Origin of the sequence: Streptomyces sp. NPDC007346, from assembly GCF_040703535.1 — a bacterium.
GTDB lineage: Bacteria > Actinomycetota > Actinomycetes > Streptomycetales > Streptomycetaceae > Streptomyces.
This window is the reverse complement of the sequence record NZ_JBEYKR010000006.1, coordinates 55,647-113,317: the sequence shown is the minus strand read 5'-3', so window position 1 is coordinate 113,317 and position 57,671 is coordinate 55,647. Positions and strand designations below refer to the sequence as shown.

Sequence of the window (57,671 nt, the reverse complement as noted above, 5' to 3'; positions counted from 1 at the left end):
GCCGGACCACCTCGTCGTGGCGCCGTACGGTGGGCGATTCGACAAAGAGGAAGTTGAAGTTCTCGTACTTCTTCAGCGCGGGCAGATAATGCTCGACCTCCGCCTCGTACTGGTAGTCACCGGGGGACGAGATCACGTATATGTTGCGGTCGAAGTCCGTCTCCTCGGAGAGGACCTCCGGCATGACGGCGTCCATGATCGCCACGTTCTCGTCGGACTGTCCCTCGCCGAGCACCGCATCGCCGAGCTGGCCGTGGCCCTTGGAGTAACTGCCGAGGAAATACTGCGGGGTCGACGCGATGATGTTCTTGTAGTCGTACTTGACTCCGTAGTAGAGCGCCGCGCTCGCGCCCTTCGAGGCGCCGAGAAGCGTGACCTCGTCCCGGCTGACCCGCAGCCGCTCCACGTAGCTCTGGATGAGGGCCTGGATCGAGTCCGAGACGCTGAAGTCCATGTTCCGGGCGACGTAATAGGACGCCGCGTCGTCGAAATGGTCGCGTATTCGCAGAATGTTGCACTGGACCTGATCCAGCATCGTGCCGAAGCCGTACTTGCTGCCCACCGACGAGAAGACCACGAGCAGATGCCGGTGATCACCACGGGCCGGACGGAACTGAAACTCCACCGGCCATTTCCCGTGCACCTCCACCTGTTCCGTGAAAACGCGTTCCTTCGTCGAGGCGTAGTTCGGCGAGAGCGGAGGCAGTGAATCGTTCACGTGGGTTTGCACACTTTCCGGCTAGGAGTCATCCGTACGTCAACACAGGAGACTACGGCCTTCACCGGAACCGGACCGCGTGCTGCCGGGAAAATCCCCAGCCCTCCTCGGCCGCCGGCCGGGAGGGAGCCGCAGGCCGGCGCCGTACCCCGAGGGGCGGCGCCGGCCTGCGCGAGAAAAGCCTCACTCGGCGTCGTGCGCCGCCTTGTAGGCGATGCCGTCCAGGATGTCGTGCTCGCTGACGACGACCTCGTTCGCGCCCGTCCGCTCCATCACGGCGAGCAGGACGAGGGCGCCCGCGGCGATCACGTCGACGCGGCCCGGGTGCATCACGGGGATCGCGGCGCGCTCCTCGTGGGTCGACCGGAGGAGGTGCTCGGTGATCGCGCGGACCTGGCCGCGGGAGACCCGGGAGTGGTGGATGGCCTCGGAGTCGTACTCCTCCAGCTCCAGCGCGATCCCGGCGATCGTGGTGACGGTGCCCGCCAGCCCGACGAGCGTGCCCGCCTCCGTGAGCGGGACGGTCTCGGCGGCCAGGTCCAGGGCGGCGTCGATGTCCGCGCGGATCGCGGCGGCCCGCTCGTGGGTGGGCGGGTCCACCACGGCCCCGTCCACGACCAGGTGACGCTCGGTCATCCGTACGCAGCCGACGTCCACGGAACGGGCCGCGCTCACCTGGTCCGAGCCGAGCACGAACTCGGTGGAGCCGCCGCCGATGTCGACGACCAGGTACGGCTTCGCCAGGTGGTCGCCGCCGGTCAGCTCCTTGGTGGCCCCGGCGAAGGAGAGCTGCGCCTCCTGGTCGCCGGTGATCACCTCGGGCTCGACGCCGAGGATGTCCCGGACCCCCGACACGAACTCCTCGCTGTTCTCGGCGTCGCGGGAGGCCGAGGTGGCCACGAAGCTGATGCGCTCGGCGCCCAGCTCCTCGATCACCGCGGCGTACTCGCGGCAGGCCGCGAACGTGCGCTCCAGCGCATCGGGGGCGAGCCGGCCGGTCCTGTCGACGCCCTGGCCGAGGCGGACGATCGTCATCCGCCGGTCCAGCTCGGTGAAGGCGCCGGTGGCGGGGTCCGCGTCGGCGACGAGGAGCCGGATGGAGTTCGTACCGCAGTCGACGGCGGCGACCCTGGTCATGTGTCCTGCCCTTCGGCGTTCTCGGTGCACGGCGTGACGCACGGGCCCTTGGCCCACCACTCGGGCAGCGTCGCGATGGCCTCGTCGCCCAGCGGGTTCACCCCGGGTCCGGCGGCCAGCGAGTGGCCGACCAGGACGTGCAGGCACTTCACCCGGTCCGGCATGCCGCCCGCGCTCGGGAAGCCCTCCAGGACCTCGATGGCGTCGCGGCGGGCGATGTAGTCCTCGTGCGCGGCCCGGTAGGCGGCGGCCAGCTCCGGGTCGGTCTCCAGACGGGCCGTCATCTCCTTCATGACCCCGTTCGCCTCCAGCGTGCCGATCGCCGAGGCCGCCCGGGGGCAGGTCAGGTAGTACGTCGTCGGGAACGGCGTGCCGTCCTCCAGACGGGGCTGGGTCTCCACCACGTCCGGGTTGCCGCACGGGCAGCGGTGCGCGATGGCGCGCAGGCCGCGCGGCGGGCGGCCGAGCTGCTGCTCGAACGCGGCGATGTCCGCGTCGGTGGGCTTGGTGGACTCGGTCTGCGGAGGGGGCGTTTCCATGCCTGCCTTGGTTCTGCTCGGAAGCTCGTCGGGAGTTCGTCGGAGGGGGTCGGGGAGGATCTGAGGGGTTCCGGGGACTGAGGGGTTCCCGGGGGCTGAGGGGGTCGGAGGGGCGGGAGTGCGGACGTCAGTCGCGGTCGGCGTTGTCCACACCGTCCCAGAGGTTCGCGTGCCAGGGGCGGTGGCTCGCCCCCGGCTCCCCGCGGCGGTCGCGCGCCGCGTCGGGGTCGGCCACGGTGTAGCCGGTCTCGCCGGGGAGGACGTAATGGAGGTGCTGGCGGGCCAGACGCATGATGTACGCGTCGTCCTGGAGCCGCGCCTTCTCGTCCCGCAGCTCCTCGGTGCGGCGCTCCGCCCGCTGCGAGAGCCGCTCCTGCTCGGCGATCTCGTCGCGCTGGGAGACGTACTGACGCATCGGGTAGGCGAGCGCGACCACCAGGGAGCAGACCACCAGCGCCAGGAAGGCGGCCCGGCCGGTGAGCCGGGAGCGGCGGGCCTGGCGGCGGTTCTGGGAGCGGTACACGCGGGCGGCGGTCTGCTCGCCGAGCAGTCGCAGCCTGGTCGCGGTGGAGAACCGGTCGCGGTCCTTCCCGGCCATGTCTCCCGCCTCCCCGTTACGCACGTCCGTCCCCGCACACGGTACGGGACCGAGTGCGGGGACGGACGGAGGCTATGCCTTCGGCCCTGGGCGGAACCGCCGGGACCGACCCACGAGCACGGGACCGACCCACGAGCACGGGACCGACCCGCGAGCACGGGGTCGGCCCACGAGCACGGGGTCGGCCCGTGACGGGAGGTCAGCCCTGGGCGATCGGCCCCGAGGTGATCAGCCCTTGAAGCGCGGGAAGGCGGAGCGGCCCGCGTACACCGCGGCGTCGTCGAGGATCTCCTCGATGCGCAGCAGCTGGTTGTACTTGGCGACGCGGTCCGAGCGGGCCGGGGCGCCGGTCTTGATCTGGCCGCAGTTCACGGCGACGGCGAGGTCGGCGATGGTGACGTCCTCGGTCTCGCCCGAGCGGTGCGACATCATGCACTTGAAGCCGTTGCGCTGGGCCAGCTCGACGGCGTCCAGGGTCTCGGTCAGCGAACCGATCTGGTTGACCTTGACGAGCAGGGCGTTGGCGGAGCCCTCCTCGATGCCGCGGGCCAGGCGCTCCGGGTTGGTGACGAAGAGGTCGTCGCCGACGATCTGGACCTTGGCGCCGATGCGGTCGGTGATGACCTTCCAGCCGGCCCAGTCGTCCTCGTACAGCGGGTCCTCGATGGAGACCAGCGGGTACGCGGAGACGAGCTCCTCGTAGTACTCGGTCATCTCGGCGGCCGAGCGGGACTTGCCCTCGAACTCGTAGACGCCGTCCTTGTAGAACTCGGACGCGGCGACGTCGAGCGCGAGCGCGATGTCGCGGCCCGGGACGTAGCCGGCCTCCGTGATGGCCTCGACGATGAGGTCCAGGGCGGCGCGGTTGGACTCCAGGTTCGGGGCGAAGCCGCCCTCGTCGCCGAGTCCGGTGGACAGGCCCTTGGTCTTGAGGACCTTCTTCAGCGTGTGGTAGACCTCCGCGCCCCAGCGCAGGGCCTCGGAGAAGGACTCCGCGCCCACGGGTGCGATCATGAACTCCTGGATGTCCACGTTGGAGTCGGCGTGCGAGCCGCCGTTCAGGATGTTCATCATCGGAACGGGCAGCAGGTGCGCGTTCGGGCCGCCGAGGTAGCGGAAGAGCGGCAGGTCGGACGCCTCGGAGGCGGCGTGGGCGACGGCCAGCGAGACGCCGAGGATGGCGTTCGCGCCGAGCGAGGCCTTGTTCTCGGTGGCGTCCAGGTCGAACATCGCCTGGTCGATGAGGCGCTGCTCGGTGGCGTCGTACCCGACGAGCTCCGGGCCGATCTGCTCGATGACGGCGAGGACGGCCTTCTCGACGCCCTTGCCCTGGTAGCGGTTGGGGTCACCGTCGCGAAGCTCAACGGCCTCGAACGCGCCGGTGGAGGCGCCGGACGGTACGGCAGCACGGCCCGTGCTGCCGTCGTCGAGGCCAACCTCGACCTCGACCGTGGGGTTACCCCGGGAGTCGAGGATTTCCCTGGCTACGACGACGTCGATGGACGGCACGAGGCATCTCCTTCTGGGATATGACGCTGATGGTGCAGGGTCACTGTGGCCTTGCGACACGAGCCTAACCGGCCCGGCCGCGTCAGTCGGCCGACCGCCCGTCTCCTGGGACGAAAAAGGACCCAAGAGCCCGCATCACGGGACGAATCTCTAGAAATCTACTGGCCGGTAACAAGTGATGGCGCCACGTTGCCGACAAGAGGTGAACGAAAGACCCCGGCCCGGCGCGCACGGGGGGAGAGCGCGCCGGGCCGGGGAGCCGTGCGAGGGAGGGTGCCGCCGGACCCCCTCCCTCCGGGGAGGAGAGGCCCTCCGGGAAGGAGGGACGGCTGTTACTTCAGGTGGAGCTGCTGACCCGGGAAGATCAGGTCCGCGTCCTTGACGATGTCGTCGTTGAGCTTGAAGAGCTTGCTCCAGCCGCCCTTGACGCCTTCCTTCTGAGCGATCTTGCTCAGGGTGTCGCCGGGCTTGACCTTGTACTCGCCGTCGCCCTTCTGGACCTTCTCACCGGTCGGGGTGGTGACGGTCTTCTTGGAGCTCTCGGCCTTGGGGGCGGCCGGGGCGGTGCGCTGCTCGCTGCGCGTGGTGGGCTGCTCGGCCTTGCGCTCGGGCTGCGCCTGCTGGGGCTTGCTCTGCGACTGGCCGGAGCCGGTGTTCACGCCCGGGTCCACACCGTCGTTGGTGAGGCCGCCCGCGCCGGCGCAGGCCCAGGCACCCGGGCCCTGCATGGCGAGGAGCTTCTCGGCGGTGGCGATCTGCTGGTCCTTGGAGGCCAGGTCGGCACGGGAGGCGTACTGCGTACCGCCGGCGGCGGCCCAGCTCGACTGCGAGAACTGCAGCCCGCCGTAGTAGCCGTTGCCGGTGTTGATGGACCAGTTGCCGCCGGACTCGCACTGGGCGACGGCGTCCCAGGTGGCGACGGAGGCGGCGGAAGCGTTGGTCGCGCCCATCAGCGGGACGGCGACGGCGGCACCGGTGATACCCGCCAGGGTGGCGAAACGGACGGTCTTCGAGGGGCGGCGGTGCTTGCCCTTGCTGTTCAGCAGCATGGAACGGATCTCCTCACCGACGCCTACGAGGTGAGCTGTCGGGTTCGGGCTGATGAGTTGCCCGGTCGCGCGGCCTTGCGCACGACTTCACCCCAAGCCGGTCCCGTACGTCCCCGTCCTTCGAAGGGGCCGTGCGGACCCGGCGGCCTACCTGGGTCCCCCGCTCCTGCCTACGGCGCTTTACGCGTCTGTTCCCTTCGACCGACGGCAGGATTCGGCGTGACGGTCGACGGGGCCCGCGGTGCGAGCGGTTCCGACCGTAAACACAGGCAACCTCGACATTCAAAGACGGACATACTGGGCCAATTGGCGCTTACTTGCTCACCCTGACGGATCGTTTTTGCAGGTCGGAGGGGATCTGCGCCGACCAGGCGGACGCGACACGCCAGTTGCAGCAAAGAGACCCATGTCTCACTTACACATAAGTGGACATAGGCCTCTGAACTACCCGCGATTTCGGGGTGTTTTCCCGAATTGGATCAGTTGGCGGCAGGCTCCTCGGCGCCCTGCCCGGCACCCTCCTGGTCGGCCTGCTCCAGCCCCAGATCCAGGCTCTGTCCGGGCAGGATCAGGTCCGGGTCGGGCCCCAGGAGGTCCTTGTTGGCCTCGTACAGGCCGGTCCAGCCCTGGGGAAGTTCCTGTGCGTCAGCAATCGCCCAGAGGCTGTCCCCGGGCTGCACGGTGTAGCCGCCGTCGACGACCGCGCCGCCGTCCCGCGCGTCGCCCTCGCCCCGCGAGGCGTGCCGGCCGGACTCACGGGGGCCGTTCTCCTGGCCCACCGCTCCGGCCTCCTCCGGCGCCGGAGCGCCCCGGTGCTTGCCTCCGGTGCGGTCGGCGCCCTGCGAGGCGCCGGGGGCGGTCGTGGAGGGCTGCGAGGCGTCAGGGGCGCCGGGAGTGCCGGTCTTTCCGGCGGTGGGCGGTGCGGACGGCCGGGGCGAGGAGTCGGGCGTGTCGCCGCCGCCCTTGCCACCCGTGCCGGCCTCGCCGGACCTACCGGCCTCGCCGCCCTTGTCCGCGTTGCTTCCCTTACCCGCCTTGTCGGTCGAGCCCGCCTTGCCGGAACCTTCCGCTTCACCCGTTTCATCCGCTTCGTCCGCCGGGGCGGTCGTCGGGTCCTGGGTGGGGTCGGCGGAGGGGGTCGTGCCGGGGTCGACGCCGGGCAGGCCGCCGTCCACCGCGAGGCCCGAGATGACGGCGCAGCTCGGCCACGCCTGCGGGCCCTTGTCGCCCAGGACCTTCTCGGCGACGGCTATCTGCTGCGAACGGCTGGCGAGGTCGGCCCGCTCCGCGTAGGCGGTGCCGCCATACGCCGACCAGGTCTCCTGCGAGAACTGGAGCCCGCCGTAGTAGCCGTTGCCGAGGTCGGCGCTCCACATGCCGCCGCTCTCGCACTCCGCGACCCGGTCCCAGGTGGTGGCGTCGGCCGCGTGTGCGCCTGCCGCGCCGAGGAGCGGAATGGCGATGGCCGATCCGGTCACGCCTGCGGCGACGACGATGGCGGGTGCCTGACGAGGGCGGCGGTGTCTGCCGTTCGCGGAGCCCATGGGGTTTGCCTTCCGTGCGACTGACAAGCAGGAACTGAGGAGCCTGAAGCTCACGAGCATGCTGTTGAGCAAGTGACGGCCGGGCCAACGGTGAACGGTGGCCGACGCGTCGAACCGTGAACCTAGCGGGACTCGAACGCATGTCACAAGTCGGTGCAGCGCAGATCACGTGAAAGTCACAGAGGTGACAGCGTGTCACCTTCGTCGAGCCGTCGTCCCGGCTCGAACTCCACCGGCAGCGTGCGCAGTCCGCGCATGATGAGCCCGCCGCGCCAGCGCAAATCGGCCGGTTCCGCCGCAAGCCGCAGGCCAGGGAGGCGCCTGAGCAGTGTCGCGACCGCGGCCTGGCCCTCCAGCCGGGCCAGGGGCGCTCCCAGGCAGTAGTGGATGCCGTGGCCGTAGCCGAGGTGCTGATTGTCACTCCGTGAGAGGTCGAGCGCGTCCGGATCGGCGAACCTGTCCGGATCCCGGTCCGCCGCCGCCAGCACCACCAGGACCGGGTCCCCGGCCGCGATCTCCTGCCCGCCGAGGGTCAGCGCCTCGGTGGCGTACCGCCAGGTCGCGAGCTCCACCGGGCCGTCGAACCGGAGCAGTTCCTCGATGCCGGTGGCCAGCAGCGCGCTCTCCCCCGCCGCGAGGGACTCCTCCAGCCGGGCGCGCTGTTCCGGGTGGCGCAGCAGGGCGTACGTACCGTTCCCGATGAGGTTGACCGTCGTCTCGAACCCGGCGAACAGCAGGATGAAGGCCATCGCCGCGGCCTCGTTCTCCGTGAGGTGCTCGCCGTGGTCACTGGCCCGGATCAGCCCGGAGATCAGGTCGTCGCCCGGATTCTCCCTCTTGCGGTGGATGAGTTCGGCGAGATAGCCGCGCATCTTCTTCACCGACCGGGCCACCCCGCCGCGCGGCCCGCCGCCGTGGCGGATCATCATGCCCGCCCAGTCCCGGAAGTCGTCCTGGTCCTCGCGCGGGACGCCGAGCAGGTCGCAGATGGCGTAGATGGGGAGCGGGAAGGCGAAGTCGTGGATCAGGTCCGCCTCCCCGTCCTCGATGAAGCGGTCGATGAGCCGGTCCGTCAGCTCCTGCACGCGGGGCGCGAACTCCGCGACCCGGCGCGGGGTGAACGCCTTGGAGACGAGCCGGCGCAGCCGGGTGTGGTCCGGCGGGTCGATGTTGAGCAGATGCGTCATCAGCTCGGCCTTGCGCTCCCCCGGGATCCCCGTCTTCCCCTTGGCCGCCGCGGACCCCGCGTGGTTGGCCGGGTTCTTGGAGAGCCGCGCGTCGGCGAGCGCCTGCTTGGCGTCCCCGTACCGGGTCACGAGCCAGGCCTCGACCCCGCTGGGCAGCGCGGTGCGGTGCACGGGGCTGTGCTCGCGGAGCCAGGCGTAGGCGGGGTAGGGGTCGGTGGCGAACTCCCAGGTGAAGAGTTCGGGGGCGTCTTCGGGGGCTGCGGAGTGGGGGCAGGCGGGGCTGTCGTTCACGCCTTGACGTTATCGGGCGGGGGGTCGGTGACCTCACGCAGTGCGGGGAGCGCCTGTGCCGCGGCGGAGTGCCCCTTCTGCGCGGCTCGGGAGAACCAGTTCCGCGCCTGGGCGGCCAGCAGCATCCCCAGCTGGTACTGCCCCCGTGCGCTGTCGGCTTCGGCGGCCCGCTCCAGGTACGGGAGGGCCTCGGCCTCCGCGTCGCGCGAGACCAGCAGCTCCGCCAGGGTGACCGCCGCTTCGGTGTCGCCCGCCTCCGCCGCCTTGCGGTACGAGAGCTCCGCGGCGGCGGAGTTCCCGGCCTCGGCATGGATGCGGCCGAGCAGCGTCAGAATCTCCGGGTTGCCCTCGGCCTGAGGCCCCAGGGCCTGGGAGGCCCTCCAGGCGATCGCCCTTCTCTGCATGGACTCATGTGAGTCCGGTGACAGATGGAGCGCGAACAGCCACATGCCGAGCGGGACGGACGGGCTGTTCCCTCGGCTCTCCATATCCGCCACGAGCGAACCGTGCACGGCCAAGGTGCCCTTGTGCCGCCCAGGAGCCAGAAGCCCCGTCGCTCCGTGCCGGATACCGACGGCCCAGGCGAATCCGTCCTCGGCCGACTCGGCCTCAGCTGCCGCCAGCTGTTGCGGATACAGCGCCTGGGCCCGCAGAAGGGCATCGCTGAGGATGTCCGCCATGGGCACTCCGCACCGGACGAGGTCGATCGCCGCCCGCACCAGCAGGTGACCGCGCGGGTGGGCGTCCGGCCGACGCGCACGCCGCCACTCCTCGATGAGTTCGGGACCGACCGCGAGATATTCGGGCACGCTACGCCGCCCGTGCCCGAGCAGGGCCTCCCGCAGGCGCGGTTCCTCGGTCTGCCCTCCCAGGCGCCAGATCTCGCCCGCGCTCCACACCCGCCGCAACTCGACCGGCCGCGCCCCGCTCAGCACCCCCACGCGTGCCGACCCCCCGAAGCGGCGGGCGTCGTACGCCTGGTCCTCCATCGTGGCGACCACGGGGACACCCAGCTGGGCGAGGCCCGCCAGGACCGTCGGGGTCATCCCCTGCTCCCCCAGGTGGCCCTCCAGGTCGTCCAGCCACAGGACGCGGTCCTCCTCGCGCCCTGTGCGTAACAGCGCCGGAAGCCCCCGCAGATCCGTCCCGGGCGCCGGGGCGAAGACCCGTGTCGTGCCCGGCAGGTTGGCGGACAGGGCGACCCACGCCGTCCGGGTCTTGCCGGAGAGCGGCGCGCCCGTCACCACCACGAGCCCGCCCTCCAGCCTCGCCTCACGGACCCGGGCGCCCAGCTCCCGGTCGCAGTCCCGCTCCACGTACGGCGGCAGCGGTGTCTCTCCGGGCAGCCGCCGGGTGCGGCGCACCCCCAGCGCGATCGGGTCGGCCGTGTCCAGCCGCGGCCACTCGGAGACCGGCGGAAGGGAGGCGTACGGCGGCTGCGCGTAGTAGGTGTGCACGCCCCCGCTCACGGACCCCGCCTGGACCACGGGCGCGTGGAAGACGCCGTCCGAGGCGGAGTTGCCCACGTCGGCCGCCATACCGTTCGGCGCTTCCCGTTCGGCGTCCATGCCCGTCCCCCACCCCTTCGTACGACCCCTCAGGTCACCGTGTCACCGTACTGACCCGCCCCGCCCTCCGCCGCCACGATCGCGTCCCTGTACACCCGGGCCGCCGCGCGCAGGGCGGCCTCCGGGTCGGTGCCGTTCGCCTCGGCGGCCACGGCGAGGGCGAGGAGCTGGTAGCCGATGGTGTCGCCGGTGGGGAGGGGGACGCCGAGTTGGGCCGTACGGGCTCGGCTGCCGAGCTTCGCGGCGAGGGCCAGGGCGGGCTGGCCCAGGGGGACGCCCTCGGTGACCGACGTGCGCTGCTTCTCGATGGCCTTCGTGCGCAGCCAGTGCGCGTGGACGTCCTCCGGGGTCTCGGCGCTCTCGTCGCCGAAGACGTGCGGGTGGCGGTGGATCAGCTTCTCGACGAGGCCGCCCGCCACGTCGTCGATGGCGAACGGCTCCTCGGGATCGTCCTCCGCGATGCGGGCGTGGAGGGCGACCTGGAGCAGGACGTCGCCCAGCTCCTCGCGCAGCTCGTCCCGGTCGCCGTCCTCGATCGCCTCGACCAGTTCGTACGCCTCCTCGATGGCGTACTTGGCGAGGCTCCTGTGCGTCCGCCGCGAGGTCCAGGGGCACTCGCGGCGGATCCGGTCCATGACCTGCACCAGGTCCAGGAGGCGGGCGCCGGGCAGGTCGTACGAGCCGGGGAGCAGCTCCAGGTCCGGCATGGCGACCCGGCCCGAGCCGCCGAGCCGGGCCAGGCCGTCGGTCAGGCGGCTGTCGCCCTCGCCGCCGACCAGGACGACGACGCTCCGGCCGCCGGCGCAGGCGGCGACCAGTTCGTCGGCGGTGGGCGCCGCGTGCTCGACGCGGACGCCCGCCTCGCGCAGGTAGGGCAGTTGCGGGTGGTCCGGGTCGGCGGACAGGACCCGGTCGGCGGCGTGCAGCGTCTGCCAGGCCGGCCAGGACAGCAGTCCGGGCGCGACCCGGTGGCTGGCGGTGAGCAGGACGATACGGCCGGGGTCGCCGGGGGCGGCAGTGGGAGTGCCGGGGGCTTCAGCGTTCACCCCGCGAACCTACCCGGCCCCCGGGCCCCGATGCCCGGCCCCTGCCCGGCTCGGGCGACCGGCTCCGGCGGCCTGCTCAGGCACCCGGCTCGGGCGACCGGCTCAGGCGCAAGGTCGGGCGCCCACCTCGGGCGACCGGCTCAGGCACGAGGTCAGGCGCCCGCCTGCGGGTCCTGCGGGGCGAACTCGGTGACCTGGGTGATCCACGGCGCCTGGTAGTTGCCGAGTTGCATCTTCTGGTCGTCCCAGGCGCCGAAGCGCGGGTTGACGTCGATCTTCAGCTGCTTCGACGCCTCGGTCAGCGCCTCGCCGACGACCTGCTGCCCCTCGGGCGTCCCGAGGTCCGCGCCGAGCGCCTTGGCGAGCTTCGGCAGCTGGACCTCCTGGCGCATGTCGTCGTCGATCTGGTCCGGGGCGACCCAGCGCTGCTGGAGCATCATCGCCCGCAGCTGCTCCTCGCCGCCGAACTGCGCGCGGCCGGCGGTCCGGGCCTCCTGGATCTCCTTGCGGGTGACGGTGACCCCGGCGTCCTCGGCGGCCTTGTCCACGATCCGGCCGAAGATCAGCCCGTACAGCTTGGCGCGGTTGAGCTGGCCGGACTTGTTGACCAGCTGGGCCGCCTGCGGCGAGCTCTCCTGGGCGGCGCGGACGTCGGCCGCCTGGGCCTGGACCGCCGAGACCTCGATCCGCTCACCGCCCACGACGGCCGCGGCACCCGGGTGGGCCTCGTTGCCGCAGGCGGCGAGAAGTGGGGCCGCGAGCAGGGTTGCGGCGGTGACGGCGAGCGCGGTGCGACGACGGCGGTGCAAAGGAGCCTCCCGTGGAGAGTTTGTGCATCGGTGCACAAGCCTTGCGGTGATCGATGTTAGGCAGTGGATGTGATCGGTGCCACTGATTCGGCCGACGAACTGTTCCGACCAACGATTCAGGAGGAGTCGGGGGTGTGGGGCCGTGGCCCGGAGCGCGTCAGCCGCCCCGGACGTCCCGCTGGTGGCTGAGGCGTCGGCGCAGGTCGACGGGGAGCGGGTGGTGGGGCCCGTACGTGCGCTCCGCGTCGTACAGCAGGGCCTGGAGCTGGGCGCGGCCCGCCGTGTGGTCCCCGACCGCGAGCAGGAGCTGCCCGATGCGGTGGCGGATGTCGAGGGCCCGGCCGGGGTCGGTGGTGACGGGCCCGTAGGCGTTCTCGTAGTACGGGAGGACCGCGCGGTACTCGCCGAGCGCGGCCGTGGCCTCGCCGAGCTGTTCGAGGCACTGGGCGGCGTCGTAACGGAACTGGAGTGCCTGGGAGTCGGCCGGTCCGGTCTCGGCGGTGCGGTCCTCCGCCAGCCGCCGCAGCTCCGGGAGGGCGCGGCGGTACTGCCCGTCGTCCATCAGCGTCGCCGCGTACTGCTTGCGCAGGATGCGGACGACCGGGGACCGCTCGCCGTGCTCGGCGGCGGCCGCCGGGAGGATGGCGCCGAGGATGTCCACGGCCTGGGTGATCCGGCCCTCGCCGAGCAGCTTCTTGACCTCGTCCACGGCCTGGGCGACATCGGGCCGGGCGGGCGGCGGCGAGGCAGGAGAGGTGGGAGAGGAGGGGGAGCCGGGCGAGGTGAAGGAGAGCGGCGGCGTGAGCGGCGGAGCCGGGGAGAGGAGGGAGGCGACGGCGGACCAGGGGGTCGCGCCCGGCTGGGCCTGCGGCGGTACGGAGGTGGATACGGCCGTCGGTCCGGAGGCGGCTACAGGCGCCGGTCCGGCCGCCGGGAGCGGCGCCGGTCCGGGTGTGGTGGCCGGGGTGACGGCCCGGTCCGGCCAGGGGGCGTGCGGGCGCAGGAAGGGCCGGGTCGGGTCGAGCGGCCCGGTGGGGGTGCCGTGCTTGGGCAGCAGCGGGGCCAGCCCCTCGTACACCTCCTGCGCGGAGGCGGGCCTGTCCTGCGGGTCCTTGGCGAGCAGCCGCAGGACCAGCGCCTCCAGCGCGACGGGGACCTCGGGCCTGCCCTGCCGGACCGGCACCGGGGGCTCGTACAGGTGGCGGTGCAGGACGCCGAGCGCGGTGGACCCGGCGAACGGCACGTCCCCGCTGAGCAGTTCGTGCAGGACCACCCCGAGGGCGTACAGGTCGGTGTACGGGCCGACCGCGCCGCCCATCGCCTGCTCGGGGGCCATGTAGGCCGGGGAGCCGATCGGCGAACCGGTGTGCGTGAGGCGGGTGGTGTCCGTGTCGAGCACCGAGGCGACGCCCAGGTCGAGCACGGTGACGGTGCCGTCGGGGCGGACCATCACGTTGCGGGGCTTCAGGTCGCGGTGGACGATCGGCACCGCGTGCACCGCGCACAGGACGGCACAGAGCTGGGCGGCGACGGCGACGGCCCAGGGCCAGGGGTACGGGTCCTGCTCGGCGAGGTGGTCGGCGAGGTCGGCGCCCTCCACGTGCTGCATGACGAGATAGAGGTCGTCGCCGTCGCTGCCCGCGTCGTGGACGGTGACCAGGCCGGGGTGGTCGACCTGCGCGGTGACCCGGCACTCCCGGACGAACCGGCGGCGCAGCTCGTCGGCGGCGTCGCTGCCGGTGGGCCCGGCGACCCGGTCCGGGCGCAGCAGCTTCACGGCGACGCGGCGGTCCAGGCGCTGGTCGTACGCCGTCCACACCTGGCCCATGCCGCCCTGGCCGAGGATGGCGGCCAGCTCGTACCGCCCGGCGATGACCCGGCCGCTCACCGGCCCTCGCCCTCCTTGCGGAGGTAGTCGCTGAGCTCGTCCAGCTCGGCCCGGACCTGATCGAGCCGCTGGGGCGCGGGGGTGGGCGGCGTGGCCTGGACGGTGTACGGGTTCGGGGCGGGGCGCGGTGCGGGGGTCGGGGCCGACTGCTGGTGGTGGACGGCCGGTTGATACGTCACCGTCGTGGCGCCGGGCGACGGCGGCCGGGGGGTGAACGGTCCCGGCGCCGCGTAGTGGCGCACCTCCATGACCAGGTAGTACGTGATGACGCCGGCGAGGAGCGCGATGAGCCACCCGACCCCCAGGAGCGCCTGGGCGTCCGTCATCTCGTCCTCCTCGGGCAGGGCCGCGAAGAACGCGAACAGGCCGACGGTGAGGACGACGGTGACCGCGAACAGCCACCAGTCACGGGGCCTGCGGGTGACGGTCGCGAGCCTCAGCATCGCCACCCACCCGAGGAATCCGCAGCTCAGCACGGTCAGCACAACGAAAAAGACGCGCAGCGCGGTGAGCGGCGCCGGGGACTGCCGGGGCGCCGGCGGCTGCTGCGGCGGGTAGCCGTGGCCGTGCATGTGCTGCTCCTGGGAGGCGTACGGAGTCGGACGGTGTGCAGTGAGCGTATACACCGCCGCCGACGGGCCGTCCCCGGTTGTGCCCAACCGTTGCCGATGAGGCCACCGGGGCGTGACCGTACGGCCCGTCAGGCCGTCGTACGCCCGGCGGCCCGGCCGGTCGCGGCGTCCGTCGCGTGCGCTGCGTGCGCCGTGTGCGTCGCGTCCGTCGTGTGCGCCGTCTCCGCCGCGTCCGCCGCGTGCACCGTGCCCGCCGTCTCCGCCGTGTCCGTCGTGAAGTCCACCTCGGCGGCGGGCAGGACGCGGATGCTCCGGCCGGGGAAGCGCAGGTTCCGGTAGATCTCGTTGTGGTGGGCGATCGACGCCTGGGGAGCTGCGTACGGGCCGGTGCCGGGCCGGACCGAGGTGGTGTGCGCGTCGGCGACGAGCACGACGTCGTAACCGAGGCTCAGCGCCCGCCGGGCGGTGGACTCCACGCAGATCTCGGTGGCGAAGCCGGTGACGACGACCTCGGTGACGCCCATCCCCCGCAGCGCCGCGTCGAGGCCGGTGTCCAGGAAACCGTCCGGGCTCGACTTGGCAACGACGCTCTCGCCGGGCGCGGGCGCGAGTTCGGGCGCGATGCGCCACCCCCAGGTCCCGGGCTCCAGCTCGTCGTCCTGGTGCTGGACCGTCACCACCGGTACGCCGGCCGTCCGGGCCCGCTCCCGGAGCCCGGCGATGGCCGCGACGGTCTCGGCGCCCCGGTGGGCGATGGCCACCAGGGCGTTCTGCATGTCGATGACGAGGAGGGCGGGGGTGTGGGGCACGGTCGGACGGTAACGCCTGACGGGGCGGTGGCGCACCGGAGTTACGTCCCCGACCGGTCCCGCCCCGGCCGCGTGATCCGGGGCAGCCGCCTCACACCCGGTGCCGTACCCACACGTTCGGCTCGGCGTAGACCGCGTACCCGTGCGCGGGCGAACAGTGCACCGGCACCAGCGCGCCCGGCACCTCCACCGGGCCCTCGGTGTCGAACGGCAGCCCGGTCCACTCCCGCCACTGCGCCAGCGTCCCGCTCACCGTCATCGACACCGGGGCCACCGCGTCCACGACCCCGCCCGCCCGCACGTGGACCCGCAGCCACGGGTCCTCGGGCAGCCCGTCCTCGGCGCGGGTGAGCCGGGCGTACTCCTCCATCGGCAGCGCGGGCCGCAGGTGCTTGCCGCTCGGCCGCACCGGGGCGACGACCTCACCGAAGCCGTGCCGCCCCGCGTTCTCGCGCATCGCGGCCAGCATCAGGCCCGAGATCCCCTTGCCCTGGTGACCGGTGGCCACCGTGATCTCGATCGCGCCGACGGTGTCGGGGGTCCGCCCGCGCCGCAGGTCCGCGAACGCCCACAGCAGCATCCGGTCCCAGCCGCCCACGGGCAGCTCGCCGCGCCCGGGGGCGTTCAGCTCGAAGGGGACGCTGAAGGCACGGGCGACCAGGCTGCCGTCCGGGTCGGTGGCGACCAGCACGTACTGCGGGAACTCGACGGCGATCCGCCCGAAGTTCGCCCAGCCGACGATGTCCTCCAGGACGAACGCCGGCCAGGTGTCCGGCATCCGGTCCAGGGCGGCGGCGAGTTCGGGGCGTTCGGCGAGCGTGGTGATGTGCGGCTTCATGGGGCCGACCCTAAGGGGACGGTACCGACCGTGACCAGGGGTTTTCTACGGGTTCGGGCCCCCGGGGACGACTGGCGGGGACATCCCCTAGGCTGCCCCCATGGGCGTTTCCTGAGCAACGAACGAGGTCCCGCACCGGGACCGTGAGCCGCCCGGCGCCGACCGCCGGGCCCCGTCCGTCTGCCCTCGCACCTCAGGAGACCCGCACCATGCCGCACCGGCCCGCCCCCAGCCGTACGCCCCTGCCCGCCGACGCCCTGGACCGCCGCGTCGAGCTGCTCCGCTCGACGGCCGAGGCGGACCCCCGCGTCGACGGCGTCCTCCTCTACGGCTCCTGGACGCTCGGCGAGGCCGACGCCCACTCGGACCTGGACGCCTGTCTGTACGTACGGGAGGAGGAGGTCGCCGCCTTCGACGGGCGGGAGTTCGTGGAGCGGCTGGCCCCGCTGAAGCTGGCGTACACCAACATGTACGGCATCCTCGCCGTGGTCTTCGAGGACCTGATGCGCGGGGAGTTCCACGTCGAGCCCACCGGCCCCGGCATCGCGGAGATCGCCACCTGGCGCGACCAGGTCCACCTGCCCCGCCCCGAGGCCGCCGTCCTCCTCGACCGCACCGGCCGCCTGACCCCCGCCGCCCGCGCACTGGCCACCTTCCGACCGCCGGAGCCCGTCGCCACCGCCCAGCAGCTCACCGACGAACTGGCCAACTGGACCCTGATGCTCGCCCACGTCCGGACCCGGGGCGAGACGGCCCGCGCCCACCACCTGCTGCACACCGTCATCGCCCCGCTCCAGCTGAAGCTCTGCCGCCTGCTGCGCGGCTCGACCGCCCACTGGCTCACCCCGAGCCGCGCCCTGGAGGCGGACCTGCCGGCGACGGACGTCGAGCGGTACGCCACGACCACCGCGCCCCTGTCCCCCGAGGCGGTCCGGACGGCGGCCGCGAACAGCTGGCGGTGGACCCGCGAACTGGCGACCGAGGCGGCTGACCGCTGGGGCACGAACCTGCCGCTCGGGCTGCATGAGGAGATCGGGCAGGCGCTGTCTCGGGACCGGTGACCTCAGTCGGCTTCGGGGGCGAACTCGTACTGCACCTCGTAGAGATGGCCCGCCTTGACCATCACCGTGGCCTCGATGGGCCGGTCGCGGCCGCTGAACACCACCCGCAGGGTGCGCAGGACCGGCAGATCGCCGGGGAGGCGGAGCAGACGGTACTGGTCCTGGGTGGCGACGCGCGCCGAGACGCGGTCCACGCTGAGCCGGGGCGGGTGGCCGAGTGACGCGAGGAGTGTGGGCGTGCCTCCCGCGATCCGGCGGCGCTCGGTGATGGCGGTGCCTTCGGCGATCTCCAGCGGGTAGTACGACGCGACGAGTTCGGCCGGCTCGTCGTCGATCGACAGCAGCTGGTGCCGGAGGATCGCCGTTCCGCCCGGTCGGAGCCCGAGTGCGTCGGCCACATCCGCTGGAGGGTCGGCTTCGGTGACGTCCAGCAGCGTGCTGTGGGCACGCGCACCGGAGTTCGCCGCTTCGGTCAGCCAGCGGTAGGGCTCGCCCGACGGTGACGGCGCCATGTACGCGGCAGGCCGTATCGTGCGCTGGCGGTGTTCGCGTACGGTCACCGACGCACCGGCCCGACCGACCACCAGGCGCTCGCTCTTGAGGCGCTGCACGGCCTTCTGGACCGTGGCGTTCGCGGCGCCGAACCGCTCCTTCAGCTGCGCGGTGGAGGGAAGGCTGTCCCCCGGAGCCAGCTCCCCGGACATGATGTCGTCCCGCAGATCGGCCGCGATCCGCTCGTGCAGGGGGCGGCCGTCCGCCTCTTCCGTCTCCGGTCCGCGCACCGTCATCCGATCCTGATCTCGTACCGCAGTCTCTGGCCCCGGGGAGGCATGACCATCACGTCGGCCTGGATCGGCCGGTCGGCCGCGTCCAGGGTGAGCCGGGTCAGTTCGAGGACCGGCTCGCCGTCCTTCAGCGACAGGGTCGCCCGCTCGCTTTCGGACGGCATGCGGGCCACCACGTCCTCCAACGCCCGGACACCGACGTGGCCGAGTTCGGCGAGCAGCCGGACGGCCCCGCCCCGGACCTTCGCCGTACCCGCCAGCCCTGTGCCCCGGGCGATCTCCACCGGGTAGTAGGTGTCGGTCAACTCGCACGGTACGCCGTCGAGATACATGATCCGGCGCCGTTCGACGACCCGCCCGCCCCGCTCCACGCCGAGCAGGTCGGCCACCCGGTCCGGGGAGGCCGCTTCACCGGCGCGCACAACCTTCTGCGTACCCCGCCGCCCTGCCGCCGCCGCCTCGGCTCCCCAGGCATCGCCCGGGGCTGACTGCGCCAGGTACCGAGCGGACGCGCTGATCATCTCGCCTTCACCCATGGCTCCTCCTTCGCCGACGCCGGACCTCGCCGCTGCACACGGTAGGCGACTCCGTCGAACACCCCAAAGAGTACCTTGCTAGCTTTCGCGAATAGCAGTACGGTCCTCTCGTCATCACCCACGAGCAAGGCGGTGAACCACCGTGTCTCTGTCGCAGTTACGGCGCTTTCCCCGACGGCGCACCTCCGTCGGCGCCTCCCGCGATTTCGTCGTCGACGTCCTCTTGGAGTGGCAGCTCACGGCTCTGATCGACGACATAAAGCTCTGTACTTCCGAGCTGGCCACCAATGCCCTGCTCCACGGCGTCCCACCGGGACGGGAATTCGCCGTTCGGCTCAGCCTGACGGATGACTTCGTACGGCTGGAGATCCGCGACAGCGGCGGCGGCCGGCCGGCGGTTCAGCACCCGGACGAGGACAGCTGCACAGGGCGCGGCCTGTTCCTCGTCGCTGAACTCGCCGCGGACTTCGGCATCGACCACCATGTCGTGGGCAAGACGGTCTGGGCCGCGTTCAAGCGGCCTGCGGCCCCCTAGCGCCCGAAGGCGAGACGCTTCGTGCCCCGCCGGGTCAGCCCGGCGGGGCACGATGGCTCGGGAAATACCGGGGCTAGGACCCCAGGATCGTCGTCAGGAACTCCCCCGTCCACGACAGGAGTTCGCGTCCCACCACCGGCTTCCCGCCGATCCTGCCCGTCGTCGGGCGCGGGACCAGGATCTGGTGGGCGGCGGGCTTGATGACCGTCTTGGGGTGCAGGCGCTTCAGGCGCAGCTCCTGGGACTCGCGCAACTCCACCGGGGCGAAGCGGATGTTGGAGCCCTGGAGGACGATCTCGCCGACTCCGCAGGCGCGGGCCAGCATGCGCAGGCCGGCCACCAGGAGGAGGTTCTCGACCGGTTCGGGCAGGGGGCCGTAGCGGTCGGTCAGCTCCTCGCGGACCGCGCGGATGTCGTCCTCCGAGGTGGCCTGGGCGATGGCGCGGTAGGCCTGGAGGCGCAGGCGCTCGCCGGGGGCGTAGTCGTGCGGGACGTGCGCGTCGACCGGGAGCTCGATCTTGACCTCCAGCGGGGGCTCCTCCTCCACGGTGCCGTCCATCTGGGCCCGGTAGTCGGCGACCGCCTCGCCGACCATGCGGATGTACAGGTCGAAGCCGACGCCCGCGATGTGGCCGGACTGCTCGCCGCCCAGGAGGTTGCCCGCGCCGCGGATCTCCAGGTCCTTCATCGCCACGTACATGCCCGCGCCCATCTCCGTGTGCTGGGCGATGGTGGCCAGGCGCTCGTGGGCCGTCTCCGTCAGGGGCTTCTCGGGCGGGTAGAGGAAGTAGGCGTAGCCCCGGTCGCGGCCGCGTCCCACCCGGCCGCGCAACTGGTGCAGTTGGGAGAGGCCGAAGTTGTCGCCGCGCTCCACGATCAGGGTGTTGGCGTTGGAGATGTCGATGCCGGACTCGACGATCGTCGTGGAGACCAGGACGTCGAACTTCTTCTCCCAGAAGTCCACCACCACCTGTTCCAGGGCCTGTTCGGACATCTGGCCGTGTGCCGTGGCGATGCGCGCCTCGGGGACGATCTCGCGGAGGCGGGCGGCGGCCCGGTCGATGGACTCGACCCGGTTGTGGATGTAGAACACCTGGCCCTCGCGCAGGAGTTCACGCCGTACGGCCGCGCCGATCTGCTTCTCCTCGTACGGGCCGACGAAGGTCAGCACCGGGTGGCGCTCCTCCGGCGGGGTGGTGATCGTGGACATCTCGCGGATGCCGGTGACCGCCATCTCCAGCGTACGGGGGATGGGCGTCGCGGACATCGTCAGCACGTCCACGTTGGCCCGGAGCTTCTTCAGCTGCTCCTTGTGCTCGACGCCGAACCGCTGCTCCTCGTCCACGATGACCAGGCCCAGGTCCTTGAACGTGGTGTCGGAGGAGAAGAGGCGGTGGGTGCCGATAACCAGGTCGACCGAGCCGTCCTTCAGGCCCGCGAGCGTCGCCTTGGACTCCGTCTCCGACTGGAAGCGGCTCAACGCCCTGACGTTGACCGGGAATTGGGCGTACCGCTCGGTGAACGTGCCGAAGTGCTGCTGGACCAGGAGGGTGGTGGGGACCAGGACCGCCACCTGCTTGCCGTCCTGGACCGCCTTGAACGCCGCCCGGACCGCGATCTCCGTCTTCCCGTAGCCGACGTCTCCGCAGACCAGCCGGTCCATCGGGACCGTCTTCTCCATGTCCTCCTTGACCTCGGCGATCGTGGAGAGCTGGTCGGGCGTCTCCGCGTACGGGAAGGCGTCCTCCAGCTCGCGCTGCCACGGCGTGTCCGGGGCGAAGGAGTGGCCGGGGGCCGCCATCCGGGCCGAGTACAGCTTGATCAGGTCGGCGGCGATCTCCTTGACCGCCTTCTTCGCCCGCTGCTTCGTCTTCGTCCAGTCGGCGCCGCCGAGCCGGTGCAGGGTCGGGGCCTCGCCGCCGACGTACTTGGTGACCTGCTCCAGCTGGTCGGTGGGGATGTAGAGCCGGTCGCCGGGCTGGCCGCGCTTGGCCGGCGCGTACTCGACCAGCAGGTACTCACGGGTCGCGCCCTGGACCGTACGCTGCACCATCTCCACGTACCGGCCCACACCGTGCTGCTCGTGGACGATGTAGTCGCCCGCCTCCAGCGTGAGCGGGTCGATCGTCTTCCTGCGGCGGGCCGGCATCCGGCCCAGGTCCTTGGTGGCGGTGCGCTGGCCGGTCAGGTCGGTCTCGGTGAGCACGGCGAGCTTCAGCGCCGGGTCGACGAAGCCCTGGTCGAGGGCGCCGCACGAGACGTGGACGAGGGACGGGGAGATCTCGGTGAGGTCCGCGTCCAGCCGGGCCGCGATGCCCTCGCCGCCCAGCACCTCGACCGTGCGGGAGGCGAGCCCCTGGCCCTCGGTGACGTACACCGTGCGCCACCCGTCGGCCAGCCACCCCTTGGTGTCGGCGAGCGCGCGGGCGGTGTCGCCCCGGTACGCCTCCGGGGCGTGCATCGACAGCTTGAGGGTGTCCTCGTCCAGGTCCGCGTCGTCGGCGGCGAACGGGGAGGTCGACCACCACATCACCCCCAGCTCACGGGCCCGGTCCCGGACGTCCGCGATGCTGCGCAGCGAGGCCGCGCCCACATCGATCGGGGCCTCGCCGCCGCCCGCGCTCGCCGCCCACGACGCCTGGAGGAACTCCTGACTCGTGGCGACCAGGTCGGACGCCCGCGTACGGACCCGCTCCGGGTCGCAGACCAGCGCCATCGACCCCTGCGGCAGGACGTCGAGCAGCAGCTCCATGTCGTCGACCAGGACCGGGGCCAGCGACTCCATGCCCTCGACCGCGATGCCCTCCGCGATCTTGCCGAGCAGCTCGCCCAGCTCCGGGTGGGCCTCGGCGAGGGCGGCGGCCCGCTCCCGCACCTCGCCGGTCAGCAGCAGCTCACGGCAGGGCGGCGCCCACAGGCCGTGGTCCGCGACCTCCAGGGACCGCTGGTCGGCGATCTTGAAGTACCGGATCTCCTCCACGTCGTCGCCCCAGAACTCCACCCGAAGGGGGTGCTCCTCGGTCGGCGGGAAGACGTCCAGGATCCCTCCGCGTACGGCGAACTCGCCCCGCTTCTCGACCAGCTCCACCCGCGCGTACGCGGCGGCCGCCAGCGCGTCCACCACCTCCCCCAGGTCCGCGCTCTGCCCGCTCGTCAGCGCCACCGGCTCCAGCTCGCCGAGCCCCTTGACCTGCGGCTGGAGCACGGAACGGACCGGCGCGACGACCACCGAGACCGGGCCCGTCTCCGGGTCGTCCTCGCGCGGGTGGGCCAGCCGCCGCAGCACCGCGAGGCGGCGGCCCACGGTGTCCGAGCGCGGCGAGAGGCGCTCGTGGGGCAGGGTCTCCCAGGACGGGAACTCCGCCACCGTGTCCGGCGGCAGCAGCGTCCGCAGGGCGGCGGCCAGCTCCTCGGCCTCCCGGCCCGTCGCGGTGACGGCCAGCACGGTCCGGCCGGTCTGCCGGGCCAGCGCGGCCACGGCGAACGGCCTGGCGCCGGGCGGACCCACCAGGTCGACGTGCATGCGGTGGCCGTCGGCGGCGGCCTTCACCGCCTCGGCGATCGCCGGGTCCGTTACGACGACATCCAGCAGACCGTGCAGGCTCATAGGGGCATCCGTCCGGGTCATGAGAGTGGTGCTGGCAGCCGGCTGCTGCCAGGGCGGGCAACGCGAAGGGCCCGACACGTGGGACGGGCCGGGGGTTCCAGACTACGACCCGCCGGTGACAGCCGCTTCCGCACCGGTGGGTGGCAGCCACTCGACACCGGTGGGTGGCAGCCGCTCCGCACGGTTGGTGACAGCCGCTCCGCACCGACCGTCGACAGGCGCTTCCGCGCCGGCCGGGACGCTCGCTCCGCGCGGCGGCGGTGTACCGGGCGGGCGGGGTGGGGAGTCTCCTCTACGAGGTGTGCGGCGCGGGCCCCGGCGGGCATCCGCGGTGCCGGGCCGGGCCGTCCACCGCTCCACCACCGCCGCTCGTCGCCGGTCGCCCACCGTTCATCTCCACGGGACACACAGTTCCGTCCGGGGTCCTCCCAGGAGTGATCCCACCGTCTAGTCTGTGGGCCGACCATGGCACGAACGGCTTCCGAGGGATCACCGGCGCACGAACAGTTCCACCGGCCGCGACAGCGGACGGCGACCAGCTCCGCAGGGCGATCCCCCGCGGTGCACGGACTCAAGCGGACACCAGGTATCGGGGATCGGGGGCGTACGTGGGTGAGAACGAGATGGCGGTTTTCGGGGTCTCCGCCGCCGAGGAAGAGATCTACCGCCACTTCCTGCGCAACCCCTCCACCGCCGCCGACGACCTCCACCTCCTGCTCCACACCGAGGCCGGGCAGGCCCGCGCCCGGATCGACCGGCTCCGGGAGCTGGGGCTCCTGCGGGTGGAGGACGACGGCCGCCGGATCGCGCCCGTGGATCCGGAGACCGCCCTCTCCCGCCTGGTCGATCTGCGGCTCCACGCACTCCACCAGGAGCTGCAGCGCGTCACCCAATCGCGCCACGTCATTGATGGTCTACGCGCGGAGCAGGGGGCCCGTACGCCCCCTCCGCAGGGCATCGAGCAGCTGGAGGGGCTCGCCCAGATCCGCAACCGGATCGACGACCTCGCCTTCTTCGCCCGGGACGAGATCCTCTCCGTGGAGCCGTACACCCGCCTCTCCCCGGAGAACATCGCCCGCTCCAGGCCGCTGGACCTGCGCTGCCTCAGGCGGGGTGTCCGGATCCGCAACGTCGTCTCCAGCGTCGCGCTCCAGGACCCGCCGACCGCCGCCTATCTGCGGGAGCTGACCGAGCACGGGGCGTCGATCCGGGTCACGGCGGACACCACGGAACGGCTCCTGGTCTACGACCGCCGGGCCGCCCTCGTACCGCTGGACCCCGGCGACACCTCCCGGGGCGCACTGCTCGCGCACCGCAGCGGTCTGGTCTCCAACATCATCGCGCTGTTCGAGAAGATCTGGGACCAGGCCGAGGAGCTGTCCCTCGCGGACGGCAAGGACGGCGGGGCGGACGGCCAGGCCCGCCAGGGGCTGTCCCCCATGGAGCGGCGGGTGCTGGTAGCGATGTGCACCGTCGGCAAGGACGAGGCCGGGGCCCGGGAGCTGGGGGTGTCGGTACGGACCTACCGGCGCCATGTCGCCGAGCTGATGCAGACCCTCGGCGCCGCCAGCCGCGCCCAGGCCGCGCTCCTGGCCCGTGAGCGGGGCTGGATCTGACAGGGCCGTGAGCGCAGCCCGGCCGGGCACAGGGCCGTGCAGGTGTGCGGACGCGGCGTGCGGACGCGTGCACGCATGGAGGCATGGAGGCATGGACGTACGGGTGCGTGGTCGTACGGATGCAGGGGTGTGCGGATGCAGGGATGCGCGGATGTAGCGATGTAGGGATGCGCGGATGGGCGAGGGCCGCTCCGGGCTTACGGGCGCGGTCAGGCCTCCTCCGTCCAGCCTCGCAGCGCCGTGTCCGCCAGGACGCAGGAGACCGCCCGCCGCACCGCCGGGGCGTCCGTCGACCCGGCCAGCTCGACCCGCAGCACCACCCGGTCCTGGTCCACCTCCGAGTGGCAGCACCAGTGGCCGGGGAGGAGCCCCAGGAGCCGTACGACGGTGGTCCAGCCGGTCGGGGCGGCCCGGTCGCGGCGTACGAGGACGACGGCGGCGACCCCGGGCCGCCCGGACGGACCGGGCGTCATGACCCCGCCTCCCCGCCGGCGCCCGGCCCGGTGTCCCCGTGAGCCCCCGGTCCGGCGCTCCCCCCGGTGCCTGGCCTCCCGCTCCCCCCGGCCCCCGGTCCCGCGTCCAGCACCCGCCGGGCCGCCGCCGCCAGCGCCGTGATGCCGGCCGGCAGGGCGGTACGGACGTCGGGGGCGAAGCCGGGCGCGTGGTTCGGCGGTACGGGCCCTCCCCCGGCCCGCGCCGCACGCCACTCCCGCGGGCCCGTGGTGCCGAGCAGCCAGTACGCCGTCGGCACCCCGCCCGCCGCGAAGTGCGGGAAGTCCTCGGTCGCCGTCGCGGGGGCGGCGTCCAGCACCCGGCCCGCGCCGAGCGACGCCTCATGGGCGCGGCGGACCGCCGCCGTCAGCGCCGGATCGGGGAGCAGGGCGGGCGAGCGGGCCGTCACCGTGAGGTCCGGGTCGCGCGGGGCGCCCGAGGCGGCGGCCTGGGCCCGTACGACACGTTCGGCGGCGGCCAGCAGCCGGTCGAGCGCCGGGTCGGTGAACGCCCGTGCGGTGAGGGAGAGTTCGGCGGTGTCCGGGGTGATGTTGCCGCGCTCGCCGGCCCGCAGCGAGCCGACGGTGAGCACGGCCTGTTCGGCGGGGGCGGTCTGGCTCGCGACCACCGATTGCAGGCCGAGCACGGTGGCGGCGGCCATCAGGACCGGGTCGACGGTGAGGTGCGGGGTGGCCGCGTGGCCGCCCCGGCCGTACAGGGTGACGTCGGCGGCGATGCTCCCCGCCATCAGGGGCGCCCCGCCCGGTGCGTGGGCGACGGTCCCGGCGGGGAGCGGGGCGGCGTGCTGGGCGAGGACCGCGTCCGGGGTGCCGAACCGTTCGTACAGGCGGCCGTCCTCCAGCATCGACCGGGCCCCGCTCAGCGTCTCCTCGGCGGGCTGGCCCACCACGAGGACCGTGCCGCGCCAGCTGTCCGGGTCCTCGGCGAGGAGGGCCACCGCCCCGGTGACCGCCGCGATGTGCAGGTCGTGGCCGCAGGCGTGCATGACCCCGGGGACGGTGCTCGCGTACGGCAGGCCGGTGGCCTCGGTGACGGGCAGCGCGTCGAGTTCGGTGCGCAGGAGCACGGTGGGACCGGGGCCGTTGCGCAGGACGCCGACGAGCCCGTGGCCGCCGCCGACCGCCCGGGTGACCGCGAGGCCGTGTCCGGTCAGCCGGGCGGCGAGGGCGTCGGCGGTGCGGTGCTCGTGGCCGGAGAGCTCGGGGTGGGCGTGCAGGTCGAGGTAGAGCGCGAGGGCGGCCCGGAGCAGCGGTCGCGGCAGGGGCACGCTTCCCGCCGCCTCCCCACCGGCCGCCCGTGCACCGTGCGCGCCCACGCCGCGCTCCGTACCGTCCGTCCCCACGCCGCGCTCCGTACCGCCCGCCCCCACGCCGCGCTCCGTACCGCCCGCCCCCGCACCGCGCTCCGTACCGCCCGTCCCCGCACGCCCCACACCGCTCGTCCCCGATCCGCGCTCCGTACCCTCCGCGCCCGAGCGCCTCGCGTCGTCCGCGCCCGCACACCCCGCACCGCCCGCCCCCGCGCCGCGTCCCACACCGTCCGCCCCCTTCGGCGTTCTCGCCGCTGTGACCACTTCGCACCTCATCTCTGCTCAACGAGCCTGTGCCGTACGGCTGTCAGGGCCCCTGCCGTCGCGCTGTCACCGGGTGCCAGCGAAGTGACAGCGAAAGCGCGGCCGATCTGACAGCGGGGTCCCCTCCAATGGATTCAGCGCCGGGGACACCGGGCCGGATCCGCCGGCCGGTCCCCACGAGACCAGGGAGAACACCATGGCCCCCAAGACCGAGCTCGCCACCCTCGCCGACGAGATCCTGGAGCTGGAGTCGGAGACCTTCGAGATCTCGGACTACTCCGACGCGGTGGAGGTCGTCCTCGCCGGTTCCACGTCCTGCTCCTCGACCTCCACCTGCTCCAGCACCACCAGCACCACCTCCTGCAGCGCCTGACGCCGCTCTCCACCCGCTCGCACGCCAGCCCCCTCCGTCGGTCGGAGGGGGCTGACGTGCGTGGTGCGCGGGGCCGGTCACGGGAACGGGTGCGGGACGGCCTTGATCTCCTCCTCCGGCAGGTCGTCCGCCCGCCGCCCCGCCGCCCGCAGCGCGGTGCTCAGCCGGGGCATGCGCAGCGCCCGCTGCCTGCTCCAGCCGAAGTCCAGCGGCAGCAGGCCCGGGACGGTGGTGGAGACGGTGTGCAGGCCCATCCGGCGCTGCTCGGGGGTCGTCTGGTCGACGGCGATGACGTCGTACCCGGCGGCCGTCAACTGGTCCCGCAGACACCGCAGATCGTCCAGCAGGTCTCCCGTACGGGGGCGCTGCGGCTGCCAGTTCGCGAACGCCTCCTCCAGCGGGAGGACGGCGACCGGGTCCAGGTACTCGGCCGCGTGCCGGGCCATCGACGGCAGACCGTACAGCTGGGCGTGGTCCTTGAGGTGCAGGACCTTGGTGAAGTCCCGTTCCATGGCTTCCAGTTCGGTGCGGCGCTCGGCCACCTGGTAGGGCAGGTGCGGGATGTAGGTGAGGACCTCCGACAGGGCCGCCTCCACCGTGTCCGCCGGGTCGAACCCGGCCGCCGCGCTGAAGGAGAGCGTGCCGTGGCCGCCGTCGCGCCGGACCGCGAGGGCGGTGACGACGGGGACGGCCAGGTCCATGCGGGTGTCGAAGGCGTGCACGTCGTAGCCGTGCAGGGCCGCCCGGTCGAGCATCGAGCGGACGGCAGACGTCCCGCAGGTGGTCAGGTCGATGGCGGTGAGGCGGGCGCGGCCGTACCAGGCGAGCAGGAAGGCGTCCCGCTCGACCAGTTCGAGGAGCCCGAAGAGGATGGCCTCCTCCGGACTCCCGCCGGTGGCGCACCCGTTGGAGCACTCGAAGACGAAGTTGTCGGCGTCGACCCCGGCGCTGTAGTGGGCGAGCCGGGCCGGGACGAGGATCGGGGCGTCCTCGCGCAGCGAGTGGCCCCAGACCCAGGGGATGGCCCGGTCCGGGTCGAAGGGGCTGACCAGGGGGTCACCGGCGTACGTCTCGGGGGCGTAGAAGCCGCAGTCGGCGGGGTTCAGGGCCGGGCCCCGCGCGGAGAGGTTGCGGTAGCTGTCGACGACCGGGGAGGTGCCGCGCCGGCGGTGGGTGCCCGCGTACCGCTCCAGGCCCTCCAGGTAGGCCAGGGTGCGGCTGGTGGCGTACCGGTTGGCCTGGCCGCTCCAGGTGACGTCGTTGAGGCCGGCGTAGCCGCGTACGAAGTGGGTGCCGGCGACGGGGGCGGTGGTGGTGGAGGCGGGGTTGATCCAGGTGTCCGAACCGAGCGCCCCGCACACGGGGTTGGCGAGGGCGGCGGTCGGCAGGGGGTAGGAGTCGAGGGTACGGAGGCGGTAGCCGTCGGGGTCCGGTTTGGGGGCGGGGCCCAGCTCCATCCGGGCGGCTTCCGCCGTGTCGGGCACCTCCTGGACGCAGGCGGGGCAGAGGGGTTCGGGGAGCAAGGGGAAGGTGGCCGTGGCGAGGGTGGCCAGGTCGACCCGGGTGACCTGGGGGAGCGCGCGGTCGGCGGGGGTGGCGTCGGGGACCGCGGACGCGGCCGCCGGGTGGGCGGGGTCCGGGCCGGTGGCCCGCGCCGGGCCCGGGAGGACGGCCCGGTACGTGGCCCAGACGGCGTCCACCACGTAGTCGGTGAGCACCGGCCAGTGCACGGCCCCCTGCGGCTCGTGGCCCAGCTCCAGCGCCTCCCGCTCGGAGCGGCTGCGCAGCCGCTGCCACCGCATCGCGAGGCACTGGCCGCAGGCGGCGCCTCCCGGCCCGCCGCCCCAGGGGCCGATCAGGACGGCCCGGGAGGTGAGCTGGACGTTGGCGGCGGGGCGGGTGTCGGCGTACGGGTCCCGGTGGCCGAAGCCGAGAGTGTCGGCGGCCCCGAGCGGGACCACGTAGGGGGCGGGCAGGCCGTCGGGCATCCCCGAGTGGCGTGCCGACAGCGCGGTCTGGAGCTGAGCGCGCGCCACGTCCAGCGGGGTCGAAGCGGTGGCCGTCGTCATGACTTGTCGCTCCAGCGGAAGGTCCTCAGCGCCACCGCGCCGAGGACGAGGGCGAATCCGGCGAGCACCGCGCAGGCGACGCCGATGTCCTGGAGGGAGCCGCCGCCGGTCAGCGCGCCGGAGACCCCGTCGTTGAGGTAGCGCAGCGGCAGGACGCGGGAGAGGCTCTGCATCCAGCCGGGCATGGCGTCCAGCGGGAAGAACGAACCGGAGAGGAACGCCATGGGGATCATCAGGCAGTTGGCGACGGCCGCGACCGCCTCCGGGGTCCTGGCGTAGCTGCCGACGATGACGCCCAGCGCGAGGAACGCGGTGATGCCGAGCACCAGCACGGGGATCGCGAGCGGCCAGCGGCCGTCCAACTGGAGCCCGAACGAGGGCAGCAGGGCCACGGCGACGAAGAGGACCGCCTGTACGGCTCCGATGCCGAGCGCCAGTACGTAGCGGGAGGCCAGGACGGTGGAGACGGGGGTGGGCGTCATCCGGATCAGCCGGAGGATGTCGTCGCGCCGCCACTGCATGAGGACGAACCCGACGCCGAACACGGCGGCGTTGCCGACGCCCCAGGACAGGACACCGGGGGCGATGTAGTTGATGTAGGGCTTGCCGCTCTCCTCGACCGTCTGGCCGTGGAAGATCAGCCCGAAGACCACCAGGAAGATCAGCGGGAAGGCGAAGGTGAAGAAGAGGGTGGTGCGGTCGCGGGTGTAGGCCCGGTATCCGGCCTGGCTCAGCGCGGCGTAGGCGCTCATGGGGGTGTCTCCGTATCGGTGGTTCACGAGGGGCGTGGCGGTGGCGGGGCGGCGGGGGAGGGGCGGGCTTGGGCCGGGCTACGGCTGGGGGGCTCCGGTGCCTGTACCCGCGCCCGTTCCTGCGCCCGTTCCTGCTCCAGTACCTGCGCTCGTGCCGGTGCCGGTGCCGGTGTCTGTGCCTGTACCTGTGCCGGTCAGCGCCAGGTAGACGTCCTCCAGGCTCACCGTCCTGGTCTGTACGCCCTGGAGCCCCGCGATCTCGTCGACGGCGGCCAGCACCTGGCCCGAGGCGAGGGTCTCCAGCACGATCGAGCCGCCCTCCTCGGTGACCCGGTCCACGCCCGGGATCGCGCGGGCCCGGTCGGCGGTGAGGCGGTCGGCGGGGACCAGCAGCCGGGTGGTGGGGCTGGAGGCGGCGATGAGCCGGCCGGGGCTGTCGAGCGCGGCGACCTTGCCCTCGACCATGATCGCGACCCGGTCGCAGAGCGCCTCGGCCTCGTCCAGGTGGTGCGTGGTGTAGACGATGGTGCGGCCCGCGCCCTTGAGGTCCCGGAGCACCTGCCACAGGGAGCGGCGGGCCTGCGGGTCGAGGGCGGCGGTCGGCTCGTCCAGGAAGATCAGCTCGGGGTCGTGGACGAGGGCGGAGGCGATGGCGAGCCGCTGCCGCTGACCGCCGGAGAGGTCGTCCACGCGGGTGCCGCCCTGCTCGGTGAGGCCGACGGAGGCGAGGGCGCGTTCGGCGGCGGCCGCGTCGCACCGGTAGAGGGCGGCCATGGTGGCCAGGTGCTCGCGGGCGGTCAGCCGGACGAAGAACGCCGAGCTCTGGGTCTGCACGCCGAGCCGGGGCAGCAGGGCGGTGTTGCGCGGCCAGGGGCTCTCCCCCAGGACCGCCACCGTTCCGGAGTCGGCGCGGCGCTGCCCCTCCATGATCTCGACGAGCGTGGTCTTGCCCGCCCCGTTGGGCCCGAGCAGCCCGAAGAACTCCCCGCGTTCGACGGTGAGCGAGACCCCGTCGACGGCCCGGGTGGCGCCGTACGTCTTGTGGACGTCGGCCAGGGCGACGGCGGGCCCGGCGGACGGTCCGGCAGGGGGGTCGTGCGGGGTGCGGGGGGCGGTGGACGTCATGGAACTCTCCTTGGGATGGAACATCAGGCCGTCAGCAGATGATGGGCGCCCGCGACGGCCGCCGCGACCACAGCGGCGAGAACAAGCACCGTGCCCAACACGTAGGCGGAGTAGGCGATACGGGCGCGGCGCGGGTAGGCGGCCGCCTCCGGGGAGCGGCGCAGCGCGAGCCGCAGGTAGCCGCCGGCGGAGGCGGCGAGGCCGGTGGCCCCGGCGAGCTGGCTCGCGATCTTGTATCCGTCGAGCGGCGGCAGCGGCACGAGCATCGCGAACGCCTGGACGCTGCCGAGGAGCAGCAGGGCGGCGAGCGCCTGGTGCGTGGCGTCGTCGAGCGGGGCGAAGAGCCACAGGGCGCAGAAGGGGAGCAGGAAGAGGAGGTTCATCACCGCGCCCGCCACCGCCGTGGCGATGCGGTGCCGACGGCTGCCCAGGTGGAGGTAGTTGTCGACCGTGCAGTACATGATGACGGCGGGCAGCCGCCACCGCAGCCCGATCTCCGCGACCTGCCCTCCGTAGTGCCGGGCCACCACCCCGTGGGCCAGTTCGTGCAGGGCGGTGCTCAGCCAGAGCAGGATCGCCGTGCCGGTGAGCAGGACGGGGTTGGTGAACAATTCCCGTACGGCGATAAGCAGTTCGCCGGACCGGGCGACGACGACCACCTCCATGGCCACCACCAGCGCCAGCAGCGGCACCATCGCCCAGGGTGCGAGCAGGAAGCCGAAGACCCGGTGGAGGCGGGCGGTGGAGGCGTCCGCGTCGGCCACCAGGGGGAGCGTGCCGCGCAGGAGGGTGCGGGGCTCGGGCGGGGTGACAGGCGGTGCCTGCACCGGCGTCCCGGCCAGCAGCCCCTTCGTCCCGAGCATGGTGAGGATCTGCTGCCAGTGGGCGTCCCCCAGCCGCCGCCCGTACTCCCCCGCGTACTCCTCACCGATCTCCGCGAGGCTCCGCTGACCGTCCATCCGGGCGATGAGGAAGTGCTCCTTGGCCCCGACCTTGAAGGAGTTGCCGCTCTCGGTGTCCTTGATCAGATGGACGGTGGCGGCTCCGTCGAGCAGCGGGTCGCTGAGCAGGACGCGGGGCCGCAGTTCGGGCCGGTAGGCGGCGAGCCCGGCGGAAGCCCCGGAAGCGCTCATGCGGACTCCCTGGTGGATTCCGTGGCGGACCCCTTCGCGGTTTCCGGGGCGGACCCCTCGCCGGTCTCCTCGGCGGACTCCTCCCCGGACCCCTCGCCGGACTCCTTGAGGACACGGCCCAGAACATGGCTGAGATACGCCTCGTCCCGGATGGTCACGTGCAGCCGGTTGTTGGTCATGTGCATGTACGGGGAGAGCAGCAGCGGAAGCGCCACGGCGGGGTCGGTGACCTGCTCGTCGCGCTCGCCGTCCCAGGACCGGAAGACGAGGTCCCCGTCGACGGCCAGCTTCCGTGCCCGGTCGCGGAGTTCGGCGCAGTGCTCGGCCCAGCCGGCCAGGGAGCCGGGGAGCGAGCGCGCGTTACCCGGCGGGGCCGTGGCGGACCGGATGCGGGTGAACCGGTCGCGCAGGCCGTCCGCCGTGCGGGCGTAGTTGCGGTCGTACTCGTCGGTGCCGATGAAGCCGGTCCCGGGGAAGGCCCGGTGCCAGAACTCGTAGTAGCTGTCCAGGTACTGGGTCAGCTCCGCCCGATCCGGCAGGAACGTCGACGACATCACCATCATCAGCTGGGCCGAGGTCCCCAGGAGGACCGTGCGCAGGTGGAGGTTCTTGGTGGCGAGCGCGTCGATGACCAGGTCGCTGGAGTGCCGGAAGTGCCACTCGGCCAGCTCGATCCCGGCCGGGCCGCCGTACTTCCCGAACTCCGGCTCGTACGCCTCCCGGTGGCGGGAGTTGTTGGGCCGCAGGTTCATCCGGCCCTGGTCGTCCATGTAGTGGCCGCGCTCGCTGCCGGGGAACTCGATCTCGAAGAGGGTGTTGTAGAAGTCGTTGAGGAACCCGGAGTCGACCTCGTACAGCGCGGGCCGCTCCGCGAGGAACGTGTCCACGGCCTGCTCGGTGCGGCGGGCCACCTCGGGTGCGGCGTCGGGCGTGGACGGCCTGAGGCGCAGGCGTACGTGGGGTCCCTCCAGCCAGTAGTTGATGAAGAAGTACCCGGCGAGCAGCCCGTCCGCCTCCAGCTCCGCGACCAGCGGGCGGACGCAGTGCAGGAGGAAGGGGCGGGGGTTGGCGGCGTAGAAGACGTGGGTGGCCTGCCAGGCGCCGGTGCCGTTCGCCGTTGCGGTCGTGGTGACGGGTGGGGTCATGCGGTCCTCCTGCGGACGGGTACGGCCGTCTCCACGGCCAGTTCGGCGACATGGCGGCCGTGGCCGGAGACGGTGTGCAGGGCGTCCTCGTCCGGCAGCGCCTCCCGGAAGACCACACGGGCCTCCGGGGTCTTGATCAGGGCCTCGAAGGCCGACAGGGAGAGGGGGCTGTCGAAGTCCAGGTACTGCGGCTTGGCCCCGGTCGCGCCCCGGGCCCCGGAGTCCGACACGGTCGCGAAGACCCGGTCGGGCAGCCCGTGCGCGCGCCGGAAGGCGTGCCAGTCCAGGAACCAGCCGTCCTCCGTGGCCCCGGCCCCGTGCAGCGGGAGCGCGGCGGCCGGGGCGCTCCAGCTGCGCCGGCTCAGCACGAGCGAGCCGTGCCGCACCCGGGGCCTCGTGGTGACCCCGCCCGCGTCCGGGGCGCCCTCGGGGACCCCGCCCCACACGTTGAGCGGGGCCATCGAGGTCGGGGAGAGGAGGAGCAGGGTGCGGGGCAGCTCGGGGAGCGCGAGGGGGACGAGGTAGCCGAGGTAGACGGGGATCACCTCGCGGTCCAGGCGGGCCGAGCGCAGGACGAGCCGGTCGGCCTCGGGGTCGTGGAGGAGGTGGAGGTCGTCCAGGGAGATCCTGAACTCCTGCTCCAACGTGCCGCGTTCACCCGGGCAGACGATCTCGTACGGGGTCAGCCGGCCGTGCAGGTTGAGGTTGCTGGTGACGGGTCCGCCGGTGACCTCGGCCAGGACCGCCCCCTCGGGCACGATCGTCTCCGCGCCCGCGAAGAGGTGCTCGTCGAGCCCGTCGAAGAGCTGGGTGAACCGGCTGAAGGGGAACGAGACCCCGCCGTAGGACCGGTTGAGGACGACGAGCGGGTCGCCGGGGCGGTCGGCGATCTGGAGGTGGTGGCTCATCGGTGCGAAGCCGGGTGCCAGGCCGTCGAGTTCACCGGCGACCTCGGCCAGGAACGCGTCGTCGACCCGCACCTCGGCCGCCTCCGGCCCCGCCGCCTCCCACAGCGCGGCCATCCGGGCGGTGAAGGTGCGCCGGGCGGTGTCCAGGGCGCGGAGGCGCTCCAGGCCCAGCCAGTTCACCTCCGGTACGTAGGTGCCGTCGGCGTCGTAGGCGGTGCGGGTGGCGGTGAACGTCATGTACTGGTCGAAGAAGTCCTCGTGGAAGTCGTGGACCAGCTTCAGGAGGTCGTCGCACCGGCCCCCGCGCCCGTACCGCGCGAGGAAGAAGCCCTCGAAGGTGATGCGCTGGGGGAGGGTGAGGTCGAACGCGGGCAGCACCCGCTCGACGGCCGCCAGCGGCCCGGCCGCCAGCTCCTGCCAGGCGTCCGGGTCCAGCGCGACGCCCCGGCCGGTCCCGTCCGGTTCCGGCCCCCGCACGGCGCCGGAGGCCAAACCCGCACCCCCGCTCGCCGCGCCCGTCCCCGTACCCCCGATCGCCTTGCCCGGCTCCGCACCCTCGCTCTCCCAGCCCGGCTCCGCACCCCCGCTCCGCCTGCCCGGCCCCACTCCCCCGCCCGCCGCCGCGTCCTCGTACAGCAGCGTCTGCGGGACCTTCGCCCGCTCCGCCCCCAGCTCCTCCTCCTGGACCGCCCGCAGCCCCGCCCGCAACGCGTCCAGCAGCACGCGCCGCTCGTCCGGCGAGGCGTCCGCGAACCGCTCGACGCACCGGGCGGGCTCCTCCAGCCGGTCCGCGAGCCGGTCGGCCCAGGGGCGCTCCAGGCCGCGCAGCGCCCCCTGGAACGCGCGCAGCGGGTCGGTGTCGTGGACCTCGGTCCGCAGGCACGGCACCTGGACCATGCCGACATCCAGCAGCGCCCCGAGGTACTGCTCGCACTCCTCGCGCGCGGCCCCCTGGTCCCGGGTCAGCCACTCCACCAGGTCCCCGTAGCGCAGCACGGTCCCGCTCCGCTCCTCGAAGAGGCCGAGGAGCCGGTCCAGGGTGCCGCTGCGGCGCAGGAAGAACAGCCGGTCCTTCACCGCGTCGAACGTGACGGCGGTGTCGTCGTCGCCCGCCGTGACCCACCGCCGCACGTACCGCACCCGGTCGTCGTCGCGGCCCCACCCGGAGGCGGGGGCGACCGGCAGGTCGGCGCGGCGGGCCGGGTCGGCGATCACGGCGTCGGCGAGGCGGCCCAGCGCGACGACGTTGAGCCGGGCCTGCGCCCGCCACTCCTCCGCCACGCGCAGCCGCAGCCCCTCGGAGCCGGTGAGCGAGCCCAGCGCCACCCCGGTGAAGGTGGAGAACGGGCTCGTCTTGCACGCCGTCCGGTACACGTACGACAGCAGCGAGCGTTCGATCTTGCGCTGCTTCTTTCCGGGCCGGGCGCCCGTCGGCGGGGTCTGCTTCCGGTACGCGTCGAGCTGGGCGTCCAGGGCCGGTGAGGCGAGCAGGAGGGCCCGGCGCAGCCGTTCGTGACCGGCGAGTCCGCGCAGGGCCTCGCGGCTGCGGCCGGTCTCGGCGGCGAGGAGGCCGGCCCCCGCGCCGCGCCGCTCGTCCAGCGCCCGGCGGCCGGTCAGCCAGTCGGCGACGGTGGAGGCGGCGGCCGGGTCCAGGGCGCGGACGCGTTCGAGGAGGCGGTCGGCCGCGTCGGCGGCGGGCAGCCGGTTGTTGAAGACGTCCCGGCGCAGCTTCAGCAGGGCCCGGCGCATCGGTTCGTCGTCGCTGCCCCCGACCAGGTCGTGGAGCTGGTCGGCGGCCTTCTCCGCGACCAGCGCCAACTGGGCGGACTCATCCAGGACTTCGTCGGCCCATCGGCGGCTCTGCGGGCAGCGCAGGCCCCGCACGCTCTCGGCCGGAAGCCCGGCGACCCGGACCATGAACGCGGGCCGTATCACCGGCGAGTTGACTCGTTCACTCATCGTCGGCTCCCCCGCTCAGGCGATCTCGTAGCGGAAGTCGGCCGACGCGGGCCGTTCATTGCCGATCATCATGATCAGCAGCGGTGCCTCGCCCGTCCCTTCGAGACCCAGCTCCTCGATGTAGGAGATGTTGTCGAAGCCGAGCGCCACTCCGCAGCCCAGGTCCACGGCGGAGGCGGCGGTGTAGACGGACTGGGCGACGGCCCCGATGGTGGCGTTGACCAGGCGGTATCCCCGGTCGCCGACCGCGTCCAGGACGGCGGTGGTCCGGACGGTCGGCACCAGGACGGCCCCGGCCTGCTCCAGGTTGTAGTTGGCCAGGAAGTAGTTCTTCTGAAGGAACTCCCCCGGCCGCCCCTCCTTCACCCGCCACAGGCTCCGCCGCTCGGGGTCGTACGCGTAGGAGCCCGGCTCCAGCCCCTCCACATGGCTGACGAACGCGTACAGCTTGGCGAGTCGCACCTCACCGGTGTCCCCGCCGAGCCGTGATCCGGCGTCCGCCGCGGCCAGGCAGGCCGCCAACTGCTCTCGTGTCACCGGCTGCTGGGCCTCGAAGCGGCCGAAGCTGGAGCGGCGGTCGCGCAGCGCGGTGCGTACGTCGGTCTCCAGCGGCCGGGCGGGCGGCAGCTCGACCTCCGTGCCCGCCGGGTCGACGGGGTGCGCGGCGGCCGGGGCCAGCGCGCCGGGGGCCGGGCGGGCGGTGGCGTCGGCGGAGGTGGCCGCCTGCATGCGCAGCAGCGCGTCGAAGGTGAGGACCGTACGCGAACGCTCGACGTCCTTGCGGCGTACGGCGGCGGGGGCCTGCACGCGGGCGGTCCCCTCCGCCGAACGGCCGTCGTATCCCGCCCACTTCAGCGGGACGACCGCGAAGATCCCCTCCTCCTCCGGGTCCACGCCGAGGAGGGCCGCCAGCCGCTCCTCGTCGAACCAGAGCGCCGGCTCGACCGCCAGGCCCCGGGCCGCGGCCCACATCCGCCAGGTCTGCACGCAGGCGCCGAGGTCCATGGAGACGGCGTGGAAGGAGAAGCTGTTGTACTTGAAGGAGTTCTGCCAGAACTTGATGGAGAGCACCAGGTACTGGTCGGTCGCCGGGCCCGGCGCACCCTCCCCGAGCGCGGCGCGCACCTCGCCGGACACATCGCCGGTGAGCAGCCGCTGCATGGCGTGGTGGCGGGTGGAGTAGTAGTGCACGCCCGGCGGTACGGGGCCGCTCGGCCCGGAGACCCAGTGGACGCCGACGGGGTAGAGCCCGCCTCCGGAGGCCGAGCCGCGCGACCAGTTGGCCAGTGGGTAGTAGGGCAGGGCGCTCAGGTCGGTGTTGGCCTGCACGCCCAGGCGGCGGCCGGTCAGACCGTAGGAGTCCCGGAGCATGCCGGAGAGGGTGGCGAGGTCGAACTCGCCGTCTTCCGGCCCCCCTTCGGTACACAGTCCCCGGTCGAGCGTGGCGTCGGCGGGGTAGGGGGCGTCGGGCAGCGGGAAGCTGTCGGCGCCCGGGTAGAACTTGGCCTTGCGGGGGCCGTCCTGCCAGTTCGGTACGTAGTCTGCGGGGTCCATCGGGACCCGGCCGCGATGCATGATCGCGGCGGCGTATTCATGGGCGTATCCCATGGCGAGCTCCTTGGTCACGGCAGAGGAGGGAGCGGAGGCGGGAGCGGAGAAGGCCGGAGCGGCGGCGGGGAGAGGAAGCCGGAGCCGGCGCGGGGGCGCGGTCATGGGAACGGGTGGGGGGCCGGGTTGAGATCGGCGTCGGTCAGGTCCGCCGTACGCAGCCCCGCCTCGCGCAGCGCGGTGCGCAGCCGGGGCATGTGCAGGGCGCGCTGCCTGCTCCAGCCGAAGTCGATCGGCAGCAGACCGGGCACGAGGACGCTCACCGTGGTCAGCCCCAGGGCCCGCTGCTCGGGCATGGTCTGGTCGACCACGACCACGTCGAACCCGGCGCCCGTGACGGCGTCCACGCACCGCTCGAGGTCCTCGCGCAGGTCGTCGGAGACGGGAAGGACCCCCCGGCCGCCTCCGCCCCGGAGCCCGGCCCGGCTCCCGCCGTCGCCCCCGCCCCCGTCCCCGTCCCCGTCCCCGTACAACTCATCGAAGGAACGGGCCGGTTGACGTACGGCCCCCGGCGCGCCGAGCAGGAACTCCGCGTGGTCGCCCATCTCCGGGATGCCGTACGCCAGCGGGTGGTCGTGGAGCGCCGCCACCTTGTCGAAGTCGTACGCCATGGCCCGCAGCCGCTCCTCGTCGCGCTCGGTGCGGCCCTGGAGGTTGACGGCGTCGGTGGCGATCTCGCAGAGCGCCCCGGCCAGCGCCGCCTCCGGGTCGAGTCCGGCGCCCGCGCCGAAGCACATCCGGCCCGGCCCGCCGTCGGGGCGGACGGCGACCCCGGTGACGACGGGGATCGGGAAGGAGATCCGGGTGTCGAAGAACCGGGCCTCGTAGCCGTACATCTCCAGCCGATCCACCATCTGCCGGGTGGCCGGGCGGCGGCTGGTGCGCGGGTCGATCTCCGGGAGCGCGGCCCGCCCGTACCAGGAGAGCAGGAACGCGTCCCGCTCCACCACCTCCATCAGCCCGAAGTAGACGGCTTCCTCCAACGCCCCGCCGGACGCACAGCCGTTGGAGCTCTCCTGCACGAACCGGTTCTCCAGGCCCGGCGCGTGGTAGTACGTGAGCACCTCGGGCACGAGAACCGTCCGCCGGTCCCGCAGCGACCAGCCGCGCACCCAGGGGATCACCCGGTCCGAAGTGAACGGCAGCACACGAGGGTTGGCGCGGTGGAAGGCGTCCGAGTAGAGCCCGACGACCCGGGGGTCCACCGCTGCCCGGCCCTCCGCCCGCAGCCCGTCCAGGCTCGCGTGCACCTGGGCGCGCTTGGCCCGCGAGCGCATGCCCGCGTACCGCTCGAGCCCTTCCAGCACCCCGATCCGCACGCTCTCGGCGAAGGTGTCGGCGTGCCCGCCCCAGAACGTCTCGCGCAGGTACGGGCCCGAGCGCATCGAGAAGCAGCCGATGGTGGCGGAGGTGGAGGTGGAGGAGACGTCCTGGACGACGGAGGGGCCCAGCGAGCCGCAGACGGGGTTGGCGTACGGCTCGACGGGGAGTTCGTACGTTCCGATGTCCCGGACCCGGAAGCTGCCCGGCCGCAGCTTGGGCGCGGGCCTCAGCGTGATCGTGGCGGCCTCGTCGGTGTCGGGCTCGGGGGTGGAGCAGACCGGGCACTCGGGGTCCGGGACGAGCGGGTAGTGGCGTACCGCCAGGGTCTGGAGGTCGACCAGATGGACGGCGGGGAAGGCCCCGGCCGCCGGTCCGCCGCCGTCCAGCCGGGCGGCGACGACCCCGGCGAGGGCCTCGGCGGCGAAGGGCGTGACGTACGGGGACGGGCCCGCCGCCCGGGTCCCCGAACCGAGCTCCAGCGCCTCGCGCAGGGCGACCGAGCGCACGGCCTGCCAGCGGCGCTCCAGGCAGCGGGTACACGGGAGGTGGCCGGTGGAACCGTCCGCCGCCGGGAAGGGGCCGACGACGGCGTGCCGGCCGTAGTAGCGCACCGGGACGGCGGAGGCCGGTGGCGGCTCCTCGGTCCTGAACGCGTCGTGCACGCCGAGGGGTCGGACGTCCAGGGGTACGGCTTGCGCCCCCGCTCCGCCGTGCCGGGTGAGCCCTGCCGTCACCAGCTCCGCGAGCAGCCGGGTGGACTCCTCCAGGACGGGCAGTTCGCGCTGCGGGGTCTCAACGGGCATCGGGGCCGCCCTCGCCGTCCACCGTCAGCAGCACCCGGGCCGTGGCGATGGAGCCCGACGGCAGATCGGCCGGGGTCGTCCCCACGTACAGGGCGTCCCGTCCGGCGGACCGCAGCCGGTCCAGCACCGCGTCGAACGTGGTCGCCGGGGCGTCCACCGCCACGGACTCCCCGCCCACCGCGACGGCCGCCGGGGCCAGGTCCCCCAGCAGCGGGTCGCCGAGGTCGACCGGCGCGTCCGGGTCCTCGGCGGCGAGCTGCACCTGGCCGAGCAGGTCGCGCAGGGCGCAGGCGGTCGCCGTACGCCGGGAGAGCCCGGCCCCGACCGCCCAACGCCCTTGTGCGGAAGGGCCGTCGGCCTCGCGGGCCAGGACCGCGTGGGCCGAGGTGCGCTCGGCCTCGCCCAGGTCGAGCAACTCCACGGCGATGTCCAGGTTGGCGGCGGACTTCAGCAGGAACACCAGCTCCGGGTCGCTCCCGTCGGCCGCGACCGGGCTCACCCGGGTGGTACCCCGCACCGCCCGCACCAGCGCGTCGTGCGCCAGCGCCGACAGCAGCCCGAGCCCCGCCGCCTCCGCCGCGCTGCCGCCCGCCCCGGAACCGGCCCGGCTCGCGAGGTGCGCCCGGTCGCGGTTGTGGGGGCCGAAGGGGCGCAGGGCCGCAGCCGGGACCCGTACGGTCTCCTTGCTGATCAGCGAGGTCGCGGTGGCCCAGGCGGTGGGTTCGGCTCCGGTGCCGCCGTGGGTGGTCAGGGCGGTGGGCCGGAGCGTGCGTACCGCCTCGGGGCCGTCCTGCCCGCCGTCCGCGAGCGGCACCACGTGTTCGACGTACGCCTCCGCCGCCGCGTACAGGGCCCGCATCCGCGCCCCCGCCAGGTGGTGCACGTCGAACGCGGCGATCCGCCGGCGCACCCCGCCCCCGAGCGCCACCTCCACCCGGCTGAGCTTCAGCGGGGTCTGGGTCAGCTCCTCGTCGTCGTACCGGCGGAAGATCCCGGTGTACGGGCGCACCAGCGCCGTACTGACCCGGTTCAACTCCTCGACCAGCGCCTCGGCGTCCCGGGCGGTCTCCACGGTCGGGGTGACCGGCAGCGCGAGGATGTCCGGCAGCGCGGCGGGCTCCGGCCCCCGGTCGGCCTCCAGGGCGGCGCAGCGGGCGCAGCGGGGGTGGGGCTGGACCGGTTCGGCCATCACGTCGAGCGACTCCAGGTCCTGGACGAGGACCTGGCCGTCCGTCTCGGCGGGCAGGGCGCCGGTGGTGAGGCGGAAGATCTCGTAGCCGACGAGGTTGCCGACCATCGCCGCGACCGGCCCGGCCAGGGCGTCGCCGGAGACCGGTACGGCACCGGCCGCCTCGCTCCACAGCTCGGCCGCGGTGCCCGGGTCGACGTTGCCGCCCAGGCGCAGCAGCGCGCAGGACCAGCAGCCGGTGGAGGCGGCGGTGGCGAGCGGGCCGACGATCAGCCGGCGGCCGAAGAGCCAGGCGGGGATGAGCGTCACCCCCTCGGGGACCCCGGCGGCCAGCAGCCGGTGGGTGCGCGCCCCGGCCCCGGACCCGGTGACCACGACGACGTCGTACCCCTCCAGCTCCGCCCAGTCGGCGTCCGTCCCGGCGCCGACCGTCCGGGCCTGGGACTCGACCGTCCCGGTCCGGGTCCCGACCGTCTCGACCCGGGCGCCGGCCCCGGCGGCCTCGGCGGTGACGTCGTCGTGGGCGGTGGTGGTCCCGATCCGGGCGCAGCCGTTGCGCAGCAGGCTCAGCGCGCACCAGCGGGCGGTCTCGTCGTCGCCGAGGACGGCGACGCGGGTGGTGCGGTAGCGGGCGAAGCGGGCGGGGGCGTTGTCGGTGTAGTGGTCGACGTAGGCGATCTGGGCGGCGAAGCGCTCGGCGATCTCGGGGCTCAGCCCGTCCCCGCCGGCCTCGGTGGGCCCGGTGGCCTCGGTCTGCGGGATGTCGCGGGCGATGCCCCGCGCGTACAGCGTCTTGACCAGCTCGGCGGCCATCGCCCGCTGGGCCGGCCCGAACCCGGCGCACAGCTCGTCCAGCCGGTGCTGTCCCGTCAGGTGGGGGACGACGAGGGAGGCGAAGCGGTAGGCGGTGCGGCCGGTGAGGTGGAAGCCGCCGTCGGCGTTGTGGAAGAGCACCCCGCCTGGGGTCTCGGTGAACAGGACGTCCCGGCGGATGCGCGGCCGGGTCCCGGCGAGCGCGTCGAAGGCCCCGGTGGCGGCGGGCGCGGCGGGGGCGGGGGCGGAGGGTGCGGCGCTCTCGGCCATGGGGATCACACCTTCTCTGTGCGGCGGTTGCGGATCCGGACGGTTCTTCGCAGATGGGCGCGGAGCAGGTCATGGATGCGGTACGGGCCGGGCGGCCCGTCCTCCAGGAGTCCGGCGTCGGCGAGCTGTTCCAGTACGTCTTCGGGGACGGGCGGGTGGGCGGGGTTCTTCGTGGCCCCGCCGCCTTCCGGGGCTCCCGTGGTCCCGGGCCCGCCCAGCAGCTCCGGTGGGCCGGTGCCGATGCGGAGGAGGGCCTCGGAGAGGCGGGGGTCGAGGCGGCCGAGCGCGCGGTCGAAGAGACCGCTCACCGAGTGGTCCGGGGAGTCGGTCAGGGTGAGCCGGGCCAGCGGGTCGTCGCCGAGCCAGTCGACGGCGTCGCCGAGCCGCAGCCCGGGGCGGGTCAGCAGCCGGGTGGTGAGGATGCGCAGGGCGGCCGGGAAGTGGCCGCAGAGCGCGGTGAGTCGGTGGGCGGCACGGGGGTCGGCCTCCACCCGCTCCGTGCCGAGGGCGGCGAGCAGCAGCGCGTACGACTCCGCCTCCGTGAAGGCGGTGAGCCGGTGCACCCAGCCGCCGTGGGTGGCGATGAGGCCGCCGAGCCCCATCCGGCTGGTGACGACGACGGCGAGGTCCGGGCCTTCGGCGGGCCCCTCCGCGGGCCCTCCGGCGGGCGCCCGGAGTGGCCCTCCGGCGCGTACCCCCGGTGTGAGCAGCGGGCGGACCTGGTCGGCGTCGACCACGTCGTCCAGGACGAGCAGGGCGCGTTCGCCCGCCCGCCCGGGGCCCAGCGCGGCGGCCACTTCGGCGGCGACCTCGTCGGCCGTACGGGGGTGGCCGTCCGCCCGGGTCATCCGGACGAGCAGCCGGCCGGCGGGGAAGCTGTCCCGTACGAGGTGGGCGACGTGGTGGGCGAGGGCGGACTTGCCGATGCCGGGGGCGCCGGAGACCAGGACGGTGAGGGGCCGTTGGCCGTCGGCGCCCGGGGGCGGCGGTGCGGTGAGGCGGGCGGCCATGGCGGCGGCCTCCGCCTCGCGGCCGGTGAAGTGGGGGACGGCGGGGACGGGGCCGACTCCGGGGGCGGCGGCCGGAAGGGGGACGGTCTCGCCCTGGATGACCCGCGAGGAGGGCCCCGGACCCTGGGTTGGGCCTGGGCCCGGACCCTGGGTTGGGCCTGGGCCGGGATGTAGGGCGGGGCCCGAGCTGGGGCCCAGGGCGGGCGCGACGGCCCCAGGGGACCCGGCAGACGCAGCAGACGCAGCAGACCCGGCAGTCCCGGCAGTCCCGGCAGTCCCGGCAGACCCGATGGTCCCGGCAGGCGCGCCGGTCTCGACAGCCCCTGCCCTCCCGCCGGCCGCACCGATCACACCGGCCCCGCTGCCCCCGCCGGGCCCGAGGTCCTCGCCGCGCAGGATGGACAGCTCCAGCTGCCGTAAGGACGGTGAGGGGTCCACGCCCAGCTCGTCCAGCAGGAAACCCTTGACCCTGCGGTACTCGGCGAGGGCCTGGGACTGGCGACCGGTGCGGTAGAGCGCCTCGATGAGTTGTTCGTGGAACCGTTCGTGCCCGGGGTATACGCGCGTAGCGGTCCACAGGTCGACCAGCGCCTCGCCGCAGCGCCCGAGCCCCAGCAGCAGATCGCAGACCCGCTCGACGGCACGGAGCCGCTCCTCCGAGAGCCGGGGCACCTCGTCCCGGTGCAGGACGTCGGAGCGTACGTTGGCGAGCAGCGAGCCCTGCCAGAGCGAGAGGGCGTCCTTGAGGGTGTAGAGCTCCGCCTCCGGGTCCCGGCCGAGGGCCGTGGCCCGGCGCACCTGGTCACGGAAGCCGAGGAGGTCCAGGGTGGAGGGTCCTGCGGTGATCCGGTAGCCGCCGGGGACCGCCTCGATGGACGTGCCGGTGACCCCGTGCTTGGTGAAGAGCCGGCGCAGCCGCAGCACACAGGTCTGGAGGGCGGCCTTGGCGGTGGCGGGCTGGTCCTCGCCCCACACCGCGCGCTGCAAGTACCCGGCGGAGACGGTGGAGTTGGCGTGCAGGAGGAGCGCGGCGAGCAGGATGACGGGCTTGGAGGGCTGGAGCACCACGACGTCCGGGCCGTCCGCGAGGGCCAGCGGACCCAGAAGCTGAAACCGCATCACGAGGGACCGGCCCTAGTCCCAGCCGTTGACCAGCTTGCACACCCGGACGGGCACGGATTCCGGTGGCAGTTGGCCGATGGCCCCCGCCAACTCCGTACAGACAAGCCGGGTGACGTACTCGGGGGCACCGGTCGCCGAGGCGTGTGTCGCGGGGGCCGGGGCGGTCCGGGGGGCGGCGGCCGCTGCGGGGCCGGCCAGGAGGGTGACGGCGGCGAGGGCCGTGCCGGTGGCGAGGGCGGCGGCGGTGCGGGGCGAGCGGCGCGGCTTCGAGTGGGGCGAAGTCCTGTACACGTTGTCCCCTTTCGTCGGTGGCGTCCATGCCGGGGAGTCCCGGTAGGGACGACGATGCCAGCGCGGGACAGGGACGAAGAGGTGCGGTCGTGTCAGCTTGCTGCACACGGCGGTGACCGACCGTGCAACAACCTGACAGCGCCCGCCGTGACCGGCGGGCGCTGTCGGGGAACGGCTGATGAGCGGATGCGGCCCCGGGGCGTTTGGAGGAACGCCCCGGGACCTGCGGGCCACCCTACGGTGAACATCGGCTGTTCACCGGTGTGCAGGGCCCTTCGGTCACCCGCCCTTCCTGGTCACTCGTCCTTCCTGGTCACTCGTCTGTCCTGATCACCCGTCCGTCCGTCCTGATCACCCGTCCGTCGCGATGGCGTTGAGGACGTTCATCCGGCCCGCCCGGAAGGCCGGGACGAGTGCGGCGAAGAGTCCGACCAGCGCCGAGCAGGCGAAGACCGTGAGGATCGTCGGCCACGGGATCTCCAGGACCTCCAGGCCTTCCAGGGCCAGCAGCTTCTGCGCCGCCGTGCCCCAGCCCATCCCCAGGCCCAGTCCGAGCAGGGCGCCGAAGAGGGCGATGACCACGGACTCCAGCCGGATCATGCGGCGGAGCTGGCGGCGGGAGAGGCCGATGGCCCGCATCAGGCCGATCTCCCGGGTCCGCTCGACCACGGAGAGGGCGAGGGTGTTCACCACACCGAGCACCGCGACGATGATCGCCAGGGCGAGCAGGCCGTAGACGATGTTCAGCAGCTGGCCGATCTGGTTCTTCAGATCTTCCTTGAAGTCGGCCTGGTTCTGCACCTTGTAGACCGGGTACTCGGCGAGCGCGCTCTTGAGGGCCGCGTACGCCTCCTTCTCCTTGCCCTCCTCGGCCTTGCCGAACATCGCCACGTTCTGCGGCATGTTGTCGGCGGCGATGTGGGAGGTCGCCGTGGTGATGTTGGTGTACATCGCGCCGCGGTCGATGTTGGTGTCGTCGGAGGTGATGGCGGCGACCTTCAGCTTCGCGTTCTCCCCCGTCTTGAACGCGATGGTGAGGGTGTCCCCGACCTTGACCCCGTGCTTCTCGGCGTAGTCCTCACCGACGGACATGGCGTTCTTGCCGTACGCCTTCGCCAGGTCGCCGGCGACGGCGGTGCGGCGGACGTCCTGCTGGTACGTCGGGTCGGTGGCGGTGATGCCCTCGTCGACCGTCCTGCCGTCGGGGGCGGTGACCTTCGCCTTGATGTACGTGTAGTCGGTCAGGTGCTCCAGGCCGGGCACGGCGCGCAGGGCCTCGGCGGCCTGGGGCACGATCGGCCGGCCCGTACCGGTGTCCTGGACGATGAAGTCCGCGCCGACCGACTTGTCGAGCTCCTCGGTGGCCGAGGCCACCATGGAGGACCCGACGACGGAGAGGCAGGCCACCAGGGCGAGGCCGATCATCAGGGCCGCGCCGGTCGCTCCCGTACGCCGGGGGTTGCGCAGCGCGTTGCGCTCGGCCAGTCGGCCGACCGGGCCGAAGAGCCGCAGGATGACGACGCTGAGGGCCCGCACGACGACACCGGCCAGCAGCGGGCCGATCACGATGAAGCCGATCAGGGTCAGCAGCACGCCGACGGCGAGGTATCCGGAGCCCTCGGTGGCCTTGTCGGCCTGCGCCGTCGCCCACAGGGCGGCGCCGCCGGCCCCGGTGAGGACCAGGCCGATCCCGGCCCTGACCCAGCCGGACTTGGCGTCGGCAGGGGTCCCGGCGTCGCGGAGCGCGGCCATCGGGGAGATCTTGCCGGCCCGGCGGGCCGGTATGTACGCGGCGAGGACGGTGACGACGACACCGAGCGCGAGGCCGATGGCGGGGGTCGTCCAGGCGACGGTGAGGTCCCTGGTGGACAGCTCCATGCCCACGGCGCCCATCAGCTTCATCAGCCCGACGGCGAGTCCGATGCCGGCGGCGACGCCGAGAACGGAGCCGACGATGCCGAGGAGGACCGCCTCCAGCAGCACGGACCGGTTGACCTGCTTGCGGCTGGAGCCGATAGCCCGCATCAGACCGATCTCGCGGGTCCGCTGGGCGACCAGCATCGAGAAGGTGTTGACGATGAGGAAGATGCCGACGAGGAAGGCGATCCCGGCGAAGCCGAGCATCGCGTACTTCATGACGTCCAGGAAGGCGCCCATCGAGTCCTTGTTGGCCTCGGTGGCCTCCTGCTGGGTCTGTAGCTTGTAGGCGGTGGAACCGTCCAGGACGGCGGCCACGTTCTTCTTGAGCTGGGTGTGGCTGACGCCGCTCTCGGCGGTCACCGCGACCTGGTTGAAGACATCGGGGGCGCCCAGCAGGCTCTTCTGCGCGGTGGCGGTGTCGAGGTAGATGACGGCCGCGCCCGGGTTGGTGACGGTGAAGGAGGCGATGCCGCTGATCTTCGCCTTGATGTCACCGGTGGCGGCGATGGTGCGCAGCTCGTCACCGATCTCCAGCTTGTGCTTCTTCGCGGTGTCGGCGTCGATCATCACCTCGGTGGGGCCCCGGGGGGCGTGACCGGAGGTGATCTCCATCGAACGCAGGTCGTTGTCGGTCCAGTTGCCCGCGATGGTGGGGGCTCCGGTATCGGAGCCCATGTTCTTGTTCTCGCTGTCGACGACGGTGACCGCCATGGAGAAGACGACCCCCTCCGCCTTCTTCACGCCCTCGGCCTTCTCGACCTGCGGGACGAGGGAGGCGGGCAGGGAGACGGGCTTGCCGTTGGCGGGGTGCTCGTCGTTCTCCTGGGCGTCCTTCAGGCTGACCGTGACATCGGGCGAGCTCACGGCGAAGAGCTTGTCGAAGGTGGTGTTCATCGTGTCGGTGAAGACGAGCGTGCCGCAGACGAACGCCACGGACAGCAGCACCGCCACCGCGGAGAGGGCCATCCGGCCCTTGTGCGCAAAGAAGTTGCGCATCGAGGTCTTCCAGACAGTCATGACGTCCGCCCACGTGCGTCGAAGTGCTTCATGCGGTCGAGAACCTGGTCCGCGGTCGGGTTGTACATCTCGTCGACGATGGAGCCGTCGGCGAGGTAGAGCACCCGGTCCGCGTAGGAGGCGGCGACGGGGTCGTGGGTGACCATGACGATGGTCTGGCCCAGATCGTCGACCGACTTGCGCAGGAAGGAGAGGACCTCGGCCCCCGCCCGGGAGTCCAGGTTCCCCGTGGGCTCGTCACCGAAAATGATCTCCGGCTGGGCGGCGAGCGCCCTGGCGACCGCCACGCGCTGCTGCTGACCGCCGGAGAGCTGGGTGGGGCGGTGCTTGAGACGCTCGGCGAGCCCGACGGTCTCCACGACCTGACGCAGCCAGTCGGCGTCGGGCTTGCGGCCCGCGATGTCCATCGGCAGCGTGATGTTCTCGAGCGCGTTGAGCGTCGGGAGCAGGTTGAACGCCTGGAAGATGAAGCCGATCCGGTCGCGCCGGAGCTGGGTGAGCTTCTTGTCCTTCAGCTGGGTGATCTCGGTCTCGTCGAGGAAGATCTCGCCCGAGGTCACCGTGTCGAGACCGGCCAGGCAGTGCATCAGCGTCGACTTGCCGGAGCCGGACGGGCCCATGATCGCCGTGAACTGCCCGCGGGCGATGTCCACGTCGACATGGTCGAGCGCGACGACCCGGGTCTCCCCGCTGCCGTAAGCCTTGACGACCTGCCGCGCTCGCGCCGCGACGGCCGTACGCCCTCCAGTGCCCCCGTGCCTGGGAATGGTTACAGCCGTTGTCACGGTATGTCTCCTATATCGATCGATGACTGGACGTCGTCGATTACGGTCCAAGTCTGGGTTCAGCAAGCGGTCCGGCGCGATGGTGCCCAGCGCAGTCTTGAGGTGGGGTTTTCCCCACCCTCCCCCCTGCTGCGGGCCGCAAGCGCGACGTAAGAACAGGTTAAGGAAACCCCCTCGCCCTCCACGTCCTCCGCCGGGAGGAAGGGGCCCTGGCCACTATGAGGGGGTGCCCCCTAGGGGGAGTCGGCCTCCCGGAGGAGGCGGTGTCAGGGTCCCCGCCGACAACCGGGAACCAGGAGCTGGGAACAGCCACGCCGACGCCGCCCCGACCGTCATCCGCTACGCCCCCGGCCGCCCCGCCTCCGTGCTCCTGGCCAACGACATGCGCCACCTCCCCGCCGACCTGCGCCGGACCGGCCTCCCGCCCGAGCTCCACCTCCGAGCCGGTCGCCTCCGCGGACAGCACCTCGCCCGAACTCCCCCACACCGCCGCCCGGGATGAGACAGTGCCCCGGGAGATACGTGCATAGGGAAGGAAAACCGGTGAGCGGCACGGAAGCCAGGGGCGGCACGGGCGGTACGCACGGTACGGAGGGCCCCGGCGCCCCGCCCGGCCCGGACACCCCCGGTGCCGGGGCGGCCGGACCACCCGGCGCCCTCACCACCCCCCGGGGCCGCCGCCCCGTCGTCGCGGCCCTCATGCTCGGCATGGCGCTGGCCGCCATCGACGGCACCATCGTCTCCACCGCCGTACCCCAGATCGTCGGCGACCTCGGCGGCTTCACCGTCTTCTCCTGGCTCTTCTCCGGCTACCTCCTCGCCGTCACCGTCACACTCCCCGTGTACGGGAAGCTCTCCGACACCTTCGGCCGCAAGCCGGTCCTGATCGCCGGCATCATCCTCTTCCTGGTCGGCTCCCTGCTCTGCGCCGCCGCCTGGAACATGGGCGCGCTCATCGCCTTCCGCGTCGTCCAGGGGCTGGGCGGCGGCGCCCTCCAGGGCACCGTCCAGACCATCGCCGCCGACCTCTACCCACTGAAGGAACGCCCGCGCATCCAGGCCAGGCTGTCCACCGTCTGGGCCACCTCGGCGGTCGCGGGACCCGTGGTCGGCGGGCTGCTCGCCGGGTACGCAGACTGGCGGTGGATCTTCCTCATCAACCTGCCGGTCGGCGCCATCGCCCTCTGGCTGGTCGTCCGCCACCTCCACGAACCCGCACGCCCCCGACCGGCGACCCGCCCCCGTATCGACTGGGCGGGCGCCCTGGCCGTCTTCGCCACCGGCACCCTGCTGCTCACCGCGCTCGTCCAGGGCGGGGTGGCCTGGCCCTGGCTCTCGGCGCCCTCGCTCGGGCTCTTCGCGGCGAGCGCCGCCCTGGCCGCCCTGACCGTCGTCATCGAACGGCGAGCGGCCGAACCGATCATCCCCGGCTGGGTCTGGCGCCGCCGCACCATCGCCTCGGTCAACCTGGCGCTGGGCGCGATGGGTCTGCTGATAGTCGCGCCGACCGTCTTCCTCCCCACGTACGCGCAGTCGGTCCTCGGCCTCGGCCCCATCGCAGCCGGCTTCGTGCTCTCCGTCATGACCCTGAGCTGGCCCGTCTCGGCGGCCCTCTCCGACCGGGTCTACAACCGCATCGGCTTCCGGCTCACCGCCATCATCGGCATGAGCGCCGCCCTGCTGGTCCTGCTGGCCTTCCCGCTGCTCCCCTACCCCGGCGAACCCTGGCAGCCCGCCCTGATCATGCTGCTGCTCGGCGCGGCCCTCGGCCTCTTCCAGCTCCCCCTGATCGTGGGCGTGCAGTCGACCGTGGGGTGGGCGGAGCGCGGTACGACGACGGCTTCCGTCCTCTTCTGCCGCCAGGTCGGCCAGAGCATCGGCGCGGCCGTCTTCGGCGCCGTCGCCAACAGCGTCCTGGCCGCCCGCCTCCTCGACGCCCCCGTACCGGGCCTCCCCGACGACCTCGACGCGGTCGCCCGCACCCTGGAGGACCCGGGGGCGCTCTCCGAGGCGGCGACGGACCACCTGCGCCGGGCGGTCGACGCTGCGGTGGACCACGTCTACATAGGCGCGGCCGGGGCCGCGGCCCTGGCCCTGCTCGCCCTCGTCGTCCTCGCCCCGCGCCGCTTCCCGCTCATCGACGAGGCGGACGCGGCCCAGGGCGACTCCCCCTGAGCCTGCCGGACGCCCCGGGGACGACGGACTGGCCGGGGCCTTGATAGGCAAGTCATCACTTGCCTATGGTGGGAACCATGGCGGAAGATGTCTTCAAGGCCCTGGCCGACCCCACCCGACGGCGCATCCTCGACGAGCTGACGGATCGGAACGGCCAGACCCTGTTCGAGATATGCGCACGACTGGTGACCGAACACGGCCTGGGGCTGTCCCGGCAGGCGGTCAGCCAGCACCTGGCCGTCCTGGAGTCGGCGGGCCTGGTCGTCACGCGACGCCAGGGCCGCTACAAGTTCCACGACCTGGACACCGCACCCCTGGAGCACATCGCCGGCCGATGGCTCAGGCCGAGAACACCGGAGAGCACCTCATGAGGATCCACCTGACCAGCGTCTTCGTCGACGACCAGGAGAAGGCCCTGCGTTTCTACACGGACGTGCTGGGCTTCGTGAAGAAGCACGACGTGCCGATGGGCGGCGAGGACCGCTGGCTGACCGTGGTCTCGCCGGAGGACCCCGACGGCACCGAACTGCTGCTGGAGCCCGACAAGCACCCCGCCGTGAAGCCGTACACGACGGCACTGGCCGAGGACGGCATCCCGGCCACCGCCTTCGCCGTGGACGACGTACAGGCGGAGTTCGACCGGCTGCGCGGCCTCGGGGTCCACTTCACCCAGGAGCCGCTGGCGATGGGCCCCGTCACCACCGCCGTACTCGACGACACCTGCGGCAACCTGATCCAGATCATGCAGAGCGCGTAGGGCGGCGGCTGCGTGCAGATGGCCGACGGATTCCCCGGTGCCATCCCCGTCCGTGACGGCAAGAACCCCCGCGGACCCGCCGTCGTCCTCCCAACCGCCGCGTGGGCCGCGTTCGTCGGCGCGGTGACCATCCGCTGACGCGCCGCGTGGGACCCGGCCCCATAGGACCGGGCCCCACCAGTGGCGCGCTCCGGTCAGCCGGACACCGGGGTGAAGCGGACCGGCAGCCTCTGCGGCCCCCGGGTGAAGACGCCGCGCTCGACCGGGTCGAAGCCGTCGGCGAGACGGAGATCGGGCATGGCGTCCAGCAACTGGCCGACGCCGATCTCGACCTCGGCCTTGGCCAGCAGGGCGCCGACGCAGAAGTGGCGGCCGAGAGCGAAGGCGAGATGATCGGCCGCCGCCGTAAAGGCGGTCGTGGTGGTCAGGTCCTCACGGAAGATGTCGAAGACGTCAGGGTCCCGGTAGCGGTTCTCGTCACGGTTGGCTGCGCCGATCAGACAGGTGACGGTGGCTCCGGCGGGTACGGTCCCACCGCTGAGGGCCACCTCCGTCGCCGACTGACGCATGATCATGTGCACCGGCGGCGTGTAGCGCAGCGTCTCGGCGAAGGCCCGGGGAATCAGGCCGCGATCGGCGCGGACCGCCGCCAACTGTTCCGGGTGGAGAAGCAGGTTGGCGAAGATCCCGGCAATCGCCTTGTCGGTGGTCTCGCCTCCGGCGGCCAGCAGCAGACTGCAGAACGCCTTGATGTCCTCGTCGGTCATCCGGACACCGTCGACCTCCGCGGTGCACAGCGTCGACAGCAGGTCATCGCCCGGAGCCGCGCGCCGCTCCCGGATGATCGGCAGCATGTACTCGGCGAACTCGACGCGCGTACGCTCACCGTTCCGCGCCACCTCCGGGTCACCCGCGAGATTGCCGAGGAAGGCGATGACCGTGGTGTACCAGCCGTGGAAGCGCTCATGGTCGGACGTGTCCAGCCCGAGCATGTCCGCGATGACGTTGACCGGGAAGCGGGTGGCGTAATCGGCGACCAGGTCGGCGGAGCCGGAGCCGCGGAACCCGTCGATCAGCGCACGCGAGTTCCGCTCGATGACCGGTAAAAACTTCTCCCGCAGGTCGCTGCCGCGGAAGGCCGGCGCGACCAGGGCCCGGCGCACGGCGTGTTCGCGCCCGCTGAGCTGGAGGATCGTCCGCCCGTGCACGGGCTCGACCTGCCAGTCGTAGTTCTCCGTGGTGAAGGCACCGTCCCTGTCCTTGAAGACACGCTCGACGTCCTCGTAACGCGAGACGACGTAACTGCCGGTGGCCTCGTGCCACATGAGCGGCGTGTCCTCACGCATCAGGCGGTACGCCCGATACGGATCCTTCTCGAACTCGGGTGACAGAAGATCTGGCGCCTGGACGGACATGAACGCTCCCTCGAGCCGGGGACGGAAATCGTGCCAACCGGCCAACCGGCCAAGCCAATCAGCTCGTGCTCACGGACATTCGTCAAGAGATCAAGAGATCAAGGGGGCAAGGGGGCAAGGGATCGAAAGGTCAAGGAGTCCAAGGCCCGCCGGGCCCTCAGTCCTCCGCCCCCGCCGTCACCCGCCCCGTCAGCGCCGCCAGCGAGCTGCGGACGTGTGCCATGTGCGCCTGGACCTCCTCGCGGCCCTCCTCGTGCTCCCGCAGCACCCGCTCCGTCTCCCGCACGATCCGCTCCTCGCGCACCCGGGCCTCCGACAGGATCCCGGCCGCCCGCGCCTCCGCGTCCTCCTGGCCGTGGCGCGCCGCCTCCTGCGCCTCCGCCAGGCCACGGGCCGCCTCCGCGAGCAGCGCCTCCGCCCGGTCCGTCAGCTCCGTGTGGCGCGCCTCCAGCTCCGCCTCCGCGGCGGCGATCTCGGCCTCGACGGCCTGGTGGCGCTCCGCGTGCTCCTGCTCCTGGTGGGCCAGCACACTCGCCGTACGGCTCCGGGTCTGCGCCATCGCCTCCTCGGCCGCCCCGCGCACCTCCTCGGCCTCCTTGCGGGCCGCGGCGAGCACACCCTCCGCCTCCCGCACCGCCTCGGCGACCCGCTCCTCCGCCGCCGCCACAGCGGCGGCCCGGACCGCCTCCGCCGCCGCCCGCGCCGCGTCCGCCAAGGCCCGGCCCTCGGCGTCGGCCGCGTCCGCCAGCTCCTGGCCCGCCGCCTCCGCGTCCGCCCGCAGCGACTCGGCCTGCTCCCGCGCCAGCCCCAGGATCCGCTGGGCCCGCTCCCCCAGCTCCGCGTAATCCTGCTCCGGCAGCCCCGCCACGACCTCCGCCAGCCGGGCCGCCTCCGCCGCCAGCTCCTGCGCCAGCCCCTCCAGCCGCACGGCCTCCGCGAGCGCCGTCTCCCGCTCGGCCGACCGGACCGCCACCATCCGGTCCACCTGCTCCTGTCGGTAGCCACGCCCCCGCACGCCCACGACGTCGAACGCAGACATCGGTCCAGCACTCATCCCTGAAGCCTCTCTCCGACACACCGGCACACGGACACGCGAGCACACAGCAGGCGCACACGGGTCTCCCCGCGATACGTCAAGGATGCGGCAATTGGGACCGGAAGTCGGAATCGATCAGGCGCTTTCAGGACGGAAAGCGACGGGCGTCACACGCCCGGTACGCGGCAAGGCACCCGATCCGTCCCGGACCGGGTGCCTCCTACAACGATTCTCAGCCGTGGTCAGCCAGGGGTACGGATCAGAGCAGACCGTCCCACATCTGCTCCAGCAGCACCGACCACCAGCTCTCCGGCGACGCCAGCGCCGCCGGATCCAGCGCCACCAGCTGTGCCTGGAAATCGACGGTCCAACGCCCCGCCTGCTCCGGAGTCAGCCCGAACCGCAGCCGCCACATCCGGCCCAGCAACGCCATCGACCGCACGAACTCCGGCAGCCCCGTGTTCACGAACTGCGGCGCCACCGCCTGACCGCCCGGACCCGCCTCCACCGGCACGGCCACGATGTTCGCCGTCCCGTACTGAACACAGATCGCCCGCCCGAAGTCCGTACCCATCACCAGGTACGACCCCGCGTAGGGCGCCGCCTGCACCTGCCGCTGCGCCGCCAGCTCACCCAGCGTCGGCACCACCGGCTGCCCCGGCTGCGCCCAGAAGAACGGCCCGAAATCGCCGGGCAGCCCCGCCCACACCAGGGTCCGCGCCACGACCTCCGGCACCCCCTGACGGGAGACCGCACGCTGATCGAACCGCAGAATCCCCTGCGGACCGAACGCCTGCAACAACTCCTCGGCCACCGCCTCCGGCGGCAGCGCCGGAGCCGGAGGCATCTGCGGCAACGGCGCCCGCACCGGAGCCGGCCGCGCCGGACCGTCCGCCACCTGATGCAGCTCGCCCTGATGGGTGAGCAGATGCTGCATGCCCTGCTGACGGCTCGCGTGATCGGTGCCGTACGGCGCCACGCTGGTGATCCGCACCTGCGGCCAGGTCTCCCGGATCATCCGGGCGCAGTACCCGCCCGGCAGCTCACAGGACTCCAGCTCCGTGTGCAGCTCGATCACCTGCTGCGGCGGCACGTTCATCGCCCGCAGCTCGTGCAGCATCTGCCACTCGGGGTGCGGGGTACCCGGCGCCGAACGGCGGATCAACTGCTGCTCACTGCCGTCCGGCGCCCGGAACCGCAGCACCGCCTGGTAGCCGGGGCCCACGGTCGGCAGACCGCTCGGCTGCTGCGGATAGCCGTACGCCGGGGGCGGCGGCGTGTGCGGACCGGCGGGCGGCGGCGTGTGTACGGGGCCGGGGCCCGGGGCGCCGCCCTGCGGAACCCCGGGCGCACCCGGAGGACCGGGGGGACCCGGAGGGTTGGGCGGGCCGGGGACCGGGATCGGGCCGGAGTTCGCGAACATCGTCTCGGCGTGGTGCATCCCGCCGCCGGGGGGCGGCGTGGCACCCGGCGGAGGACCGGGCGGACCGGGCGGACCGGGCGGCTGCGGGGCGCCGGGGACACCAGGAGGACCCGGCGGCAGCGGAGCGCCCGGGGCGCCGGGAGGGCCCGGCGGGCGGGGCGCGCCCGGGGACGGGACGCCCGCGCCGATGCTGCTCCCGTCGGCGAGCATCGTCGCCGCATGGTGGACCCCGCCACCCGGAGGCGGCGTGGCACCCGGCGGAGGACCGGGCGGACCGGGGGGCTGCGGTGCACCGGGCGGCGGCGTGGCGCCGGGCGCGGGCGGGCCGAGCTGGGAGACCAGCTGCGTCGGGATGTACCCGCCCGCCGGAGCGCCGGGCGCACCCGGACCCGAAGGCGGCGGCGTCGCCCCGGGGACCCCGGGCGCACCGGGCGGCGGCGGGGTCGTCGCACCCGCCCCGCGCGAACCTCGCGGCGGCACCACGGCCTTGCTGGTGGCCGCGTCCGCGATGTCCCCGGCACCCTGCGAGCCCGGGGAACTCGGGGCGCCCTGTGCGCCCTGGTCGGGCTTGAGCGCGGGCGCCACCTGCGTACGCGGCAGCTGGCTGCCCCCCGACATCAGTGCGGTCGGCGCCTCCGCCGACACCACCGGCGGCGGGGCCCCCTCGTCGTCCGTCCCCGAGAGCGGCGGCGCGAACACCGTCGCCGGCAGCGGCACCGCCCCGTCGTCGGAGTCGGAGGAGTTGGTGTCCGTGCCGGCCCACGGGGTCGACCCGGCGGGCACACCGTCGGAGGCGGTGGGCTCGTAGGCCCCGTCCGCACCGCCACCCGCGGCAGGCCACGAGGGCGAGGGGCCACCGGACGTCCCCGAAGCGGCGGCCGGGGAGGCGGACGGCGAAGGCGGCGTGGCATCCACCGGGACGGGCCCGGCGGCGGACGGCGCGGCGTCCGCAGGGGCGCGCTCGGGCTCATCGCCAGGAGCGGCGACGGGCGTCCCGCCCGACGCCGGGCCCGCCGAGGACCCCGCCGACGCCGAAGAAGCTCCGGCCCCGGCCCCGGCTGTCGACGCCGAAGAGGACGGAGACGGGGACGGGGATGGGGGCGCAGCTCCGGCCGAGGCAGCCGCGTCCGCCGCCTCCTCCGCCGCCCGCCGCTCCGCCCGGTGATCCGGAATCCCCAGCTTGTCCGCCGCCTCCTGGAGCCACTCCGGAGGCGTCAACAGGAACGACGTCTGATTCAGATCCACCCGCTGCGGCGGCTCCGGAGCAGCGGCCGGCGCACCCGCCGGAACCCCGTACTCCTCCTCGTACCGCCGGATCACCTCACCCACCGGCAGCCCCGGCCACAACGTCGCCTCACCGCTGTCCCGGGCGATCACCAGCCGCTGACGGCCACCGTCCGAGACCGGACCCTCCGCCCGGTCCTCGGCCCACACCACGAACCCCAGCTCGAACTCACGGACCCGGACCTCACGGTGCTGATACGCGGGCACATCACCGTTCACCCACTCGTCCGCCCGCTCCTGCGCCTGCGCGAAAGTCACCACCGCGCTCACCCCTCCACCGGGACAGCACGCGCGAAGCCGCCGTCCACCATCAGGTTCGCCACCGTCTCCAGCTCCGGCGGATTACCCGCCAGACGCTGGAGAAAGGCATCGAAGTCCGCACCGCAGGGCAGCAACAGCCGCTCGACGCGCTCCTGCACGCTCCAGCCGTCCTGGTCCCGGGCATCGTCGTACGGACAGAACCACACCGAACCGGCATCCTGCCCGCGCACCTTCACCGCCAGAATCCCGCCCTGTACGAAAGCGACACCCAGGTAGTCCTTCGTGAAGTGGTCCCGCAGACACTTGTTCACGTACACCAGGTCGTTCACCGCGGCCTCGTCACGCACCGTGAAGAACGGCTGATCCACCAGCAACCCCAGCTCGGCGTCGAGCGCGGCACCCACCGGGGCCGAACCACCCGCCGCCTTCAGGAACGAACGGTAGGCACCGGGCAACCGGTAACCGAGATCCTCCTCGACACCCTGGATCTGCTGCTCGCTCACCGCGACCGCACCCTTGGGCAACCGGAAATGCGCCGGACGGGTCTCCTGCAACGGACGCGTACCCCGCCGGTTCTGGTCCACCTCCGTCGTCGCCAGACCACCGTGATGACGCAGCAGCGCCTTCACCTCGACCGGCACCAGCTCCATCCGCCGGCCACCCGCCACGTGGTGCCAGGTCCAGCCGTGCGGCGTCGCCACCGCCGGAATCGTGTCCCACAGCTCATGCCCGGACGCCGCCATCGCCGCGTTCGCCGACACGTAATCGGTCAGCCGCAGCTCGTCGATACCGAAACCCTGCGGCGGATCGGCGATCTCCGCCGCGGCCCGCGCATACGGCGAGAAATCCGGATGGCCGCCCCCGCCCACGCGCACACCTCTGGGGTGACGGGACGCCCGGACCGGATCCGGGAAATGCACGACCTGACCGGCATAGGCCGCGTTCGGTGGCGCGGCTTGCTGCCCGAGCCGACCTGTCGTCATGGCGGTTGCCCCCTGCTGCGTCTGGTGGTTCCGCACAGCCTAAGCGGTGGGGCGACAGGGGATCCCGCCCCGCCGAATCCGTCACCAACAGTCACATTCCCATGACAGCGAGGCGACGCTCTCCCCCCTTCGGGCGACACGCAGACACGTTTCCCCCACCCAGCTTCCCCACCACCCTGCACATTTGGCAGGCTGTCCCCGCAACTCGGGGGATTGCAGGGAGGGACGACAGCACCATGCATTCAGCACAAACAGTCACATCCGGGGACCCGCGACTCAACTGGAGCAGCACCGAGACCAGCCACACGCCCCACCTGCTCCACCGCCGCGACGGGATCCTCCCCGCCGTGGCCGCCGCGCTGTCCGTACGCGGAGAGACACTCACCTGCACCGC

The 57,671-nt window shown here is 73.1% G+C and carries 45 protein-coding genes, 2 pseudogenes and 1 riboswitch (2 of these 48 cut by a window edge); of the genes and pseudogenes, 10 read left to right on the top strand and 37 right to left on the bottom strand.

All coding sequences use genetic code 11. The features are described 5' to 3' along the window. The 15 genes and pseudogenes from AB0917_RS03820 to AB0917_RS03750 all read right to left on the bottom strand — a co-directional run. On the bottom strand, positions 1–718 hold the beginning of the coding sequence (locus AB0917_RS03820) for a hypothetical protein (RefSeq protein ID WP_366817834.1). It extends 977 nt beyond the left edge of the window; the window shows 718 of its 1,695 coding nt (coding positions 1–718); its start codon is at positions 716–718; the stop codon falls past the left edge of the window. A 183-nt stretch (positions 719–901) separates the two neighbouring features. Next, a complete protein-coding gene (locus AB0917_RS03815; RefSeq protein ID WP_366817833.1) occupies positions 902–1,855 on the bottom strand; it encodes a Ppx/GppA phosphatase family protein in 954 nt (317 codons plus the stop codon). Then, positions 1,852–2,394 (bottom strand): DUF501 domain-containing protein, encoded by a 543-nt coding sequence (locus tag AB0917_RS03810; protein WP_366817832.1) that lies wholly within the window; start codon positions 2,392–2,394, stop codon positions 1,852–1,854. Before AB0917_RS03810 ends, AB0917_RS03815 begins: the two co-directional genes overlap by 4 nt. Positions 2,395–2,521: 127 nt before the next feature. Further along, positions 2,522–2,992 (bottom strand): septum formation initiator family protein, encoded by a 471-nt coding sequence (locus AB0917_RS03805; RefSeq protein ID WP_366817831.1) that lies wholly within the window; start codon positions 2,990–2,992, stop codon positions 2,522–2,524. 228 nt (positions 2,993–3,220) lie between these two features. After that, positions 3,221–4,501 (bottom strand): phosphopyruvate hydratase, encoded by a 1,281-nt coding sequence (eno, locus tag AB0917_RS03800; RefSeq protein ID WP_366817830.1) that lies wholly within the window; start codon positions 4,499–4,501, stop codon positions 3,221–3,223. 332 nt (positions 4,502–4,833) lie between these two features. Then, entirely contained in the window at positions 4,834–5,550 is a 717-nt protein-coding gene (locus AB0917_RS03795) for a transglycosylase family protein (RefSeq protein ID WP_366817829.1), read from the bottom strand. Between the two features lie 5 nt (positions 5,551–5,555). Then, a riboswitch (cyclic di-AMP (ydaO/yuaA leader) is annotated at positions 5,556–5,738 on the bottom strand. Positions 5,739–6,029: 291 nt separating this feature from the next. Then, positions 6,030–7,094 (bottom strand): transglycosylase family protein, encoded by a 1,065-nt coding sequence (locus tag AB0917_RS03790; protein ID WP_366817828.1) that lies wholly within the window; start codon positions 7,092–7,094, stop codon positions 6,030–6,032. A gap of 176 nt (positions 7,095–7,270) precedes the next feature. Then, positions 7,271–8,572: a cytochrome P450 gene (locus AB0917_RS03785; RefSeq protein WP_366817827.1), complete on the bottom strand. Its 1,302-nt coding sequence runs from the start codon at positions 8,570–8,572 to the stop codon at positions 7,271–7,273. Continuing rightward, positions 8,569–10,140: a tetratricopeptide repeat protein gene (locus AB0917_RS03780; protein ID WP_366817826.1), complete on the bottom strand. Its 1,572-nt coding sequence runs from the start codon at positions 10,138–10,140 to the stop codon at positions 8,569–8,571. Before AB0917_RS03780 ends, AB0917_RS03785 begins: the two co-directional genes overlap by 4 nt. A 29-nt stretch (positions 10,141–10,169) precedes the next feature. Then, positions 10,170–11,186: a nucleoside triphosphate pyrophosphohydrolase gene (locus AB0917_RS03775; protein WP_366817825.1), complete on the bottom strand. Its 1,017-nt coding sequence runs from the start codon at positions 11,184–11,186 to the stop codon at positions 10,170–10,172. A 152-nt stretch (positions 11,187–11,338) separates the two neighbouring features. Next, positions 11,339–11,995: a SurA N-terminal domain-containing protein gene (locus AB0917_RS03770; protein WP_366817824.1), complete on the bottom strand. Its 657-nt coding sequence runs from the start codon at positions 11,993–11,995 to the stop codon at positions 11,339–11,341. Between the two features lie 157 nt (positions 11,996–12,152). Continuing rightward, a complete protein-coding gene (locus AB0917_RS03765; protein WP_366817823.1) occupies positions 12,153–13,883 on the bottom strand; it encodes a protein kinase in 1,731 nt (576 codons plus the stop codon). Beyond that, positions 13,880–14,455, bottom strand: coding sequence for a hypothetical protein (locus AB0917_RS03760; protein WP_366817822.1), 576 nt, complete (start codon positions 14,453–14,455; stop codon positions 13,880–13,882). The genes AB0917_RS03765 and AB0917_RS03760 overlap by 4 nt, the downstream gene beginning before the upstream one ends. A gap of 275 nt (positions 14,456–14,730) precedes the next feature. Then, positions 14,731–15,264: pseudogene (locus AB0917_RS03755) on the bottom strand (cysteine hydrolase family protein); the annotation flags it as partial. 91 nt (positions 15,265–15,355) lie between these two features. After that, on the bottom strand, positions 15,356–16,102 hold the full coding sequence (locus AB0917_RS03750; protein ID WP_366817821.1) for an N-acetyltransferase: 747 nt from the start codon (positions 16,100–16,102) through the stop codon (positions 15,356–15,358). A gap of 209 nt (positions 16,103–16,311) precedes the next feature. On the opposite strand from AB0917_RS03750, the gene AB0917_RS03745 reads away from it, so the two are divergent. Continuing rightward, a complete protein-coding gene (locus AB0917_RS03745) occupies positions 16,312–17,163 on the top strand; it encodes a nucleotidyltransferase domain-containing protein (RefSeq protein ID WP_366817820.1) in 852 nt (283 codons plus the stop codon). A 2-nt stretch (positions 17,164–17,165) separates the two neighbouring features. On the opposite strand, the gene AB0917_RS03740 is transcribed toward AB0917_RS03745, so the two are convergent. Together AB0917_RS03740 and AB0917_RS03735 are read right to left on the bottom strand one after the other, a co-directional pair. Then, complete coding sequence (locus tag AB0917_RS03740; protein ID WP_366817819.1) at positions 17,166–17,951, bottom strand: GntR family transcriptional regulator; 786 nt, start codon at positions 17,949–17,951, stop codon at positions 17,166–17,168. Continuing rightward, entirely contained in the window at positions 17,948–18,484 is a 537-nt protein-coding gene (locus AB0917_RS03735; protein ID WP_366817818.1) for a UTRA domain-containing protein, read from the bottom strand. The genes AB0917_RS03740 and AB0917_RS03735 overlap by 4 nt, the downstream gene beginning before the upstream one ends. A 142-nt stretch (positions 18,485–18,626) precedes the next feature. On the opposite strand from AB0917_RS03735, the gene AB0917_RS03730 reads away from it, so the two are divergent. Next, positions 18,627–19,019 (top strand): ATP-binding protein, encoded by a 393-nt coding sequence (locus AB0917_RS03730; RefSeq protein WP_366817817.1) that lies wholly within the window; start codon positions 18,627–18,629, stop codon positions 19,017–19,019. Positions 19,020–19,092: 73 nt separating this feature from the next. On the opposite strand, the gene mfd is transcribed toward AB0917_RS03730, so the two are convergent. Beyond that, on the bottom strand, positions 19,093–22,626 hold the full coding sequence (gene mfd / locus AB0917_RS03725) for a transcription-repair coupling factor (protein ID WP_366817816.1): 3,534 nt from the start codon (positions 22,624–22,626) through the stop codon (positions 19,093–19,095). Positions 22,627–23,234: 608 nt separating this feature from the next. Between mfd and AB0917_RS03720 the strand changes: the two genes are divergently transcribed. After that, the gene (locus AB0917_RS03720; protein ID WP_366817815.1) at positions 23,235–24,242 is read left to right on the top strand and encodes a LuxR C-terminal-related transcriptional regulator; all 1,008 of its coding nucleotides are present in this window, start codon (positions 23,235–23,237) and stop codon (positions 24,240–24,242) included. A 209-nt stretch (positions 24,243–24,451) separates the two neighbouring features. Here AB0917_RS03720 and AB0917_RS03715 read toward each other — a convergent pair whose 3' ends face one another. Both AB0917_RS03715 and AB0917_RS03710 read right to left on the bottom strand, forming a co-directional pair. Continuing rightward, positions 24,452–24,715 carry a hypothetical protein gene (locus tag AB0917_RS03715; protein WP_366817814.1) on the bottom strand — a complete coding sequence of 88 codons (264 nt, stop codon included), beginning with the start codon at positions 24,713–24,715 and terminating at the stop codon, positions 24,452–24,454. Further along, positions 24,712–26,340 carry an amidohydrolase gene (locus AB0917_RS03710; protein ID WP_366817813.1) on the bottom strand — a complete coding sequence of 543 codons (1,629 nt, stop codon included), beginning with the start codon at positions 26,338–26,340 and terminating at the stop codon, positions 24,712–24,714. Before AB0917_RS03710 ends, AB0917_RS03715 begins: the two co-directional genes overlap by 4 nt. A gap of 184 nt (positions 26,341–26,524) precedes the next feature. On the opposite strand from AB0917_RS03710, the gene AB0917_RS03705 reads away from it, so the two are divergent. Continuing rightward, positions 26,525–26,701 (top strand): thiazolylpeptide-type bacteriocin, encoded by a 177-nt coding sequence (locus AB0917_RS03705; RefSeq protein ID WP_366817812.1) that lies wholly within the window; start codon positions 26,525–26,527, stop codon positions 26,699–26,701. 77 nt (positions 26,702–26,778) lie between these two features. Here the strand turns inward: AB0917_RS03705 and AB0917_RS03700 are convergent, their stop codons facing one another. The 13 genes from AB0917_RS03700 to AB0917_RS03640 all read right to left on the bottom strand — a co-directional run bounded on the left by AB0917_RS03700 (position 26,779) and on the right by AB0917_RS03640 (position 47,943). Further along, positions 26,779–28,770 carry a TOMM precursor leader peptide-binding protein gene (locus tag AB0917_RS03700; RefSeq protein WP_366817811.1) on the bottom strand — a complete coding sequence of 664 codons (1,992 nt, stop codon included), beginning with the start codon at positions 28,768–28,770 and terminating at the stop codon, positions 26,779–26,781. Next, positions 28,767–29,522, bottom strand: coding sequence for an ABC transporter permease (locus tag AB0917_RS03695; protein WP_366817810.1), 756 nt, complete (start codon positions 29,520–29,522; stop codon positions 28,767–28,769). Before AB0917_RS03695 ends, AB0917_RS03700 begins: the two co-directional genes overlap by 4 nt. Positions 29,523–29,600: 78 nt before the next feature. Next, on the bottom strand, positions 29,601–30,647 hold the full coding sequence (locus AB0917_RS03690) for an ABC transporter ATP-binding protein (protein WP_366817809.1): 1,047 nt from the start codon (positions 30,645–30,647) through the stop codon (positions 29,601–29,603). 23 nt (positions 30,648–30,670) lie between these two features. Beyond that, entirely contained in the window at positions 30,671–31,780 is a 1,110-nt protein-coding gene (locus tag AB0917_RS03685) for a M50 family metallopeptidase (protein WP_366817808.1), read from the bottom strand. Beyond that, positions 31,777–32,925: a lantibiotic dehydratase C-terminal domain-containing protein gene (locus AB0917_RS03680; RefSeq protein WP_366817807.1), complete on the bottom strand. Its 1,149-nt coding sequence runs from the start codon at positions 32,923–32,925 to the stop codon at positions 31,777–31,779. Before AB0917_RS03680 ends, AB0917_RS03685 begins: the two co-directional genes overlap by 4 nt. Beyond that, complete coding sequence (locus AB0917_RS03675; RefSeq protein WP_366817806.1) at positions 32,922–35,792, bottom strand: lantibiotic dehydratase; 2,871 nt, start codon at positions 35,790–35,792, stop codon at positions 32,922–32,924. The genes AB0917_RS03680 and AB0917_RS03675 overlap by 4 nt, the downstream gene beginning before the upstream one ends. 15 nt (positions 35,793–35,807) lie before the next feature. Continuing rightward, positions 35,808–37,400 (bottom strand): nitroreductase family protein, encoded by a 1,593-nt coding sequence (locus AB0917_RS03670; RefSeq protein ID WP_366817805.1) that lies wholly within the window; start codon positions 37,398–37,400, stop codon positions 35,808–35,810. 101 nt (positions 37,401–37,501) lie between these two features. Next, on the bottom strand, positions 37,502–39,526 hold the full coding sequence (locus AB0917_RS03665; protein ID WP_366817804.1) for a TOMM precursor leader peptide-binding protein: 2,025 nt from the start codon (positions 39,524–39,526) through the stop codon (positions 37,502–37,504). Continuing rightward, positions 39,516–41,798: a TOMM precursor leader peptide-binding protein gene (locus tag AB0917_RS03660; protein WP_366817803.1), complete on the bottom strand. Its 2,283-nt coding sequence runs from the start codon at positions 41,796–41,798 to the stop codon at positions 39,516–39,518. Before AB0917_RS03660 ends, AB0917_RS03665 begins: the two co-directional genes overlap by 11 nt. Positions 41,799–41,803: 5 nt before the next feature. Then, positions 41,804–43,927 carry an AfsR/SARP family transcriptional regulator gene (locus AB0917_RS03655; RefSeq protein WP_366817802.1) on the bottom strand — a complete coding sequence of 708 codons (2,124 nt, stop codon included), beginning with the start codon at positions 43,925–43,927 and terminating at the stop codon, positions 41,804–41,806. 15 nt (positions 43,928–43,942) lie between these two features. Continuing rightward, positions 43,943–44,221 carry a hypothetical protein gene (locus tag AB0917_RS03650; protein ID WP_366817801.1) on the bottom strand — a complete coding sequence of 93 codons (279 nt, stop codon included), beginning with the start codon at positions 44,219–44,221 and terminating at the stop codon, positions 43,943–43,945. 351 nt (positions 44,222–44,572) lie between these two features. Next, complete coding sequence (locus AB0917_RS03645; protein ID WP_366817800.1) at positions 44,573–47,158, bottom strand: FtsX-like permease family protein; 2,586 nt, start codon at positions 47,156–47,158, stop codon at positions 44,573–44,575. Continuing rightward, a complete protein-coding gene (locus AB0917_RS03640) occupies positions 47,155–47,943 on the bottom strand; it encodes an ABC transporter ATP-binding protein (RefSeq protein WP_366817799.1) in 789 nt (262 codons plus the stop codon). Before AB0917_RS03640 ends, AB0917_RS03645 begins: the two co-directional genes overlap by 4 nt. Before the next feature lie 301 nt (positions 47,944–48,244). Between AB0917_RS03640 and AB0917_RS03635 the strand changes: the two are divergent. From AB0917_RS03635 to AB0917_RS03615, 5 genes and pseudogenes are all read left to right on the top strand, one after another. Beyond that, positions 48,245–48,445 (top strand): annotated as a pseudogene (locus tag AB0917_RS03635) (hypothetical protein); the annotation flags it as partial. Positions 48,446–48,642: 197 nt separating this feature from the next. After that, positions 48,643–50,118: an MFS transporter gene (locus AB0917_RS03630; RefSeq protein WP_366817842.1), complete on the top strand. Its 1,476-nt coding sequence runs from the start codon at positions 48,643–48,645 to the stop codon at positions 50,116–50,118. 77 nt (positions 50,119–50,195) lie between these two features. Beyond that, on the top strand, positions 50,196–50,489 hold the full coding sequence (locus AB0917_RS03625; protein ID WP_366817798.1) for a metalloregulator ArsR/SmtB family transcription factor: 294 nt from the start codon (positions 50,196–50,198) through the stop codon (positions 50,487–50,489). After that, entirely contained in the window at positions 50,486–50,875 is a 390-nt protein-coding gene (locus tag AB0917_RS03620) for a VOC family protein (RefSeq protein WP_366817797.1), read from the top strand. The genes AB0917_RS03625 and AB0917_RS03620 overlap by 4 nt, the downstream gene beginning before the upstream one ends. Before the next feature lie 12 nt (positions 50,876–50,887). Then, positions 50,888–51,013, top strand: a complete 126-nt coding sequence (locus AB0917_RS03615; protein WP_366817796.1) for a DUF397 domain-containing protein — start codon at positions 50,888–50,890, stop codon at positions 51,011–51,013. 56 nt (positions 51,014–51,069) lie between these two features. Here the strand turns inward: AB0917_RS03615 and AB0917_RS03610 are convergent, their stop codons facing one another. From AB0917_RS03610 to AB0917_RS03595, 4 genes are all read right to left on the bottom strand, one after another. After that, positions 51,070–52,290, bottom strand: coding sequence for a cytochrome P450 (locus AB0917_RS03610; protein WP_366817795.1), 1,221 nt, complete (start codon positions 52,288–52,290; stop codon positions 51,070–51,072). Positions 52,291–52,447: 157 nt separating this feature from the next. Next, positions 52,448–53,329, bottom strand: a complete 882-nt coding sequence (locus AB0917_RS03605) for a cellulose-binding protein (RefSeq protein ID WP_366817794.1) — start codon at positions 53,327–53,329, stop codon at positions 52,448–52,450. A gap of 256 nt (positions 53,330–53,585) precedes the next feature. Beyond that, the gene (locus tag AB0917_RS03600; protein ID WP_366817793.1) at positions 53,586–56,303 is read right to left on the bottom strand and encodes an SUKH-4 family immunity protein; all 2,718 of its coding nucleotides are present in this window, start codon (positions 56,301–56,303) and stop codon (positions 53,586–53,588) included. Continuing rightward, positions 56,300–57,277, bottom strand: a complete 978-nt coding sequence (locus tag AB0917_RS03595; RefSeq protein WP_366817792.1) for an SMI1/KNR4 family protein — start codon at positions 57,275–57,277, stop codon at positions 56,300–56,302. The genes AB0917_RS03600 and AB0917_RS03595 overlap by 4 nt, the downstream gene beginning before the upstream one ends. A gap of 236 nt (positions 57,278–57,513) precedes the next feature. Here AB0917_RS03595 and AB0917_RS03590 point away from each other — a divergent pair, with 236 nt between their 5' ends. Next, positions 57,514–57,671 carry the 5' end (the start) of a YwqJ-related putative deaminase gene (locus AB0917_RS03590; protein WP_366817791.1) on the top strand. The gene runs 367 nt beyond the window's last position, so the window shows 158 of its 525 coding nt (coding positions 1–158); it begins with the start codon at positions 57,514–57,516; the stop codon falls past the right edge of the window.

Bases quoted from the DNA above. Each gene is read 5' to 3' on its own strand.
- AB0917_RS03670 (WP_366817805.1), bottom strand. From the start codon at position 37,400: ATGGGATACGCCCATGAATACGCCGCCGCGATCATGCATCGCGGCCGG.
- AB0917_RS03760 (WP_366817822.1), bottom strand. From the start codon at position 14,455: ATGCACGGCCACGGCTACCCGCCGCAGCAGCCGCCGGCGCCCCGGCAG.
- AB0917_RS03705 (WP_366817812.1), top strand. From the start codon at position 26,525: ATGGCCCCCAAGACCGAGCTCGCCACCCTCGCCGACGAGATCCTGGAG.
- AB0917_RS03610 (WP_366817795.1), bottom strand. From the start codon at position 52,290: ATGTCCGTCCAGGCGCCAGATCTTCTGTCACCCGAGTTCGAGAAGGAT.
- AB0917_RS03780 (WP_366817826.1), bottom strand. From the start codon at position 10,140: ATGGACGCCGAACGGGAAGCGCCGAACGGTATGGCGGCCGACGTGGGC.
- AB0917_RS03685 (WP_366817808.1), bottom strand. From the start codon at position 31,780: ATGAGCGCTTCCGGGGCTTCCGCCGGGCTCGCCGCCTACCGGCCCGAA.
- AB0917_RS03630 (WP_366817842.1), top strand. From the start codon at position 48,643: ATGCTCGGCATGGCGCTGGCCGCCATCGACGGCACCATCGTCTCCACC.
- mfd (WP_366817816.1), bottom strand. From the start codon at position 22,626: ATGAGCCTGCACGGTCTGCTGGATGTCGTCGTAACGGACCCGGCGATC.
- AB0917_RS03605 (WP_366817794.1), bottom strand. From the start codon at position 53,329: ATGTCTGCGTTCGACGTCGTGGGCGTGCGGGGGCGTGGCTACCGACAG.
- AB0917_RS03740 (WP_366817819.1), bottom strand. From the start codon at position 17,951: ATGACGGTGCGCGGACCGGAGACGGAAGAGGCGGACGGCCGCCCCCTG.
- AB0917_RS03660 (WP_366817803.1), bottom strand. From the start codon at position 41,798: ATGGCCGAGAGCGCCGCACCCTCCGCCCCCGCCCCCGCCGCGCCCGCC.
- AB0917_RS03795 (WP_366817829.1), bottom strand. From the start codon at position 5,550: ATGCTGCTGAACAGCAAGGGCAAGCACCGCCGCCCCTCGAAGACCGTC.
- AB0917_RS03675 (WP_366817806.1), bottom strand. From the start codon at position 35,792: ATGAGTGAACGAGTCAACTCGCCGGTGATACGGCCCGCGTTCATGGTC.
- AB0917_RS03620 (WP_366817797.1), top strand. From the start codon at position 50,486: ATGAGGATCCACCTGACCAGCGTCTTCGTCGACGACCAGGAGAAGGCC.
- AB0917_RS03810 (WP_366817832.1), bottom strand. From the start codon at position 2,394: ATGGAAACGCCCCCTCCGCAGACCGAGTCCACCAAGCCCACCGACGCG.
- AB0917_RS03790 (WP_366817828.1), bottom strand. From the start codon at position 7,094: ATGGGCTCCGCGAACGGCAGACACCGCCGCCCTCGTCAGGCACCCGCC.
- AB0917_RS03745 (WP_366817820.1), top strand. From the start codon at position 16,312: ATGCCGCACCGGCCCGCCCCCAGCCGTACGCCCCTGCCCGCCGACGCC.
- AB0917_RS03655 (WP_366817802.1), bottom strand. From the start codon at position 43,927: ATGCGGTTTCAGCTTCTGGGTCCGCTGGCCCTCGCGGACGGCCCGGAC.
- AB0917_RS03625 (WP_366817798.1), top strand. From the start codon at position 50,196: ATGGCGGAAGATGTCTTCAAGGCCCTGGCCGACCCCACCCGACGGCGC.
- AB0917_RS03815 (WP_366817833.1), bottom strand. From the start codon at position 1,855: ATGACCAGGGTCGCCGCCGTCGACTGCGGTACGAACTCCATCCGGCTC.
- AB0917_RS03805 (WP_366817831.1), bottom strand. From the start codon at position 2,992: ATGGCCGGGAAGGACCGCGACCGGTTCTCCACCGCGACCAGGCTGCGA.
- AB0917_RS03665 (WP_366817804.1), bottom strand. From the start codon at position 39,526: ATGCCCGTTGAGACCCCGCAGCGCGAACTGCCCGTCCTGGAGGAGTCC.
- AB0917_RS03715 (WP_366817814.1), bottom strand. From the start codon at position 24,715: ATGACGCCCGGTCCGTCCGGGCGGCCCGGGGTCGCCGCCGTCGTCCTC.
- AB0917_RS03750 (WP_366817821.1), bottom strand. From the start codon at position 16,102: ATGAAGCCGCACATCACCACGCTCGCCGAACGCCCCGAACTCGCCGCC.
- AB0917_RS03710 (WP_366817813.1), bottom strand. From the start codon at position 26,340: ATGAGGTGCGAAGTGGTCACAGCGGCGAGAACGCCGAAGGGGGCGGAC.
- AB0917_RS03735 (WP_366817818.1), bottom strand. From the start codon at position 18,484: ATGGGTGAAGGCGAGATGATCAGCGCGTCCGCTCGGTACCTGGCGCAG.
- AB0917_RS03690 (WP_366817809.1), bottom strand. From the start codon at position 30,647: ATGACGTCCACCGCCCCCCGCACCCCGCACGACCCCCCTGCCGGACCG.
- AB0917_RS03695 (WP_366817810.1), bottom strand. From the start codon at position 29,522: ATGAGCGCCTACGCCGCGCTGAGCCAGGCCGGATACCGGGCCTACACC.
- AB0917_RS03595 (WP_366817792.1), bottom strand. From the start codon at position 57,277: ATGACGACAGGTCGGCTCGGGCAGCAAGCCGCGCCACCGAACGCGGCC.
- AB0917_RS03645 (WP_366817800.1), bottom strand. From the start codon at position 47,158: ATGACTGTCTGGAAGACCTCGATGCGCAACTTCTTTGCGCACAAGGGC.
- AB0917_RS03680 (WP_366817807.1), bottom strand. From the start codon at position 32,925: ATGACCCCACCCGTCACCACGACCGCAACGGCGAACGGCACCGGCGCC.
- AB0917_RS03700 (WP_366817811.1), bottom strand. From the start codon at position 28,770: ATGACGACGGCCACCGCTTCGACCCCGCTGGACGTGGCGCGCGCTCAG.